At 64.6% G+C, this 55,857-nt stretch carries 53 protein-coding genes and 1 tRNA gene; 34 read left to right on the top strand and 20 right to left on the bottom strand.

The genetic code is table 11. From position 1 onward, the window contains the following. Positions 1-205: 205 nt before the first annotated feature. From AC0L23_RS10130 to rpmH, 7 genes are all read right to left on the bottom strand, one after another. The gene (locus AC0L23_RS10130) at positions 206-1,192 is read right to left on the bottom strand and encodes a DUF1036 domain-containing protein (protein WP_018453032.1); all 987 of its coding nucleotides are present in this window, start codon (positions 1,190-1,192) and stop codon (positions 206-208) included. Positions 1,193-1,260: 68 nt separating this feature from the next. After that, positions 1,261-2,148, bottom strand: coding sequence for an acetylglutamate kinase (gene argB / locus AC0L23_RS10125; RefSeq protein WP_007597683.1), 888 nt, complete (start codon positions 2,146-2,148; stop codon positions 1,261-1,263). Between the two features lie 231 nt (positions 2,149-2,379). Beyond that, positions 2,380-2,745 (bottom strand): DUF423 domain-containing protein, encoded by a 366-nt coding sequence (locus AC0L23_RS10120; protein WP_085361179.1) that lies wholly within the window; start codon positions 2,743-2,745, stop codon positions 2,380-2,382. Continuing rightward, positions 2,745-3,398: a ribosome biogenesis GTP-binding protein YihA/YsxC gene (gene yihA, locus AC0L23_RS10115; RefSeq protein ID WP_085351580.1), complete on the bottom strand. Its 654-nt coding sequence runs from the start codon at positions 3,396-3,398 to the stop codon at positions 2,745-2,747. Before yihA ends, AC0L23_RS10120 begins: the two co-directional genes overlap by 1 nt. A gap of 110 nt (positions 3,399-3,508) precedes the next feature. Next, positions 3,509-5,368 (bottom strand): membrane protein insertase YidC, encoded by a 1,860-nt coding sequence (yidC, locus tag AC0L23_RS10110; protein WP_085384274.1) that lies wholly within the window; start codon positions 5,366-5,368, stop codon positions 3,509-3,511. 13 nt (positions 5,369-5,381) lie between these two features. Beyond that, positions 5,382-5,795, bottom strand: coding sequence for a ribonuclease P protein component (gene rnpA / locus AC0L23_RS10105; protein WP_018453036.1), 414 nt, complete (start codon positions 5,793-5,795; stop codon positions 5,382-5,384). Positions 5,796-5,822: 27 nt separating this feature from the next. After that, positions 5,823-5,957, bottom strand: coding sequence for a 50S ribosomal protein L34 (rpmH, locus tag AC0L23_RS10100; protein WP_008542748.1), 135 nt, complete (start codon positions 5,955-5,957; stop codon positions 5,823-5,825). A 382-nt stretch (positions 5,958-6,339) separates the two neighbouring features. Between rpmH and AC0L23_RS10095 the strand changes: the two genes are divergently transcribed. Next, positions 6,340-7,839 carry an ATP-binding protein gene (locus AC0L23_RS10095; protein WP_026232446.1) on the top strand — a complete coding sequence of 500 codons (1,500 nt, stop codon included), beginning with the start codon at positions 6,340-6,342 and terminating at the stop codon, positions 7,837-7,839. Between the two features lie 163 nt (positions 7,840-8,002). Then, positions 8,003-8,079, top strand: a tRNA-Arg gene (locus AC0L23_RS10090). Between the two features lie 129 nt (positions 8,080-8,208). On the opposite strand, the gene AC0L23_RS10085 is transcribed toward AC0L23_RS10090, so the two are convergent. After that, the gene (locus tag AC0L23_RS10085) at positions 8,209-8,433 is read right to left on the bottom strand and encodes a hypothetical protein (protein ID WP_240543316.1); all 225 of its coding nucleotides are present in this window, start codon (positions 8,431-8,433) and stop codon (positions 8,209-8,211) included. A gap of 237 nt (positions 8,434-8,670) precedes the next feature. On the opposite strand from AC0L23_RS10085, the gene AC0L23_RS10080 reads away from it, so the two are divergent. From AC0L23_RS10080 to AC0L23_RS10060, 5 genes are all read left to right on the top strand, one after another. After that, positions 8,671-9,147: a hypothetical protein gene (locus AC0L23_RS10080; protein ID WP_244561233.1), complete on the top strand. Its 477-nt coding sequence runs from the start codon at positions 8,671-8,673 to the stop codon at positions 9,145-9,147. Positions 9,148-9,843: 696 nt separating this feature from the next. Further along, on the top strand, positions 9,844-10,002 hold the full coding sequence (locus tag AC0L23_RS10075; RefSeq protein WP_018453041.1) for a hypothetical protein: 159 nt from the start codon (positions 9,844-9,846) through the stop codon (positions 10,000-10,002). A gap of 151 nt (positions 10,003-10,153) precedes the next feature. Further along, positions 10,154-12,307 (top strand): GumC family protein, encoded by a 2,154-nt coding sequence (locus AC0L23_RS10070; RefSeq protein WP_085361154.1) that lies wholly within the window; start codon positions 10,154-10,156, stop codon positions 12,305-12,307. Between the two features lie 2 nt (positions 12,308-12,309). Next, entirely contained in the window at positions 12,310-13,473 is a 1,164-nt protein-coding gene (locus tag AC0L23_RS10065) for a glycoside hydrolase family 5 protein (protein WP_085361153.1), read from the top strand. A 78-nt stretch (positions 13,474-13,551) separates the two neighbouring features. Continuing rightward, entirely contained in the window at positions 13,552-15,132 is a 1,581-nt protein-coding gene (locus AC0L23_RS10060) for a hypothetical protein (RefSeq protein WP_018453044.1), read from the top strand. A gap of 45 nt (positions 15,133-15,177) precedes the next feature. Here the strand turns inward: AC0L23_RS10060 and AC0L23_RS10055 are convergent, their stop codons facing one another. The 5 genes from AC0L23_RS10055 to AC0L23_RS10035 all read right to left on the bottom strand — a co-directional run bounded on the left by AC0L23_RS10055 (position 15,178) and on the right by AC0L23_RS10035 (position 20,579). Next, positions 15,178-16,200, bottom strand: a complete 1,023-nt coding sequence (locus AC0L23_RS10055) for an LLM class flavin-dependent oxidoreductase (protein ID WP_085351575.1) — start codon at positions 16,198-16,200, stop codon at positions 15,178-15,180. A gap of 159 nt (positions 16,201-16,359) precedes the next feature. Continuing rightward, positions 16,360-16,818 (bottom strand): hypothetical protein, encoded by a 459-nt coding sequence (locus tag AC0L23_RS10050; RefSeq protein WP_085351574.1) that lies wholly within the window; start codon positions 16,816-16,818, stop codon positions 16,360-16,362. A 48-nt stretch (positions 16,819-16,866) separates the two neighbouring features. Then, the gene (locus AC0L23_RS10045) at positions 16,867-17,184 is read right to left on the bottom strand and encodes an SdpI family protein (protein ID WP_085351573.1); all 318 of its coding nucleotides are present in this window, start codon (positions 17,182-17,184) and stop codon (positions 16,867-16,869) included. 61 nt (positions 17,185-17,245) lie between these two features. After that, a complete protein-coding gene (locus tag AC0L23_RS10040) occupies positions 17,246-18,184 on the bottom strand; it encodes a tetratricopeptide repeat protein (protein WP_085355343.1) in 939 nt (312 codons plus the stop codon). A 373-nt stretch (positions 18,185-18,557) separates the two neighbouring features. Further along, positions 18,558-20,579 carry a YgiQ family radical SAM protein gene (locus AC0L23_RS10035; RefSeq protein WP_085361149.1) on the bottom strand — a complete coding sequence of 674 codons (2,022 nt, stop codon included), beginning with the start codon at positions 20,577-20,579 and terminating at the stop codon, positions 18,558-18,560. Between the two features lie 266 nt (positions 20,580-20,845). On the opposite strand from AC0L23_RS10035, the gene AC0L23_RS10030 reads away from it, so the two are divergent. Continuing rightward, positions 20,846-21,010 (top strand): hypothetical protein, encoded by a 165-nt coding sequence (locus AC0L23_RS10030; RefSeq protein ID WP_162847272.1) that lies wholly within the window; start codon positions 20,846-20,848, stop codon positions 21,008-21,010. A gap of 6 nt (positions 21,011-21,016) precedes the next feature. Here the strand turns inward: AC0L23_RS10030 and AC0L23_RS10025 are convergent, their stop codons facing one another. After that, positions 21,017-21,682, bottom strand: a complete 666-nt coding sequence (locus tag AC0L23_RS10025) for a GntR family transcriptional regulator (RefSeq protein WP_085361148.1) — start codon at positions 21,680-21,682, stop codon at positions 21,017-21,019. An 8-nt stretch (positions 21,683-21,690) separates the two neighbouring features. Further along, the gene (locus tag AC0L23_RS10020; protein ID WP_085361147.1) at positions 21,691-23,103 is read right to left on the bottom strand and encodes an FAD-binding oxidoreductase; all 1,413 of its coding nucleotides are present in this window, start codon (positions 23,101-23,103) and stop codon (positions 21,691-21,693) included. A 178-nt stretch (positions 23,104-23,281) separates the two neighbouring features. On the opposite strand from AC0L23_RS10020, the gene AC0L23_RS10015 reads away from it, so the two are divergent. From AC0L23_RS10015 to AC0L23_RS09990, 6 genes are all read left to right on the top strand, one after another. Continuing rightward, complete coding sequence (locus AC0L23_RS10015; RefSeq protein WP_085361146.1) at positions 23,282-24,166, top strand: dihydrodipicolinate synthase family protein; 885 nt, start codon at positions 23,282-23,284, stop codon at positions 24,164-24,166. Between the two features lie 206 nt (positions 24,167-24,372). Next, positions 24,373-26,697, top strand: a complete 2,325-nt coding sequence (locus AC0L23_RS10010; protein ID WP_085361145.1) for a TonB-dependent siderophore receptor — start codon at positions 24,373-24,375, stop codon at positions 26,695-26,697. Between the two features lie 63 nt (positions 26,698-26,760). Further along, on the top strand, positions 26,761-27,954 hold the full coding sequence (locus AC0L23_RS10005) for a PepSY-associated TM helix domain-containing protein (protein ID WP_473356833.1): 1,194 nt from the start codon (positions 26,761-26,763) through the stop codon (positions 27,952-27,954). A gap of 78 nt (positions 27,955-28,032) precedes the next feature. Then, complete coding sequence (locus tag AC0L23_RS10000; protein WP_085361144.1) at positions 28,033-29,265, top strand: rhodanese-like domain-containing protein; 1,233 nt, start codon at positions 28,033-28,035, stop codon at positions 29,263-29,265. A gap of 99 nt (positions 29,266-29,364) precedes the next feature. Beyond that, positions 29,365-30,609 carry a phosphoglycerate dehydrogenase gene (serA, locus tag AC0L23_RS09995; RefSeq protein WP_085351563.1) on the top strand — a complete coding sequence of 415 codons (1,245 nt, stop codon included), beginning with the start codon at positions 29,365-29,367 and terminating at the stop codon, positions 30,607-30,609. 77 nt (positions 30,610-30,686) lie between these two features. Further along, positions 30,687-32,345: a tannase/feruloyl esterase family alpha/beta hydrolase gene (locus AC0L23_RS09990; RefSeq protein WP_085361143.1), complete on the top strand. Its 1,659-nt coding sequence runs from the start codon at positions 30,687-30,689 to the stop codon at positions 32,343-32,345. A 21-nt stretch (positions 32,346-32,366) separates the two neighbouring features. Here AC0L23_RS09990 and AC0L23_RS09985 read toward each other — a convergent pair whose 3' ends face one another. Further along, positions 32,367-34,085, bottom strand: coding sequence for an ATP-dependent Clp protease adaptor ClpS (locus AC0L23_RS09985; protein WP_085351561.1), 1,719 nt, complete (start codon positions 34,083-34,085; stop codon positions 32,367-32,369). 209 nt (positions 34,086-34,294) lie between these two features. On the opposite strand from AC0L23_RS09985, the gene AC0L23_RS09980 reads away from it, so the two are divergent. From AC0L23_RS09980 to AC0L23_RS09950, 7 genes are all read left to right on the top strand, one after another. Beyond that, positions 34,295-34,762, top strand: coding sequence for a MarR family winged helix-turn-helix transcriptional regulator (locus AC0L23_RS09980; RefSeq protein ID WP_085351560.1), 468 nt, complete (start codon positions 34,295-34,297; stop codon positions 34,760-34,762). Positions 34,763-34,779: 17 nt separating this feature from the next. Beyond that, on the top strand, positions 34,780-35,550 hold the full coding sequence (locus tag AC0L23_RS09975) for an enoyl-CoA hydratase (RefSeq protein WP_018453065.1): 771 nt from the start codon (positions 34,780-34,782) through the stop codon (positions 35,548-35,550). Positions 35,551-35,684: 134 nt separating this feature from the next. Next, positions 35,685-37,766, top strand: coding sequence for a methyl-accepting chemotaxis protein (locus AC0L23_RS09970; protein ID WP_085354355.1), 2,082 nt, complete (start codon positions 35,685-35,687; stop codon positions 37,764-37,766). A 124-nt stretch (positions 37,767-37,890) separates the two neighbouring features. Then, positions 37,891-38,832 (top strand): dihydrodipicolinate synthase family protein, encoded by a 942-nt coding sequence (locus AC0L23_RS09965; RefSeq protein ID WP_026232453.1) that lies wholly within the window; start codon positions 37,891-37,893, stop codon positions 38,830-38,832. Further along, the gene (locus AC0L23_RS09960) at positions 38,820-39,077 is read left to right on the top strand and encodes a hypothetical protein (protein ID WP_473356832.1); all 258 of its coding nucleotides are present in this window, start codon (positions 38,820-38,822) and stop codon (positions 39,075-39,077) included. The genes AC0L23_RS09965 and AC0L23_RS09960 overlap by 13 nt, the downstream gene beginning before the upstream one ends. Before the next feature lie 193 nt (positions 39,078-39,270). After that, positions 39,271-40,671, top strand: a complete 1,401-nt coding sequence (locus tag AC0L23_RS09955) for a selenium-binding protein SBP56-related protein (protein ID WP_085361142.1) — start codon at positions 39,271-39,273, stop codon at positions 40,669-40,671. A 77-nt stretch (positions 40,672-40,748) separates the two neighbouring features. Continuing rightward, positions 40,749-41,342: a hypothetical protein gene (locus AC0L23_RS09950; RefSeq protein WP_018453069.1), complete on the top strand. Its 594-nt coding sequence runs from the start codon at positions 40,749-40,751 to the stop codon at positions 41,340-41,342. A gap of 3 nt (positions 41,343-41,345) precedes the next feature. Here the strand turns inward: AC0L23_RS09950 and AC0L23_RS09945 are convergent, their stop codons facing one another. Genes AC0L23_RS09945 through AC0L23_RS09935 form a run of 3 tightly spaced genes read right to left on the bottom strand, consistent with a single transcriptional unit; the run spans position 41,346 to position 43,912 of the window. After that, on the bottom strand, positions 41,346-42,044 hold the full coding sequence (locus tag AC0L23_RS09945) for a DUF1045 domain-containing protein (protein WP_018453070.1): 699 nt from the start codon (positions 42,042-42,044) through the stop codon (positions 41,346-41,348). Between the two features lie 18 nt (positions 42,045-42,062). After that, complete coding sequence (locus AC0L23_RS09940) at positions 42,063-43,256, bottom strand: alpha-D-ribose 1-methylphosphonate 5-triphosphate diphosphatase (protein WP_085351556.1); 1,194 nt, start codon at positions 43,254-43,256, stop codon at positions 42,063-42,065. Further along, entirely contained in the window at positions 43,253-43,912 is a 660-nt protein-coding gene (locus tag AC0L23_RS09935; RefSeq protein WP_085351555.1) for an LbetaH domain-containing protein, read from the bottom strand. Before AC0L23_RS09935 ends, AC0L23_RS09940 begins: the two co-directional genes overlap by 4 nt. 183 nt (positions 43,913-44,095) lie before the next feature. On the opposite strand from AC0L23_RS09935, the gene phnC reads away from it, so the two are divergent. The 4 genes from phnC to phnE (AC0L23_RS09915) all read left to right on the top strand — a co-directional run bounded on the left by phnC (position 44,096) and on the right by phnE (AC0L23_RS09915) (position 47,710). Continuing rightward, positions 44,096-44,905: a phosphonate ABC transporter ATP-binding protein gene (gene phnC / locus AC0L23_RS09930; protein WP_085361140.1), complete on the top strand. Its 810-nt coding sequence runs from the start codon at positions 44,096-44,098 to the stop codon at positions 44,903-44,905. Between the two features lie 63 nt (positions 44,906-44,968). After that, positions 44,969-45,904: a phosphonate ABC transporter substrate-binding protein gene (phnD, locus tag AC0L23_RS09925; protein ID WP_085351553.1), complete on the top strand. Its 936-nt coding sequence runs from the start codon at positions 44,969-44,971 to the stop codon at positions 45,902-45,904. Between the two features lie 76 nt (positions 45,905-45,980). Further along, complete coding sequence (phnE, locus tag AC0L23_RS09920) at positions 45,981-46,865, top strand: phosphonate ABC transporter, permease protein PhnE (RefSeq protein WP_085351552.1); 885 nt, start codon at positions 45,981-45,983, stop codon at positions 46,863-46,865. Next, positions 46,823-47,710 (top strand): phosphonate ABC transporter, permease protein PhnE, encoded by an 888-nt coding sequence (gene phnE / locus AC0L23_RS09915; RefSeq protein WP_377828922.1) that lies wholly within the window; start codon positions 46,823-46,825, stop codon positions 47,708-47,710. The genes phnE (AC0L23_RS09920) and phnE (AC0L23_RS09915) overlap by 43 nt, the downstream gene beginning before the upstream one ends. Positions 47,711-47,873: 163 nt before the next feature. Here the strand turns inward: phnE (AC0L23_RS09915) and phnF are convergent, their stop codons facing one another. After that, positions 47,874-48,605, bottom strand: a complete 732-nt coding sequence (gene phnF / locus AC0L23_RS09910) for a phosphonate metabolism transcriptional regulator PhnF (RefSeq protein WP_018453077.1) — start codon at positions 48,603-48,605, stop codon at positions 47,874-47,876. Between the two features lie 118 nt (positions 48,606-48,723). Here phnF and phnG point away from each other — a divergent pair, with 118 nt between their 5' ends. Genes phnG through AC0L23_RS09865 form a run of 9 tightly spaced genes read left to right on the top strand, consistent with a single transcriptional unit; the run spans position 48,724 to position 55,721 of the window. Then, positions 48,724-49,188: a phosphonate C-P lyase system protein PhnG gene (gene phnG / locus AC0L23_RS09905; RefSeq protein WP_085384268.1), complete on the top strand. Its 465-nt coding sequence runs from the start codon at positions 48,724-48,726 to the stop codon at positions 49,186-49,188. Positions 49,189-49,192: 4 nt separating this feature from the next. Further along, on the top strand, positions 49,193-49,801 hold the full coding sequence (phnH, locus tag AC0L23_RS09900; RefSeq protein WP_085384267.1) for a phosphonate C-P lyase system protein PhnH: 609 nt from the start codon (positions 49,193-49,195) through the stop codon (positions 49,799-49,801). A 2-nt stretch (positions 49,802-49,803) separates the two neighbouring features. Continuing rightward, complete coding sequence (locus AC0L23_RS09895) at positions 49,804-50,907, top strand: carbon-phosphorus lyase complex subunit (RefSeq protein WP_085351550.1); 1,104 nt, start codon at positions 49,804-49,806, stop codon at positions 50,905-50,907. Then, positions 50,904-51,800 carry an alpha-D-ribose 1-methylphosphonate 5-phosphate C-P-lyase PhnJ gene (locus AC0L23_RS09890; protein WP_085351549.1) on the top strand — a complete coding sequence of 299 codons (897 nt, stop codon included), beginning with the start codon at positions 50,904-50,906 and terminating at the stop codon, positions 51,798-51,800. Before AC0L23_RS09895 ends, AC0L23_RS09890 begins: the two co-directional genes overlap by 4 nt. Beyond that, positions 51,793-52,590, top strand: coding sequence for a phosphonate C-P lyase system protein PhnK (gene phnK, locus AC0L23_RS09885; RefSeq protein WP_085351548.1), 798 nt, complete (start codon positions 51,793-51,795; stop codon positions 52,588-52,590). Before AC0L23_RS09890 ends, phnK begins: the two co-directional genes overlap by 8 nt. A gap of 39 nt (positions 52,591-52,629) precedes the next feature. Beyond that, on the top strand, positions 52,630-53,328 hold the full coding sequence (gene phnL, locus AC0L23_RS09880; RefSeq protein WP_085351547.1) for a phosphonate C-P lyase system protein PhnL: 699 nt from the start codon (positions 52,630-52,632) through the stop codon (positions 53,326-53,328). Positions 53,329-53,339: 11 nt separating this feature from the next. Then, complete coding sequence (locus tag AC0L23_RS09875) at positions 53,340-54,494, top strand: alpha-D-ribose 1-methylphosphonate 5-triphosphate diphosphatase (RefSeq protein WP_085351663.1); 1,155 nt, start codon at positions 53,340-53,342, stop codon at positions 54,492-54,494. Continuing rightward, a complete protein-coding gene (gene phnN / locus AC0L23_RS09870; protein WP_473356831.1) occupies positions 54,491-55,087 on the top strand; it encodes a phosphonate metabolism protein/1,5-bisphosphokinase (PRPP-forming) PhnN in 597 nt (198 codons plus the stop codon). The genes AC0L23_RS09875 and phnN overlap by 4 nt, the downstream gene beginning before the upstream one ends. Before the next feature lie 22 nt (positions 55,088-55,109). After that, the gene (locus tag AC0L23_RS09865; protein ID WP_085351545.1) at positions 55,110-55,721 is read left to right on the top strand and encodes a pyridoxamine 5'-phosphate oxidase family protein; all 612 of its coding nucleotides are present in this window, start codon (positions 55,110-55,112) and stop codon (positions 55,719-55,721) included. Positions 55,722-55,857 lie beyond the last annotated feature (136 nt).

Raw genomic sequence — 55,857 nt, 5'->3', positions numbered from 1 at the left:
TGTTTGTAAGTCCGCCCCATGGCAACACCTCCAGATGGAAGTGTTGCACTTCGTTTGTGAACTCAGGGGACCCATACGCCGTGACCGATCATTGGGGCACTGCGGTCGTCGTTCTTCGCCAAACCCAATCCTGGGGTAATGGGTCCTGGCTTTCGCCAGGACGACAGCGGCGTGCGTGGCACCGGTACCATCACAACAGCACCCGTCACGGCATTGCAAACCGCAGCGTCTTGCCGCCGCTCGACATGTCCACCGCGCTAAAGCCCGTGGCCGCGAAACCGCGCGCGCCGCAGTCGGTCTGCTCGTTGGTCTCGAACTTGGTCTCGCGCGTGCAAAGCTGCTTGTCGCCGCCCCAGTTCAGCGGCTTGTCCTTCAGCTTGACGATTCGGTTATCGGCGTCGATGGCTTCCGCGAAGCTGAATATCTGCTTCGGCTGGCCGCTCACATCAGGGTGCAGGCAGGTCTTGGGGTCGATGCGATACCAGCCGCGGCTCGTCACCGATTTGCCGTCGTCGGTGGCGACCGCCGCCATCACCTTGTGCGCGGTGTCGTTGCACCAGGTGAGGCCTGTCGCAGACGGCGTCTGCACGGCATCGACCATGGTCTTGAAGAAGTTCGGCGACGACAGGATGTCGGACGACAATCCGCGGCTCTTCAGGAAAGCGGCCAGCGCGCCTTGCGTCTTCGGCCCGTCGACGCCGTCGATCGGCGCGGCGTCGTAACCTGCGATCACCAAAAGCCGCTGGATGCCGGCGAGGCGGGCCTGCTCGTCGTCATACTCGGAGTCCTCGGCGAGATAGGCGACGAAATTGCCGTCCGCGCCTTGGGTCGGGGTGATCTGGGTGAAGGCGGCTTGGGTCTGGCCGCTGCGGCACTGCCGCGCTGCCGCGATGACGAAATTGTCCTGCGCGACGCACAGCGTGTCGCTGCCGTTCTGCGGGATCGGGGATGCGCCGTAGACGCCGAGTGCGCGGGCGTTGAGCAGGATGCGGTCGGCGGAGAGCGTGCCCTGCACCACCACGCGGCAGGTGGCGGGGTCGATCCTGAACCAGCCGCGCGTCGCGGTCGCCGCCTTGTCGTCGATGCCGATCGCGGCCTCGACGACATAGGACATGCGGTTGCAGATTTTCAGGTCGGCGAAGGCCGGTGCGGAGGAGAACACGAACGAGATGGCCGCGGCAGGGAGCGTCATCAGGAAGCGCGTCAGGACGGAGCGGCGAGGCCGCCGCTCTCCCAGCACTGTTCCTGTCCGCTCTTCTCTCACTTGTGGATCAGCGTGCCCGTGCCGGTGTTGGTGAAGAGCTCGAGCAGCACCGCGTGCTGCATCTTGCCGTCGATGATGACGACGCCCTCCACGCCCTGTTCGAGCGCGTAGATGCAGGTCTCGACCTTCGGGATCATGCCGCCCGATATGGTGCCGTCCGCGATCAGCTTTCGCGCGTCCTTGACCGAGAGCTGCGGGATCAGCTTCTTGGACTTGTCGAGCACGCCCGGCACGTCGGTGAGCAGCAGCAGCCGCTTTGCCTTAAGCGCGCCGGCCACGGCACCTGCGAAAGTGTCGGCGTTGACGTTCAGCGTCTGCCCCTCTTTCGAGGTCGCGAGCGGCGCGAGCACGGGGATCAGCTCGTAGCCGATCAGCTGGTTGAGCAGCGTGAGATCGACTTTCTCGGGATCGCCGACGAAGCCGAGATCGACCGCCTTCTCGATGTGCGAGTCCGGATCCATGATGGTGCGCGTCGTCTTGGACGCCTTCACCATATTGGCGTCCTTGCCGGACAGGCCCACGGCCTTGCCGCCGGCCTCGTTGATGTAGCCGACGATCTGCTTGTTGACGGAGCCGGCGAGCACCATCTCGACGATCTCGATGGTGGCGGCATCGGTGATGCGCAGGCCGGCTGCGAATTCCGAGACGATGCCGAGGCGCTTGAGCATGGTCGCGATCTGCGGGCCGCCGCCATGCACCACCACCGGATTGATCGCGGTCTGCTCGAGCAGCACGATGTCGCGGGCAAAATTCTTCGCGGTCTCCTCGTCGCCCATGGCATGGCCGCCATACTTGATGACGATGGTTTCCTCGTCATACTGCTGCATGTGCGGCAGCGCTTCGGACAGGATGCGGGCCTGGTCGAGCGGGGAGATTTCGGTCATGAGGCGGATCTCGCTGGCGGGATACTCGGGCCGCGTTCTATCCGATTGGCGGGCGGGGCGCAAAGTGATGTTCTTCCCCTCTCCCCTTGCGGGAGAGGGTGGATCGCCGCGATAGCGGCGAGACGGGTGAGGGGTTCTCTCCGCGCGCGCAATAGTGAGTTCGTGGAGAGAACCCCTCATCCGGCGCTTCGCGCCACCTTCTCCCGCAAGGGGAGAAGGAACAAAGAGCCACTATTTCTTCACCATCACCGCCGCGAGCGTCACCGCCAGCCAGCTCAAGATCATCACCGATCCACCGGTCGGCGCCGCATATGGAAACAGCGAATGGCCGGCATATTGCCGCAAGGTGAGGTCGCCCGCGAACAGCGCGGCGCCGGCTGCGAAGCCGGACGCGGCGATGATGCCAATTCCGCCGTGCAGAAGGCCGCGCCCGAGCAGGGCGACGGTCGCGAGTATGGCGGTTGCATGAAACAGCAGCATGGCGCTTGCGGCGGCGAGCCGGCTCGCATCGCCGCCATGCGAGGAAGCGGCGGCCAGCGCGACGCCGGCGGCGCCCATCATACCGGCAAGCCCGATCAACAGGCGGAACGCCACCATTACGAGGTGCGCTCTTCCAGCAGCTTGGCGATCGCGGCGCGCAGCTCGGCCATGCCGGTTGCGCTCCGCGACGAGGTCGCGAGCACGTTCGGGAACGCGGCCGGACGCTTGGCGAGCGCGGCCTCGGTCTCGACGATGCGCGATTGAAGCTCGGCGGCCTTGATCTGGTCGGCCTTGGTCAGAACCAGCTGGTAGCTGACCGCGGAGCGATCGAGTGTCTTCAGGACTTCGAGATCGACGTCCTTGAGGCCGTGCCGCGCGTCGACCAGCACGTAGACGCGCGCGAGGCTCGCGCGTCCGAGCAGGAATTTGTGGATCAGCTCGGTCCAGGACGCGACCTGGCTCTTCGGTGCCTTGGCATAACCATAGCCGGGCATGTCGACCAGGCGCAGGTCACTTTTCCCGGGGACCTCGAAGAAGATCAGCTCCTGGGTGCGGCCCGGCGTATGCGAGGTGCGCGCGAGCGCGTTGCGGCCGGTCAGCGCGTTGATCAGGCTGGACTTGCCGACATTGGAGCGGCCGGCAAAAGCGATCTCCAGCCCCGCCATCGGCGGCAGCGTTTCAGTCGAGGGCGAGGCCCAGATGAACTGCCAGTCGCGCGTGAACAGCTTTCGCCCGACCTCGATCAGCTTCGCATCTTTGTCGTCATTCATGCGAAGGCTTTCTGTTTGTCCGCGTCATTGCGAGCGAAGCGAAGCAATCCAGAAATGCATCCGCGAAGGGACTCTGGATTGCTTCGTCGCTTCGCTCCTCGCAATGACGGCTACGTCGCCTCAGTCGTCAGTTTTTTTTTGAAGGAGTTTCGAATGTTGTCGAACAGCTCCACCTTCACGCCGTTGCGGCGCATGATGTAGCTCTGCTGGAGCACCGAGAGCGTGTTGTTCCAGGCCCAGTAGATCACGAGCCCCGCCGGGAAGCCCGCCAGCATGAAGGTGAAGATCAGCGGCATCCAGTTGAAGATCATCTGCTGCGTCGGATCCGGCGGCGTCGGATTCAGCTTCATCTGGAACCACATCGTGATGCCCATGATGATCGGCCAGATGCCGAGCGCCAGGTAGTGGCCGAACACCGGGATAGTGGTCGGATCGAACGGGATCAACCCGAACAGAGTGAACAGGTTGGTCGGGTCCGGCGCGGAAAGATCCTTGATCCAGCCGAAGAACGGCGCGTGCCGCATCTCGATGGTGACGAACAGCACCTTGTACAGCGAGAAGAACACCGGGATCTGGATCACCACGGGAAGACAGCCGGCGACCGGATTGATCTTCTCCTTGCGGTAGATCTCCATCATCTCCTGCTGCTGCTTCACCTTGTCGTCGGGGAAGCGCTCCTTCAGCGCCTGAAGCTGCGGTTGGACCGACTTCATCTTCGCCATCGAGGCGTAGGACTTGTTCGCCAGCGGGAAGAACAGGAGCTTCACGATCACGGTCACGAGCAGGATCGAGATGCCGAAATTGCCGAAGAAGCGGTAGAAGAAGTCGAGACCGAGGAACATCGGCTTGGTGATGAAGTAGAACCAGCCCCAGTCGATCAACAGATCGAAATGGTTGAGGCCGAGTTCCTTGTTGTAGCCGCCATGGCCGGCGAGCGGGAAGTTGATGCCGACAACGCTGGCTTCCTTGGCGCCGGCGAACAGCCGCGCGTTCGCGGTCGCGGAGCCGCCGATCGCGACGGTGACCGGATCGAGCAGATAATCGGTCTGGTAGGTGTGGACGTTGCCACTCGGATTCGACGAGAAGCGCGCCTGAATCTGCGCACTGGTGTCCGGCAGCAGCGCCGAGGCCCAGTATTTGTCGGTCATGCCGAGCCAGCCATTGGTGGCCTTGAAGTTCACCGTCCTGGCTTCGTCGATTTTCTTGTAGGCGTATTCCTGCAAGCCATCGAGATAGCCGATCAGGCCTTCATGCAGGATGTAGTAGCCGGAGACCTGCGGCGTGCCGTGGCGCGAGATCAGTGCGAACGGATAGAGCGTGACCGGCGCGTTGCCGACATTGCTCACCTCGTCCTTGACGGTGAAGAGGTAGTGGTCGTCGACCGAGATGGTGCGACGGAAGCTGAGGCCCTCGCCATTGTCCCATTTCAGCAGCACCGGGGTCGTCGGCGTCAGGCTGCCGCTGCCGTCCTGCTGCCAGACGGTCTGCGCGTCCGGCAGTTTCGCCGTCACGCCCGTCGCCGGTACCCAGCCGAACTCGGCGTAATACGGCTCCGCGGTCCCCGAGGGCGAATACAGAATAATCGGCGGTGACTTCGGATCGACCGTTTCGCGGAATTGCACCAGCGCGACGTCGTCGATACGGCCGCCCTTCAGCGAGATGCTGCCGGCGATCCGCGGCGTCTCGATCTTCACGCGCGGGCTGGCAGCAATGGCGGTGTCACGGCTTTGAATCGGCTGGGCTTGCTGGTTCGCGCTCGGCGTCGACGGCTGGGCCGTGCTGCCGGCCTGCGGCGTGGCGCCCGGCGTCGCGGAAGCCGTCGGCTGCGGCGTGGTCTTCTGCAGCTCGGCTTGCGCCTGTTGCTGGGCGCGCTGCTTCTCCATCGCCGGCATGTTGTAGAAATATTGCCAGGCGATCAGCACGAAGCCCGACAGAATGACGGCGAGGATGGTATTGCGGTTGTCGGTCATCATTCTCTCGTCATCAATCCGGTTTGCGGCTGGTCGCAGGAGCGGGGCCGGGCTTTAAGCCGTCGGTTGTTGGGCTGCTTTTTGAGCCGCGTCCCTTGTGCGTATGCCGCGCGGGCTTCGCGAACGCTATGCGCAGATCGTCGAGCATGGTGGCGAAGCCGCGCGAGAGCGCGTCCCTTCGGCCGACCAGCACATAATCATGATGGGGCTGCATCGACACCGGATCGAGCCGCTTCACCAGTTCGCGAAGCCGGCGCCGGATGCGATTGCGCTCGGGGGCGTTGCCGTTCTTTTTGGTGACGGTGAAGCCGATCCGGATCGGGCCGCTATCGTCGCGACCGCGGCTTTGCAGGACGAACGCGGGGCTATTCACCCGCGCGCCATTGGCAACGGCGAGGAAATCCGCTCGCTGCCTCAGCCGATCCATGATGAAATCCCAAAAAGGGGGTCCGGCTCAGGCGCTCAGACGCTTGCGGCCGCGAGCGCGGCGGGCGGCGAGCACCTTTCGGCCGCCGGCCGTGGCGAGACGGGCACGGAAGCCGTGACGGCGCTTGCGCACCAGTTTGCTGGGTTGATAAGTCCGCTTCACGGGTTTTTCTCCGCTGACCGGGCAATTTGCCTGTAGAATTGATGATAAAGTCCGGAAGATGCTGCCCAAAACGGGCCTTTTTCGGCCCCAAGAGAGCCGCTCCCGGCGGTCACACCGGGTCATCGCGGACAATTGCGCGGCTTATAAGCGAGCGCCTTCTTTTCGTCAACGCCGCACAAGAGCTCAATTCCGGCGAATATCGCTGTTTGTGCGGGGTTTTTAACCCTTGAGGTAGCGACTCGCCAAATCTGCGCTTACATCCGACCTTGGCAGATTGACGATCTGTAATTTGACCGCGCTGGGGGCGGGCCGCATCTTCGTACGCGCCAAACCCTTCACCAGCCAAATCTTCAACCCGGTAAAGGCAGCGAGGGCGAATTTCGTGGCAGCGACAGACCTCCAGCCGATCCAGGATGGGGATCAGCGGGACCCGCCGGCGGCGCTGCCGCGTGGGACGCGCGGACTTGGGCTGTCCGGCAAGCTGCTGCTGCTCACCGTCCCCCTGGTGATGATCGCGGCCATCCTGCTCTACGTGCCGGCCATCGCCAACTTCTGGGTCAACCGGCTCAACGACCGCGTCGCCGCGGCCAACACGGCGGCGCTGGTGCTCGATGCGGCGCCGCTCGGCATGGTCCCCGATTCGCTCTCGCGCGAGATCCTGAAAAGCATCAATGCGCGCGCCGTCGCCATCAAGATGGGCCAGCAGCGCCGTCTGCTCGCCAGCGACAATCTGCCCGCCGCGATCGAGCACGACATCGACCTGCGCGACATGACGGCGTGGGAGGCGATCACCGGCTCGTTCCGGATGATGCTGGAGACCGGCAACCAGGCCATCCGGATCGTCGGGCCCGGCGTCGGCAACGCCCAGTTCATGGAGATCGTCACCGACGAGCTGCCGCTGCGGCAGTCGATGTACCGCTTCTCCCGCAACGTCGTGGTGGTCGCGCTGATCATCGCTGTGTTGACCGCGGGCCTCGTCTATCTCGCCATGCATTATCTCTTCGTGCGCCCGATGCGGCGGCTGACCGCGAGCCTGGTCGGCTTCCACGAAAATCCCGAGAGTTCGGCGGGGATCATCGTGCCGAGCCAGCGCAGCGACGAGATCGGCGTTGCCGAGCGTGAATTGTCGGACATGCAGCGCGACCTGATGTCGATGCTGCATCAGAAGAGCCGGCTCGCCGCCCTCGGCCTCGCCGTCTCCAAGATCAATCACGACCTGCGCAATCTGCTGGCCTCGGCACAACTCCTGTCGGACCAGCTCGCCAGCGTGCCGGATCCGCGGGTGCAGCGCTTTGCGCCAAAACTCGTCCGCTCGCTCGAGCGCGCCATCGCCTTCTGTCAGTCGACCTTGTCTTACGGCCGCGCCCAGGAAGCCGCGCCCGACCGGCGCATGATCATGATCGAGCCGGTGGTGCTTGAGGTGCGCGAGACCGCTGGCCTTGCCTCCGACGCCTCGATCTCCTGGGTCGCCGCAATCGAGCGCGGGCTCGCGGTCGATGCCGATCCCGACCAGCTCTTCCGCGTGCTGCTCAACCTCGTCCGCAACGCCGCCCAAGCGCTGGAAAGCCATGCGTCCGCCGAGGGCGGCGCGCAGCAGATCCGGATCACGGGAAAACGCGAGGGCGCGGTCGCCATCCTCGAGGTCTCCGATACCGGCCCTGGCGTGCCGCAGAAGACTCGCGAACACCTGTTCGAGGCGTTCCAGACCTCCGGCCGCCCCGGCGGCAGCGGCCTCGGCCTTGCCATCGCCGCCGAGCTGGTCCGCGCCCATGGCGGCGACATCCATCTGGTCGAAGGCACCATCGGTGCCACCTTCCGGATCGTCATCCCCGACCGCCCCGTGGAACTGCTCTCCGTCCGCAACGAGCGGGCGCGGGCGTAGGTCGGCCGGCGGCTGAGTGCGGAAACCGTCATTTCCCAGCAAAATCACCTCAATCCGGACCTTGCCAATTGGGGCAAGAGCGGTTAGTCAGGGCGCTCTTTCGCACCCCTCCGGCGTCGCCGGGGGCTGCCTGCGGGCCACGCCCGCAATGTCAGCGAAAAACGCGCCCGTAGCTCAGCTGGATAGAGCATCAGACTACGAATCTGAGGGTCGGACGTTCGAATCGTTCCGGGCGCGCCATTTTCGAATACGCGATCGACGCCGATTTCCCGCATCCATTCGTTTCGTCCGCAGGCGGCGCACCCGTTTCGGCGCGATGACAATCAATTGCACTGTTCGGGATTCTGCGTACCGCCGACAAAGCCCGCTTTAGCGCCGCCCTACATCTTGCGCCGCCAGATCCGAACCAAGCCCCTTGCTCGTCAGCAAACGGTTGAACTGATCGGCGGAAAAAAGCTGCCCGTCCGGAGCCGTGATCGACACTACAAAACCATTCACCGAATGCTTGCGGGCCAGGATCACCGCAACGATCGCGCTGTCACGGAAATCCACGGTGCGGCAGTCGTCTTTTACAGCTTCGATGATGAATGTCATTTGGCCCACGACCACCGTTGGCACGCGCCAATTGCGCGCCCGGCCACTCAATCCCGTATCGGTGAAAATGATATTGCCGACAAGCCGGCTATTGACCCGATTGAACCGCAACCATACCCATATTGGGGGAAACAGCAGACCGGTCCTGCCTCACGCGCGGTGCGCCACGGATACATAGAACCGGCTTGTGGGCGTCGGACCGGACATCCGTAGAATCGGGGACTGGTGATGGTTGGTATGACTGAAGGCGAGGACATCGCGTCGGATTTGATCCGAACCGTCTCCCGCCACTCGTTGGCCTACATGCTGTGCGCAGCCAGCGAAATGTTCCGCCACTACGATTTCGATCCGCTGGACTTGATGATCATTCATGCGGTCCTGAACGCCAACGTTCTCAAGATCATGAAGACCCCCGAACTCGACCGGCAATTTGGCAGTATCCAGGCGGTGGAGCCGGACAAGATCAAGCAGGGCGTTTCCCGTGCCGCCCTGTCCCGCTTTTTCGGTCTGCCGATCGAAACCGTTCGGCGGCGCGCCGATCGCTTGAAGAAGCAAGGCATTTTCCGCGAGACCGACCAGGGTCTGATCGTAACCGAAGCCAACCAGTTCAAGTTCGGCAATAATCACGAGTTGCAGAGAACTAACATGCTCCTGGTGCGGAAATTCCTCCGTGACCTGACGGAAGCGGGCGTTGAGCTTCCCGGCGGGATTTGATGGACCATTGGCGCTTCCGAATCGGGACCGCACCAGACGGTGCGCCATTCATCATCCGGCTTTCACGCGCTCTTCGGCCGAAAAGCGACGATGGATCCGCTTGGCTCGTCTTCGCGCATTGCCGCCTCGATAGCCTTCGCCAACGCAGCCTGGTCGAATGGCTTTGATAAGCGCGGCAGGCTGGATCGTTCGTTGCTGGGAATCTCTGCGTATCCCGGGCTCAGGAGGATGACCGTCCCGGGGCGCTCCGCGGCGACAGCGCCGGCCAGCTGCAGTCCAGTCATCCCAGGCATGGCAAATTGTCCTCCCCTGACGACGCCGAATCATCCTCGGCACCAAGATCGTTTCCGCCTGACAGGGACCGCGCCGATGATCGGCCGCGGCATCCGTACCTCGTCAGACGAGAATCAGTTGAGAATAATGCCGGCCGCGAGCCTGCACCGCAAAGTGCCAGCAAGTCGGCGGGTTCCCGCAAAAGATGTATATCGCGCGACCGCCCGTGATACGCGAGGGCACGTCACAGCTGCTGCGCAGGCAAGGGCGCGGTGTGCTATGAATGGTAAGATCCAGGCACGCTCGGCCGGCGGTGCGAGGTGCAGCACGCAACATCACTTGTAATCTGCTTCACACGCAAATGCGCCCAATGACGCTAGACAAAACAGGTCGCGCCTCCGCGCGGCCTGTTCGGAGCTGGCGATGATGGCTGCACTGGCAAAGGCGATATCCCGCGCGACGAGAACCAACGTTGATGTCGAAACTCTGAAAGTCCTCGTGATCTTTTCGGGCGCGGGCTTGCTGCTCTCTCTCGTGGCCGCAATGATCTACGGGCAGGCTGGCAACGCCGCTTTGTTTTGAGATCCGGCGCGCCGGGTCGTCGAAGTGCGTCGTCTCCTTAACGAACCGTTTACCGAGCTTCGCGGCAGCCGTAACCGCGGGTTAACCATGGATATTTACGGTGCAGCAAGTCTCTAGGCTGTGCCTGTTAGTTGATTTCGAGTCCAACCCCATGGCGTTCGGTAGAAGCGCATCTCCGCGAAGCATCGCCCCGACGGAGCCCGCGGCTTCGTGGGAAGCGCCGCGGGCTGCGGCGGCGACGCCCGACAACACCGCCCCCGCGCTGATCAAGGGATCGCTGACCCTCACCGGCGCGTTCTCTTTCCTGCGTGAGAACGGCCGGCGCATCCTGATGCTGGCGCTGGCACTCTTCGCGCTCGGCGTCGCCGTGCTGATGGTGCTGCCGGTCCGCTATGCCGCGACGGCGCTCGTCGTGGTCGATCCCCGCGAGCTGCGCGTGACCACGGATCAGGACGTGCTGCCTGGCATCGGCCAGGACGCCGCTGCGCTTCAGAGCCAGATCGAGATCGCCAAATCGGACGGCTTTCTCCGGCCCCTGATCGAGAAGCTCAAGATCGCCGACGACGAGGATATCGCAGGCGGTCATACCGACATGACGCGCCTGCTCGAAAAACTCCGCAGCCGCCTCGATATCTCGCGTCGCGGCCTGACTTACGTCATCGCCATCTCGTTCACCTCGAACAGTGCGGAGCGGGCAGCGTATTATGCCAATGCCATCGCAGAGGCGTTCGTCGCGACCCAGAGCCGCGTCCGCAGCGATGCGACGGACGAGGCGGCCGACTGGCTCAAGGACCGGCTGAAGACGCTCAGCGAGCGCCTGCGCGTCTCGGAAGACGCCGTCGCAGCCTTCCGGCTCGAGCACAAGATCCTCAATGCCGGCAAGGATTCCACCACCCAGCAATTGCGGGTGACCGACCTGAACCAGCAGGTCTCCGCGGCTCGTGCGCGCACCGAGGAAGCCAAGGCGCGTTACGAGCAGGTGCAGCGCGATCTCAAGGCCAATGTCGAAGGTCCGGTGAAGCAGGATCTCCTGAGCATGCTTCGCGCGCAGCGCTCGACCCTGAACGACCAGATCGCACAGAAGAAGGCGGTCTACGGCGACCGCCATCCTGATCTTGCGATCTCCTACAGCCAGTTGGCTGACATCAACAGGCAGATCGAGGTCGAGCGGAAGAAGAACATCGACACCGCGAAGTCCGAATACGAGGCCCAGCTCGAGCAGCAGGCCGCGCTGGAAAAGCAGCTCAAGGCGGTCGAGACGCAGATGCTGGTGGACGGCCAGGCGCTCGTGAAGCTGCAGGAGCTGCAGCGCGATGCCGATGCCAACAAGAACATCTACGAGCAGTTTTTGTCGCGGTTCAAGACGACCAACGAGCAGCGTCAGCTTCAGAGCTCGCAGACCAAGATCGCTTCGCCCGCGATCCCGCCGCTGCGCTCGACGCGTCCGCCGCTCGCCTTGCTGCTCGCCGCGCTCGCGATCGGCTCGCTGCTGACGTCAACCGCTACGGTTGCGGCGATGATGAGCATGTCCGACAAGTCCGATCCTGCCGAGGCTCCGGCTCGAACGCCCGCGCGGGCGGAGGCGAGGGAGACGCCCAAGCGGCAAGCCCAACGTCCGGCTCCGGCCGTGCAGCAACCCGAGGCGATGCCGAACCTTCCGGTCTGGTCCCGCATTCCCGAACTGATGTCGGGAGCGGCGCCCAACACTGTCTGGCAACGACCGATTGCCGCCCCAGCCGAGGTCGATCTCGGCGCTTACTTGCGTCCGCTGCTCGAGCGTATCGATCGTGCCCCAGTGCGTGGCTGCAAGGTCGCCCTCGTGCTGTCGGTCGGCAAGAGCGCCGGCGGCAACACCGTTGCGCGCTCGCTCAACCGCGCGGCCGTCAATCGCGGCATGATGAGCGTGCTGATCCGGCTGCAGCCGGAATTCGCGGGCGCCCAACCGCCGGTGACCGAATGGCAGGACGGCTCGACCACGGCAGGACTCCAGTCGATCGACGAGCTGCTGAGCGCCGGCAGGAAGGCCGATGCGCGGCCGGAGGACGACATTCGCTCGGAGTTCGACTTGATCATCGTCCATGCGAACAATCTTGCCTTGCAGCCAGATGCGATCGCGCTCGCCGCGCACGCGGACCTGATCATCCCGGTGGTGCGCGCCGGCGAGCTCGGTTCGGCGGCGATGCGACGGGTGACCGCCGCGCTGTCGAAGTACGCCACCGTGCCGACCGGTCTCGTCGTCAATCATGCGCCCGCCGGCTCTGCCGCGCCTCACCCGGACGGCGGTGCGCTTAGCAGGGCGGTTTGACGATGGCGACGCCGTGCCGTCGTCTGCTCCTTGCCACGATCTTGCTATCCACGATCTTGATGCCAACGTCGCTCGCCTCCGCGACATCGGCCGAAACTTGCGTACCTGCCTCGCAGACCGTCGCGCCGGACAGGCTCGCCGCACTGTCGCGCGGGTTCAATGCCGACGGCTGGATCAATGGCGAAAAATCCGCGCCTCCAACTCGCGAATTGCTGCAGCAGCTTCGCAAGGCCGGGATGGGCCATGTCCGCTTGCCGGTGCCGGCCGAGCGCGTGATGCTGCGCTTCGCTTCGAAAGCGGAACGCGATGAGACGCTGCGTGCGCTCGACAAGGCATTGAAGCAGCTCATCTCGCTCGGCTATTCAATCTCCGTCGATCTTCATCCCGGCGATCGTTTCAATCGCCTGCACAAGGACGACGCCGACGCCTCGCTGCGCGAGCTGGAGGATGCGTGGGGCACGCTCGCCCGGGTCATTCAATCGTTCCCGGCCGACCGCGTGTTCGCCGAGCTGCTCAATGAGCCCGACATCGAAGCCGACAGATGGCAAAAGCAGGTCGAAACGCTCGCCGCCTTCGTTCGCCAATTGCTTCCCGCGACCACGCTGATCGTCGGCCCGGTCGACTGGCAACGCGCGGACTCGCTGCCGCGGTTTCGCCCGTTGCCGGATCCAAACGTCGTCTACGCCATCCATTTCTACGATCCCATGGTGTTCACACACCAGGGCCACTGGGACGTGCAGGATCCGCTGCACGACATCACGGATCTGCGTTATCCGATCAGCGCCGGCGATCCCGGGGTTCAGGCGCTCCGCCGGGATTTGCAGGACAGAGGCGCGACGAAGGCGCTCCTCATGCTCGACACGGCGATTGCCGCCGCCAGGGACAAGCCGGATATCAGCCGCTGGCTCGCGCCCGCGGTCGCGTGGCAGCAGCAATTTTCGCGGCCGATCATCATCAACGAATTTGGCGTGTTGAAAGCCGCGGCGCCCCGGGACAGCCGCGTACGCTGGCTCGCGGCCGTGACCGCATATGCGCGGGCGCATTGCTGGGGCTGGGCGCATTGGGAGCTGGCGCAGGGATTCGGCCTGCTCGAAAACGGGACCGGCAAGCCCGATCCCGACGTCATGCGCGCGCTGTTCGGCGCCGCGAAGCCGGGCCGCCGCTGAAGCCGGTCCGTCATCGTTAACGAATCCTTACGCATCCTGCCGCTATCGTGGCCGCCGCGCTGCGCCAAAGGACGAGTCATGAGTGGCGGGACCTCACCGCATCTTCAAGCCGTGCAGGCGGGCTGTCCCGAGCCTTCGCGTTCGCCTTCACGTTCGCCTTGGCGCGAGCTGATCCCGACGCTCTGCATCGCCATCGCAACCATCGGCTTTGTGCCGGTCCTGCACGGGGCGAGCCCGGTCCTGTCCCTGACCGTCGAAGTTCTCGTCGCCATCGCCATCGTGGTTGCGGCTCCAACCTACGCGCCGGCGATCGCGATCTTCGTCCTGTTCTTCCAGAACCTGTTCGTCTCGATCCTGTCGCCGCTGATTTCGGCGCCGTCCGACCTGGACTTCATCAAAGGCTATAATTTTCTCGTCTGCTCCGTGATGTGGCTGACGACATTTGGGCTCTACGTCGCCGGCCAAAGGAACCGGTCGACTGAGGTCAATCAGATCATGCGCTGGGGCGTCGTGACCCTCGCCGTGGTGTCGTTGTATTTCGCGATCGGCTTCGTCCAGGACGGCCAGGCGGCAACGGTCTATCTGCGCAACATCGTGCTGCCGCTGTTCCTGTTTCAGCTCTCGCTGCTGACGGCCGCGACCTATGAGGTTCGCGCCACGCCGTTCCTGGTGACGCTTGGAGTCATTCTGATCCTGTGCGGATACGTCGAGTTTGCGTTTCGGGATTTCTGGCTGGCCGTCACCAACGGCTACACGTTCTGGGGTTTCGACGAGCTCAAGGCGGCCCGCTCCGGCGCTTGGGAAGCCGAGATGCGCGCCACCGGCAACGTGCCGGTCGATCTGAAGGATCGCTTCAGCTTCGACTTTCTCAATACGCCCCTGCTCGAAGGGTTCGGCGTGTCGAAGATCCTCCGCATCCACGGGCCGAATATGCACCCGATCAGCTTCGCGTACGGGATCGCGTTTTTCGGGCTTTTCCTGTTTTCGGTAGGGCGTCCGGTTCTGGCCCTCGTGGCGTTGCCGCTGCTGATCGTTTGCAGCGTGAAGGGAGCGCTCATCGTGGTGGTGTTCGTCGCCACGGCCTGGATATCGACCCGTCTGCTCGGCGCCGTGGTGACGCTATGGCTCGGCTTCGTGGCCTTGATCGTGTTTGCAATTGTCGCGATCCGCGTCGGCTTGCAGATCGGCGACTATCACGTCCTCGGCCTCATGGGCGGCTTGAACGGATTTCTCGAAAAGCCGTTTGGCCGCGGCCTGGGCGTCGGCGGAAATCTGTCGGACGATTATTTCTCGATCGACTGGAGCGCCGCGCAGGCCGCCGGAACGACCAACGGCGCCGTCGAGAGTGCGATCGGGGTCCTGCTGTACCAGATGGGCATCGCCGCCCTCGTTCCGCTGGCGTTTCATTTCGCGGTGGCGCTGAAGGCCTGGCGTCTTTATGCGTTCTCCGGATATCTGACGCAGGGGCTCGCGGGCTTCGGCGTCATGGTCGTGCTGCTGAATGGATTGTTTCAGGAAGAGGCCTTGTTCGCGCCGCTGGCGCTGGGGCTCATGCTCTCGCTCACCGGACTGGTCATCGGCAGCCAGATCAGGGCGCAGACGGTCTCCGTTCCGGATGCCGATCCGGAGCGGCTGGCACACTACCAGCCCGCGACGTAGCCTTTAAAAGCCGTAACCTTTAAAAATTGTGCGGCAGTCCAGGCGTCACCGCCACCCCAGCGCAGGCGCCACATGCGTGAGGATCGCCTCGATGGCGTGCGCGCAATAGTCGACGCCGAGCTGGTTCGGAATCGTCAACAGCAACGTGTCCGCCTCGGCGATCGCCTCGTCCGCTCGGAGCTGCTCGATCAGCACATCAGGCTCCGCCGCATAGGAGCGGCCGAAGATCGCGCGGGTGCGCGGGTCGATGAAGCCGACCTGGTCCTCGCTGCCGCGCTCGCCGCCGAAATAGGCGCGGTCGCGATCGTCGATCAGCGCGAAGATGCTGCGGCTGACGGAGACGCGCGGCTCGCGGGGGTGGCCGGCCTCTTTCCAGGCTGCGCGATAGGTACGGATTTGCGCGGCCTGCTGCACGTGGAAGGCTTCGCCGGTCTCGTCGTTCTTGAGCGTCGAGCTCTGCAGATTCATGCCGTGCCTGGCGGCCCAGACCGCCGTGGCGTTCGAGCCGGCACCCCACCAGATCCTCTCGCGCAGGCCTTCCGCATGCGGTTCGAGCCGCAACAGCCCCGGTGGATTTGGGAACATCGGCTGCGGGTTGGGTTTTGCAAAACCTTCGCCGCGCAAGATGTCGAGAAAGACCTCGGCATGACGCCGGCCCATGTCGGCGTCGCTCTCGCCGTCGGCCGGCCCGTAGCCGAAATAGCGCCAGCCATCGATCACCTGCTCGGGCGAGCCGCGGCTGATGCCGAGCTGGAGGCGCCCGCCGGCGATGAGATCGGCAGAGCCTGCGTCCTCCGCCATATACAGCGGGTTCTCGTAGCGCATGTCGATCACGGCCGTGCCGATCTCGATCTTGCTGGTCCTGGCGCCGACCGCGGCCAGCAGCGGAAAGGGCGAGGCGAGCTGGCGCGCGAAATGGTGCACGCGGAAATAGGCGCCATCGGCGCCGAGCTCTTCCGCCGCAACCGCAAGCTCGATGGATTGCAGCAGCGTGTCCGCAGCCGAGCGGGTCTGCGATTGCGGCGAGGGCGTCCAGTGCCCGAAGGAGAGGAATCCGATTTTTTTCATGGAGGCAACATATGGATGACCGGAGGAATTTGCGACATCTCGGCCGGAGGAAAGATGGCAGCATGGAAAGGCGCGTGTGCCTAGGTGACGCTCCTCCGTGGGAAAGCAGACCTAAGCAGACAATGTTGCAAGCGCGCCTTTTGACCCGAAGCGGACATTTTAGAAGATGCTATCGAGATTGTTGTAGTCGTACTCGATGATCGTCGTCTTATCGAGGCGATCTTCTCGCCTGCGGACCAGACCCGTCTCAGGCGAAATCCAAAATTCCGAGAGCTGCTTTCCAGCCGCATCTCCTTCCAGAGTGGCGTAAAAATGCTCGGTAGTGATCCCCTTTGTTGTTGTTGCACCCAACATGCGACAGGCCGAGACCTTGGGGAAAGCCTCAATTTCCTTATAGGGAGCGTAAGCGGGTTCATTCGCGTTGTGTCGGGATATGCCTGCGTACGACCTGCATAGACCATTCTTGTCCCACTCGGTCCCATGGTAGAGAACGCGAAACGACGTGTTCGCCTGCTTCGCCAAAGCCTCCACAATTGGCTTGCAGTCGTCGGCCCAAGTTCCGCCTGAAGAAACGGCTGTCAAAATTGCTAGATATCTCAGAATAGCTGGGAGCTTCATTGAACGCCTCTCTTAGCAGTCCAAAGCCGATTTGCCCTTGAGCTGGTTTCAGAGGGTCGTTCTCGCCTTCATTAAAACGAACAGGTGAGAACCGGCAGCGATCAGCGAGAAAATGACTATCCCTAATTCAGTACCGTGCACATGCCGCGGGGAATATGTCGAAGCGAACCAGATGAAGAACCGGACCACGGCCATGAAGGCAATCATCCCCCACATAGCAAGCCATTTTGGGGCGTACCAAATTGGCTCGCCGTTGGGGCCCCATTGCATAGCAACGCGCTCGGTTTCGATACGTGGGCCAAGATAAAGGTTTAACCCGACGACCAACGCGATAGCGAAGCCAAAGACGTAGTCTGCTGGTACCATGCTTGGCGCCTTCCAATGCTATATCCGAGGTAACAGCTGTAGATCAGGCGACCGTTGATCCCTACTTCGAGCGGAGTCTCTGCAGCCGCTTCACGGCGAATTCGTCGCCAGGATTCAGTATTAAGACAGCCTCGTAGTCGCGATACGCACGATCAAGCTCGCCTGCCCGTTCATGGGCCAGTCCTCGATACCTCAGGGCCGTAGTGGAGTTGGGGCTGAGTTCGACAGCCTTATTCAAGCTTTCGACCGCGGCCCTCTCATTCTTCAGTTTGAGATGTGCGTCTCCAACGCCCACGCGAAGTCGATAGGTATCGTCTTGCGTAAGATATCCGAGTGCCAGCGCCTTGTCGTAATCGTCCAGCGCGGTTTGCGGTCGGTCCGAACGATTGTAGGCCTCGGCCCGTCCGAACATGAAGGCGCCCGACGTCGGATCAAGTCTTATTGCCTCGTCAAATCGATTGATTGCTTCCTTGAACTTGCCTTGTTCCACAAGCGCCAGCCCCTGGCCATTGGGGAAAGCCCCGTTATCCGGGAACAGCTTCGCCCCGGCGGTGTAGTCGGCCAGCGCAAGCTCAAAGCGACCTTGGTGGTGATAGAAAAAGCCGCGGCCTATATAAGCGCGCGGGTCGGTAGAGCCGACCATTTCGACGGCCGCCGTGAAATCGGCCTCGGCTTGATCCCATCTTTTTGCCAGCTGAGCCGTTACACCCCTCATCCGCAGCAGTTCCGCCCGGTCCTCAAGACTGAATTGCTGTTCGAGCCCTTTGGAGTAGATTTGAATGGCTCGCTCAAAGTCCAGCTTGCTTACGGCAACGGCAGCAGCCGTCTGGTAAGTCTGGGCGTCAGACGCAATTGCCGCAGAACAGAACCACCAGAGCACGGACAGGAAGGCAGTCCCGCGCATCACCCGCCTCTGTGCCAGGCCTATTTTCATTTGCTTCTCCGGGCCGAGAAATCGCTCTTGCCCGAAGTTAGCGCAATCGAGAATAGAGAGTTTCAAACAATGCAACTGCAATGCTGATTGCGGTTAAACAATCGTCAAGCGAGAAGGGCTATTCGCCATTGCGAAGCAAGTGCAGCGTGGCCTCCGCATGAAGCTCGAGGATATCGATACGGAGTAGCGGTTGGCGCTCGCCCTATCACGCGTGCCGCGACAATGGCATCTTGCGCCTGTTTTGCCCGACGAGTCAATATTTCGTTAAAACCTAATTTTCGTTTTTCCGTTATCTCGCCCGGCGGATTCAACGGATTCGGTAATCGCCTAAGTCATTGATCCCGTTCATGCCGGCTACTGTGCATGGGGTTGTTTTCGAGGTTTTTGTTTTGAGGGCACGACAGTGCGAGGATGAACCGGACCTGATCCGGCTCGCCCGCTACTTCATCACCCGCAAATTCTTGGTCGTGAACCGCTGCGTCTTGCCGTCTGGACGAACCGGCCGCCGCGTGCCGGCGGCCTTGCCGGTGCCGGGCGGCTGGTGCGCGGGGACCAGCTGGTCGGGGCGCGAACCGATCAGATCGGCGCGGCCCATCTCTTTCAGGGCTTCACGCAGCACCGGCCAATTGTCGGGGTCATGGTAGCGCAGGAACGCCTTGTGCAAGCGGCGCTGGCGCAGGCCCTTGATGGCCTCGACCTTGTCGCTGCCACCGCGCCGCACGCCGCGCAGTGGGTTGACGCCGGTGTGGTACATCGCCGTCGCGGTCGCCATCGGCGAGGGCAGGAAGGTCTGCACTTGATCGGCGCGGTAGCGGTTCTTCTTCAGCCACAGCGCGAGGTTCATCATGTCCTCGTCGGTCGTGCCCGGATGCGCGGCGATGAAATACGGGATCAGGTAGTATTTCTTGCCGGCCTGTTCGGCCGCGGCATCGAACATCCGCTTGAACTGGTTGTAGGCGCCGATGCCGGGCTTCATCATCTTGTCGAGCGGCCCGCGCTCGGTATGTTCGGGCGCGATCTTGAGATAACCGCCGACGTGATGGGTGACGAGCTCCTTGATGTATTCGGGGCTTTCGACCGCGAGGTCGTAGCGCACGCCGGAGGCGACCATCACCTTCTTGATGCCCTTGGTCTCGCGCACCTTGCGATAGAGCCGGATCAGATCGTCATGCGAGGTGTTGAGATTCGGGCAGATCTCGGGGAAGACGCAGGACGGCCGCCGGCACGCCGCCTCGACCTTCGGATCCTTGCACGCCATCCGGTACATGTTGGCGGTGGGACCGCCGATGTCCGAGATCACGCCGGTGAAGCCCGGCGTCTTGTCGCGGATCTTCTCGATCTCGCGCAGGATCGAGCCCTCGGACCGGTTCTGGATGATGCGGCCCTCGTGCTCGGTGATCGAGCAGAAGGTGCAGCCGCCAAAACAGCCGCGCATGATCGTCACCGAAAACTTGATCATGTCCCACGCCGGGATCTTCGCGTCACCGTAGGACGGATGCGGGGCGCGCGCGTAAGGAAGATCGTAGACGGCGTCCATCTCCTCGCTGGTCAGCGGAATCGGCGGCGGGTTGAGCCAGAGATCGCGATCGCCGTGGCGCTGCACCAGCGGCCGCGCATTGCCGGGATTGCTCTCCCGGTGCAGCACGCGGGACGCGCGCGCATAGGCTTCCTTGTCCTGCTCGACCTGCTCCAAAGCGGGCAGCCGGATCACGGTCAAGCCTTTCGTGCGCGAAGCGCCCTCATCGGCGGAGTCGATATCGTCGGCGTGCAGCTCGGTGTAATCGTCGGGCACGCGGCGGAACAGCGCGACGCCCCTGATGTCGTCGAGCTCGCGCGGCGCCTCGCCGGCGGCGAGACGATTGGCCACTTCGACGACGGCGCGCTCGGCATTGCCGTAGAGCAGCAGGTCCGCCTTGGCGTCGGCCAGCACCGAGCGGCGCACCTTGTCGGACCAGTAATCGTAATGCGCGATCCGGCGCAGCGAGGCCTCGATGCCGCCGAGTACGACCGGGACGCCCTTGAACGCCTCGCGGCAACGCTGCGCGTAGACGACGGTGCAGCGGTCCGGCCGCTTGCCACCTTCGCCGCCCGCGGTATAGGCATCGTCATGGCGCAGGCGACGATCCGCGGTGTAGCGGTTCACCATGGAGTCCATGTTGCCGCCGGTGACGCCGAAGAAGACTTTTGGCTTGCCCAGTGCCTTGAACGGCTCGGCCGAATGCCAGTCCGGCTGCGAGATGATGCCGACGCGAAAGCCCTGCGCCTCCAGCAGGCGGCCGATGATGGCCATGCCGAAGCTGGGATGGTCGACATAGGCATCGCCCGTCACCAGCACGATGTCGCAAGCGTCCCAGCCGAGCGCATCCATCTCGGCGCGGCTCATCGGCAGGAACGGCGCCGGCTTGTGCGGGCGTGCCTGCGCCATCAGGGGTTTTTCGGCGGCGATGATCTGGATGTCCATGGCGCATACGCATAGGACTCCGGGCCTCCGAATACAACCGACGGGCAGGTGAAAGATCCGGTTCCGCGACCGGCAGCCCGGGCGTGCGACCGCGTTAACCGTTCGCGAGCGCCGCCATCAGCTGTCTGCACCTTCTCGGGTCACGCGCAGGAACCAACTGCCCTCGCGAACATTCTGATGCAGGGTTGCGCTGGGCCCGGCTGGCGCGCGCTCGCCTCCGGGGTGTAATATTGCCTCGATGTTCGCCCCTGGCGGATGGGGGAGCCGTGAGTACAGTCATAGAGAACTTGCTGCTCCGAAAGCAGAAGCTGGTTGAGCAGCTCGAGAAGGCGCCCACGGCCGAGGACCGCGACAAAATCGAACACCAGCTCGAACAGATCAACACCGCGCTGGATTTTCTGGACAGGCCCGGCACGAAAAATGCGCGGTAGCAGCGCTCAATCGACCTGCAGCGCTTTGGCGTAGACCACGCCAGAATTGGTGACGTGCGTGGTCATCAGCGTCGCGAAGGCGGCGAACTCGCCGCGGGCGAACAGATCGAGCAGCTTGCGATGCTCGTCGAAGGACGTGCGCGTGCGCACGTCGATCGGCGAAGTCAAATTGGTGCGGAGTGCCGCGACGCGGCTGGATGCGAGCTGATAGGATTCGGCGAGATAGCGGTTGCCGCAATGGGCGAACAGCGCCTCATGGAAAGCGGCATCGGCGCGGCCATAGGCGATATTGTCCCTGGCTGCAATCGCCGGCTCCATCGCCGCGATCGCCTCGCTCATCGTCGCGATCGCACCGGCGCGATCATGGTGGAAGGCGAGCTCAGCGGCCTTGGGCTCCAGCGCGATCCTGAACGTGCAGAGCGCGGTGACGTCTTCCGCGCTTGGCGTAAAGACAAAACTGCCGACCTGCGGCCGGATCACGACGAGGCCCTGCGCCTGCAGCTGACCCATCGCCTCGCGCACCGGGGTGCGGCTGACGCCGAAGGAGTTGGCCACCATCTCCTCGGAGATGGCGGCGCCGAGCGCGAACTCGCCGTCGATGATGGCCTGGCGCAGCCGCTGCACGACCCGTTGCGACAGCGATTTCGGTGCATCGAGCTTCAGCGATCGCATCGGCTCTCTCAGATCACCTTGCCGGGGTTGAGCAGATGATCGGGATCGAGTGCGGCCTTCAGCGTTCGCATCAGCGCGATCTCGGCCTCGCTGCGGGCATGACCCAGCCACTTCTTCTTCAACGTGCCGATGCCGTGCTCGGCCGAGACGCTGCCGCCCATCTCGCGCACGAGACCGTAAATGATCGCGTCCATCTCTTCCTTCGGCTGCTGCTCGACGGCAAGGCCGGTGACCCAGGAGACGAGATGCAGATTGCCGTCGCCGATATGGCCGTAATAGACGCTCTCGCATCCGTCGATGCCATCAGCCAGCGCCGCCTTGCAGCGCGTGACGAACTCGTCCATCCGCGCCACGGCGAGGCCGATGTCGTAGGAGATGTGCGGCCCCAGCACCTGGCCGAACTCGGCACAGATGTCGCGCACGCGCCAGAAGCTTTGCGTCTGCGCCAGCGATTGCGCCACGGCGGCGTCGGCGAGAAGCCCGCGCTCCATCAGCTCTTCGAGCCAGCTTTGGAAGCGCGGTGCGTCGAGGCTCTCGTCGGTGCCCTGCGCTTCCACCAGCACGTAGAGGCCATGGCCTGCGGCGGCCGGCGGCTTGACGCCTGCGCGCGACGTGATCACGTCCCAGTAATCCGGCCACATCACCTCGAACGCCGACAGCAGCGGGCCGAGCCCGCTTCGCGCGGCGCCGAGCAGCGCGATCACCGCGGCATAGTCCTCGAGCGCGCAGAGCGCGGCCATGGTCGAACGCGGTTTTGGAAACAGCCGCAGCACCACGCGGGTGATGATGCCGAGCGTGCCTTCCGAGCCGATGAACAGATGCTTCAGATCGTAGCCGGCATTGTTCTTCATCAGCTTGTTGAGGCTAGTGATGATGGTGCCGTCGGGCAGCACGACTTCGAGCCCGAGCACCAGTTCGCGCGTCATGCCATAGCGGATCACGCGATTGCCGCCGGCATTGGTCGAGAGGTTGCCGCCGATGGCGCAGGAGCCGCGCGAGCCGAGATCGAGCGGAAAGAAGAAGCCGGCTTCGTCGGCTGCCATCTGGATCGTCTGAAGCGGCGTGCCTGCTTTCACCGTCATCGTCATCGAGGCGTGATCGATCTCCTCGATCCCGCTCATGCGCTCGAGCGAGATCGCGACCCAGCCTGCTTCAGGCGATGCGCCGCGGCACAGCCCGGTCAATCCGCCCTGCGGCACGAACGGCAGATGCGCCTGCCGGCAGGTCAGAATCGCGTCGGCCACGCCTTGCGCATCGACCGGGCGGATCACCGCGAGCGGCGTTTGCGGCAGGCTCGCGCTCCAGTCGTTGCAATTGCGCGCGGGCACGTCCGGGCCAACGAGCACGGCGGCCGCGCCGAGCCTGTCGCGCAAGGCGCCGAGCAACTGGGTGGGCCGCTCGACCGGGGTCACCATGTCCATGCGAGACCTCCTCGGAATCTGGCTGCGTGTTATGCGCGCCATGACGGCGGAAAGGATTTGCGCCCTTGTTGTATGTAAGGTACAAGCCGTAAAGTAAAGCAAAAATAAGGCTTGCCAAGCTCTGGGTTTGATCGTCCGAGATCAGACGTGGTGCGAAGCCACAGCAACGGATGGTGCGATGACGGAGGCAATTCGCGGGTTCTGGGTGGCTTCGGCGACGCCGTTGGCGACGGACGGCAGCGTGAACTCCGCCAAGCTCGCCGCCCGCGCCAAGCAACTCTTCGGTAAGGGCATCGACGGTGTCGTGCTGTTCGGCACCACCGGCGAGGGCACCTCGTTCAATGTCGCCGAACGCGTCGCGACCATCGAAGCCGTGCTCAAGGCCGGCGTTGCGCCGGACCGAATTGGAATCGGCGGCGGCTTCCCCGCGATCGGCGACAGCATCGCATTGACGCGTGCCGTGCTCGGTCTCGGCCTGCGCCACGTGCTGTATCTGCCGCCTTACTTCGACCGAAGCGTCAGCCCTGAAGGCATCGAGGATGCCTTTGCGGCGATCCTCGACGGCGTCGCCGACGATCGCCTGCGTGCCTACCTCTATCATATCCCGCAGATCTCGGGTGTCGCGATCCCGACCGGCGTCGCCGCGAATTTGCGCAAGCGCTACGGCAAGGTCGTTGCAGGCCTGAAAGACTCCAGCGGCGACTTCAAGCAGTTCCAGGCGTTCCGTGCCGCCGCTCCCGAGCTCGCCATCACCGTCGGCAACGAAGTTGACATCGCCCGCGCGATCGCCGCCGGCGGTGCCGGCACCATCTGCGGCATGGCCAACATCGCGCCGGAGCTGGTCAAGGCAATGATCGACGGCAAGGATGTCGAAGCACGGATGCAGGCTGCCGTGGACATCATGGTGAAATCACCATCCTTCCTCACGACGCTGAAAGCCATCCTCGCGGCACAGACGGGCGACGCGAGCTGGCTACGCGTGCGGCCGCCGCTCCGGGCCTTGTCCGACGGCACCGCGCTCAAGCGCAAGCTCGACGAGCTGATGGCTCCCGCGATCGCGTGAGATCGCGCGAAGCCGCGACACGTTGCCGCGAATTCGCGCGCTGCGTGTCGCGGTCGCTGCGCAATCCATCGAGGATTGCCGAATAGCGCGATCAAAGCCTAGAACCATTCAACACTAGAGCGATTCAAGGCCGCTTGCGGTTCTCTTCACGAACAACGGCTGTTAGACGCGCCAGCTTCTGCGTCTGACTTGGAAGTGAATCGAAAGTGCGTGCTCATCTGGATGGCCAGCGCGTCAGCGGCCGTCGAACTCCTGCCGGCACGAGCTGCGCAGTCCTCCTCATTGGAGCAGCCGTTCTGCTCGGCGCACCTTCCTTCAGCGCGACGGCCGCCCAAGCGCAATCGGCTCTGCCGCCGGTGACGGTCGAGGCGCCGGCACCGCGGCCGAAAGCGGCGCGTGCATCGGACCAGTCCCCACGCCGCGCTCAGACCGCCGCGCGCCAGCGCAATCGCAATCCCGCACCCGCAGCGCCGACGCTCTCGGAGCGCGCGGCCGCGGAAGCCGCCGCGCAACAGGCCGCCAAGCTCGGCTACCGCGCGATGCCGAGCGCGACCACGCTGCGCAGCGGCGCTTCGCCGCTCGATACGTCGCAGGCTGTCAACGTGGTGCCCGAGCAGGTGCTGAAGGACCAGCTCCCGCGAAACATCGACGACGCGCTGATCAACGTCAGCGGCATCACCCAGACCAACACGCTCGCCGGCAGCCAGGACGCGGTCATCCGCCGCGGCTTCGGCGACAACCGCGACGGCTCGATCATGCGCAACGGCATGCCGCTGGTGCAGGGGCGCAGCTTCAATCCCGCAGTCGAAAGCGTCGAGGTGCTGAAGGGGCCGGCCTCGCTGCTCTACGGCATCATGGATCCCGGCGGCATCGTCAACACGATCAGCAAGCGGCCGGAGCTGTACCAGCACGGCTCGGTTACGCTGCTTGGTTCGGCCTTCAGTGCTTCCAAGACCGGCGCCGACGGCTTGCTCGACATCACCGGTCCGATCGGTGATCAAGGCCTGGCCTATCGCTTCATCGGCTACGGCGTCAGCGAGGATTACTGGCGGAATTTCGGCCGCCATCGCGAGATGCTGGTTGCGCCGTCACTGGCCTGGTACGGCCAGGACACCACGGTGCAGCTCAACTACGAGCATCGCGAGTTCATCTATCCGTTCGATCGCGGCACGGCGTTCAATCCGGTGACGAAGGCGCCGCTGGCGGTGCCCAAGACGCGCCGGCTCGACGAGCCCTTCAATAACACGTGGGGCACGTCGGACCTGATCCAGGCGTCTGTCGAGCACCGTTTCAATCAGGATTGGAAGCTCTACGCCGGCTACAGCTACAACACCGAGACCTTCAGCGCCAACCAGCTTCGTATCACCGGCATCAACTTCACGACAGGCGCCGAGACCCGCAGCAACGACGGCACGCAGGGTTCGCTCAGCAACGCAAGCTACGGAACGTCCTACGTTTCTGGCGGCTTCTGGCTTGGCGAGATGCGCAATGACGTGGTGTTCGGTGGCGACGGCCAGTATCGCACCATCTACCGGGACAATCTGATCCGGCAGACAACGCCCGCCTTCAATGTCTACAATCCCGTTTACGGCCTGATCGGGCCGGGAACGACGGGGTCCAATCCAGACAGTGCGCAGACCGACAAGCTCGGCCAGTGGTCGATATTCGTCCAGGACACGTTGCATCTGACAGAGCGGTTCGCCTTGGTCGGCGGCGTGCGCTACATGGACTACGACCAGATCGCCGGGCGCGGGAAGCCGTTTGTCACCAACACCAATGTGTCCCAGGACAAGATGCTTCCGCTCGGCGGCGCCATTTTCAAGCTCACCGACCAGATATCGCTCTATGCGAGCTATACTGAATCGTTGAAGCCGAATTCGACCATTGCGCCGATCGGCGTCACGATCGGCTCCAACGTCGCGCCGGAAGAAGGCGTGTCATACGAGACCGGCGTCAAGTTCGATTTGAACAAGCGCATCTCCGGAACGCTGGCGCTCTACGATCTCGACAAGAAGAACGTGCAGACGACCAAGACGAACAGCGCAGGCGTCGTGGAACTCCACACCGTGGGCCGTGCTCATTCGCGCGGCGTCGAGCTGGATGTCACCGGCAGGCTCACCGACAGCTGGGCCTTGATCGGCAGTTACGGCTACACCGATGCCCGCGTGACGGCATCCGAGGATGTCACGCTGCTCGGCAGGAAGCTGCAGAACGTCGCGCTGAACACGGCCTCGCTCTATCTGGTCTATGACTTCGGCACAGCCCTGCCGGGTCAGCTCCGCCTCGGCGGCGGCGCGCGTTATGTCGGTGATCGTCCCGGCGATTCGATCAACTCCTTCTTCCTGCCCCCTTATGTGGTCGCCGATATTTTCGCGACCTATGAGATGAAATACCAGAACACGCCGGTGATCTACCAGCTCAACGTCAAGAACCTGTTCGACACTGTCTACTATCCCTCCGCCGTCAATAATCTGAACGTCGCCCTCGGCGACGCGCGGCGGGTCTCGCTGTCGGCGACGGTGAAGTTTTAGCGATGGGCATGTCGCGCAGGGACGCCCTTCGGATGATCGCGCCGAGCAGGAGGGCTCGCGCCGATGCGTGAGTCCTGGCGCGCGATCAAGGCCGCTCTGCTTCATGTCCATTCCATCGCGGGCCTCGTGCTGGCGCTGCTGCTCGCCGTGATCGCACTGACCGGTGCGATCATGAGTTTTGAGGACGAGATCGTCGATCATCTCAACGCCGGCATCATGCAGGTCGCGCCGCGCCAGGCACCGGCGCTGATGCCGGACGAACTGGTTGCGCGCCTGACTGCGGCGCAGGACGTCGGCAAAATCTCCGCCGTGACGCTGGCGAGTGATCCGTCCGCCGCGGTGCATGTGCGCTTCGCCCGCGACGAACGAGGCGCGCGGCCGTCCTCGCTCTATGTCGATCCCTATGACGCGCGCGTGTTGGGCACACCGGACGGCGAAGAGTTTTTCGCGACCGTGCGCAAGCTGCATCGCTGGCTGTTGATTCCCGGCGACGCCAAGGGCTGGGGGCGCCAGATCACGGGCGTGGCCGCGCTCGGCCTGATCGTGATGCTGATCTCGGGCCTCGAGCTGCGCTGGCCGCGTCGTGCAGGCAGCGTGAAGATGTGGCTGAAGCCGAATCTCGGGCTCAGTGGCCGCGGTCTGCATCGGTCGCTGCATGCGGTGATCGGCACCTGGGTCCTGCCGGTCTATCTGGTGATGACGTTCACCGGGCTCTGGTACTCGTTCGACTGGTACAAGGATGGCGTCGTCTGGTTGCTGTCGCGCCCGCAGATCGCCGCGGCGAAGATGCAGCCCAAGATGCCCACAAAGGCGTCGCGTGCTGCCGGTGTCAGCGAGACGGCACAGCCGATCGGCTTTGATCGCGCGTGGGCCGCCTTCCTGCACGAAGAGGGCGGCCGTTTCTCCAAGGCGTTGCTGACGCTGCCCGCCGGTCCGGGCACGGTGATACGGATCCGCTCCTGGGGGAAAGACTCGACCCTCGACACCACCCGTGACGAATTCCGCGTCGATGCCATCACAGGCCAATTCGTGTCTGCGGAGCGTTATTCCGATAAGACCCTCGGCGAGAAGACCATCGCGAACGTGCTCGATATCCACCGCGGCGCATTTCTGGGCTGGCCCGGCAAGCTCGCGTTCATGCTCGCGGCTGTGCTGATGCCGCTGTTCGCGGTCACCGGCGTTTTGCTTTATTTGTCGCGTCGAAAGCTGAGGCGGCTGGCGCAGCCACGGCTCGGGCGGCTTGTTCCCGGCGAATGAACGGGCTGCCGCAAAGGCTAGCCAACACTTCTGCAATCGTTCAAAAGCCCATGGCCAATCCTCGTCAGGGTTTACGCCATGAAGATCACCACCGTCACTCCCGCCGACATCCGCCGTGCACTGCTGCTCCGCGAGGAGATCGCGTTGCTTGATCTCAGGCACGAGGCTGGTTTCGCGACGGGACATCCGCTGTTCGCCGCCAACATGGCTGCCGATCGGATTGCGATCGAAGCGGACGTCAGGCTGCCGCGCAAGAATGTGCCGATCGTGCTCTATGATGACGGCGAAGGGCTCGTCACCGCGGGTGCCGAGCGGCTGGCCGCGCTCGGCTATACCAACGTCCGCGCGCTCGATGGCGGACTGAAGGCCTGGCGCGACGCGGGCCATCAAATGTTCGAGGACGTCAACTCCTACTCCAAAGCCTTTGGCGAGCTGGTCGAGTCGCGTAGGCACACGCCCTCGTTCAGTGCCGACGAGGTGGCAAAACTCATCGCGGACAAGGCCAACATTGCCATCCTCGACGTCCGCCGCTTCGACGAATATGCTACCATGAACATTCCGGGCTCGGTCAGCGTGCCCGGCGCGGAGCTGGTGCTGCGGGCAGGACAGGCGGCACCCGATGCCGACACCACCATCATCGTCAATTGCGCCGGCCGCACCCGCTCGATCATCGGCACCCAATCGCTGATCAATGCCGGCGTGCCGAACAAGGTCCGGGCGCTGCGCAACGGCACTATCGGCTGGACGCTGGCGCGGCATACGCTCGACCACGGTGCTAACAGGCGTGGCGCGATCGGGCCGTTCGAGGGCGGTCCGGCCAATGCGCGCGATGTCGCCTATCGCGCCGGCGTGCGCCACATCGGTGCGAGCGAGATGGCTGCGCTTGTCGCGCAGACCGATCGCACGCTCTATCGCTTCGACGTGCGTGACGCCGAGGAATATGCAGCCGGCCATCTCCCGGGCTTTCGCCATTATCCCGGCGGCCAGCTCGTCCAGGAAACCGACATGGCCGCACCGGTACGCGGCGCGCGCATCGCGCTGACCGACGACAAGGGCGTCCGCGCCGACATGACGGCGTCCTGGCTCGCGCAGATGGGCTGGGAGGTCTATGTACAGGAAGGCGGCTACGACGGCGCGCTCGAAATCGGGCCGCTGCACGTCTTCCCCAAGCCGGACCCCGCTCACCGCTACCGCCGCCCCTATGAAGGCACCGGCGTCGACGAACGCGCGATGCAGGCCTATCTCGACTGGGAATATGGCCTGGTCGAACAATTGCGTCTGGACGGGACGCACGGGTTTTACGTGATCTGACGACCGCTCCGCCATCTTCTCCCCGTATCCGAACCCTATTGTGCTGCGCATCCCCCGCGGTCTATGAGCTGCGGCGAAGCTGTGACCCACGGAGATTTCATGTCAGTCCCAGGCCGAAGCCCTGAGCGGAGCGCGAAGGCGCTGCTGCTCGAAGGCGTCAATGACAGCGCCGTGGACCTGTTCAGAACGGCGGGTTTCACCAATGTCGAGCGCCTGACCAAGGCGCTGGACGGCGAGGATTTGCGGCGGGCGCTCAAGGGCGTGTCATTGCTGGGCATCCGCTCGCGCACCCAGATCACCGATGAGGTGCTGGAGGCCGCCGACCAGCTTCTCGCCGTCGGCTGCTTCAGCGTCGGCACCAACCAGGTCGATCTGCTGGCGGCGCGCAAGCGCGGCATTCCGGTGTTCAACGCGCCGTTCTCCAACACGCGCAGCGTCGCCGAGCTCGTGATCGGCGAGATCGTGATGCTGCTGCGGCGCATTTTCCCGCGCTCGGTGTCGGCCCATGAGGGCGGCTGGGACAAGTCGGCGACCGGCAGCCGCGAGGTGCGCGGCCGCACCCTCGGCATCATCGGCTACGGCAATATCGGCTCGCAGCTCTCGACCCTGGCCGAGGCGATCGGCATGCGCGTGATCTATTTCGACCGCACCGACAAGCTCCGCCACGGCAACACCGAGCCAGTCGAGAAGCTGGAGGAGCTGCTCGCGCAGAGCGACGTCGTCAGCCTGCACGTGCCGGAGACGCCGGAGACATCAGGGATGATCGGCGAGAAGGAGCTGCGGGCGATGAAGCCCGGCTCGCTCCTGATCAACAACAGCCGCGGCACCGTCGTCGATCTCGATGCGTTGGCGGGGGCTCTGCGCGACGGCCATCTCGCGGGTGCCGCCATCGACGTGTTTCCGGTCGAGCCGTCCTCGAATTCGGACCGCTTCAACAGCCCGGTGCAGGGCCTCGGCAATGTCATCCTCACGCCGCATATCGGCGGCTCGACCGAGGAGGCGCAGGAGCGCATCGGCGGCGAGGTGGCGCGCAAGCTGGTCGACTTTTTCATCACCGGATCGACCACGGGCGCGGTGAATTTTCCGGAAGTGCAGCTGCATCTGCGTCCCTCCGGCGCGCGCTTCAGCCACGTCCATCGCAACGTGCCCGGCATGCTGCGCCGGCTCAACGAGGTCTTCCTCCAGCGCGACATCAATATCGCCGCGCAATATCTGGAGACCTCCGGCGACCTCGGTTACGTCGTGCTCGATGCCGACCTCGGCGGCCAGGATTCAGGCGCGCTGCTGCAGCAGATCCGCAGCCTCGAGGGCACCGTCGGCGCGCGGCTGGTGTTTGAGCACTAGCACTGCATTGACGAGCGGCCGCAGGGCGCCTTGAATGCGGCCTGCTGGCAGAACGAACAGAAACTCAGGGGGAAACGATGGCGCAAATCCATGTGAAGCTGTGCGCATTGCTGGTGGGCGCAGCGGGCGCGCTGGGCGCGAATTCCGCTTCAGCGGTGACGCTGACTGAGGATGCGGACACTGTCTGCAACGGCCTCGTCGGCGGCGCCGACGCCGTGATCGATTCGGCGACGTTGCTGGCGCCCTCGCAACTGGCCGTCGCCGAACGCGGCCCGACGCCGTCGGGGCGCGTCACGCCCGCCAATCCCGGCTTCTGCAAGGTGCTCGGCCACATCGATCCCACCGATCCCAAGGCGCCGCCGATCAAGTTTCAGGTCAATTTGCCCGTCGAATGGAACGGCCGTTCGCTGCAATATGGCGGCGGCGGATTCAATGGCGTGCTGATCACGGGCCTGGCGCTGCCGCCGGCCTATCCCTTCGACAAGCCGTCGCCGCTCGCGCGCGGCTTCGTCACCTACGGCACCGATTCCGGTCACGAGTCCAAGCCGGGCGAGCCGCCGCAGCTGTTCGCGCTCAACGACGAAGCCTTCGAGAATTTCGCCCATCGCGCCTACAAGAAGGTGCGCGATGCCGCCGTCGCGCTGATGCAGCGCGCTTACGGCAAGGCGCCGGAGAAAATGTACTTCATGGGGTCGTCCGAAGGCGGCCGCGAAGGCCTCACCATGGCGCAGCGCTACCCTGATGATTTCGACGGCATCTTTGCTCGCGTGCCCGTCATCAACTGGGTCGGCCTGCAGCATGCCGGCACGCGTTCGGGGCTCGTGACCATGGGCGATGGCTGGATCAATCCGGCGCAGGTGAAGCTAGTCGGCGATGCCGTGCGGGCCGCTTGCGACAAGGCCGACGGCTCCGATGACGCGCTGGTGCAAGATCCCGTTTCCTGCAAGGCGGCCTTCAAGGCGGAGACGCTGCGTTGCGCGAGCGGCAAGACGGGCGATCAGTGCCTCACCGACGCACAGATCAAGGCGATCGAGACCTTGCATGCGACCTACAAATTCCCGTTCGCGCTCGCCAATGGCCTCGACGATTATCCAGGCTGGGGCGTGTCGGGCGAGGACACGCCGGCGGTCGGCCCGACCGGCGGCTGGGTCGCGTGGTGGCTTGGCACGGCGCCTCCCGCGCAGCCGCCCGCGCCCAATAATGGCATCGCCTGGATCTACGGCGCCGGCGGCATCCAATACGTGTTCGCGCGCGATCCCAAGCTCGACGTGACGACGTATAAGCCCGAAGCGCACAAGGCGCGGCTGCTCGAGGTCTCCAGCCTGATGGATTCCACCGACCCCGACCTCAGCCGCTTCCGCGCTCGCGGCGGCCGGCTGATCATGCTCGAACATATGGCGGACTACGCGCAAAGCCCCTATGCCGGCATCCGCTATTTCGAGAACGTCGAACGCAAGGTCGGCAAAGCCGAGACGGCCGAGTTCGCGCGGCTCTACACCGCGCCAGGGGTCGACCATGTCGGCTCCGGCGCGCCGGCCAATGTCGACATGCTGAGCGTGCTGGTCGACTGGGTCGAAAAGGGCAGGGCGCCCGGCGATCTGGAAGTTACCGAGCAGAAGGTCGAGGCGCCGTCGTTTGCGACGCTTCGCGCGCTGCCGCTGTGCCGCTGGCCAACGTGGCCGCACTACAAGAGCGGCCCAGTGACGGAGGCGTCGAGCTTCACCTGCGCGCCGTAGCAGGCGCGCCACTTCGGAGCGTCACCCGGTGGCCATTGCCTGCGCGCCGCCGAGCAGCTGCGCGTTAAGCCGGCCGCCGGAGAACAGCATGTCGTCAAGGGCTTCGTCGATATCGGCGGAGATCACGGTGTTGCCGCCGTCCCGCGCGATGCTTCCTTGCGCCAGTCGTCGCATCAATTCCTTGATGAAGGCGCAACTTGTGCCCGCGCTGCGCCGGGCAGCCTCTGCGATCACCGCCCCATCGAGCGGCAGTCCCTTGCCGTAGAGCCGGACCAGCTTGCCGCGGCCGGTCTCGTCGGGCAGCGGCACTTCGATGGCTTGATCGATGCGGCCGGGACGACCCGCGAGAGCTCCCTCGAGGTCCTCCGGCCGATTGGTGGTCAGGACGAACAGGATGTCGGCATCTTCCTTCAGCCCGTCCATCTCGTTGAGCAGCTTGTTCAGCATGGATTCCTCACACGGCCCCATGTCATCGCGGTCACGGGCGATGAGATCGACATCCTCGATCACCACCATCGACGGCTGGAGCAGCCGTGCCAGGCTCATATAGGCGCCGAGCAAACCGATCTGCTCGGCCGTGATGATCAGCGTCGTATGCCCGGGCAAATGCGTTGCCAGATAGCGGATCGTGTGGGTCTTGCCGGTGCCCGGCGGCCCGTACAGCAAGATGCCTTTGCGTGTCGATTGGCCCAGCCGGCGCAATTGGTCTCGGGTGTTGACGAAGGTCAGAACGTTGCGATCGAGCAGCCGCAGGGTCTGCTCCGGCAGGATCACCTCGTCGCGCGTGACCTGCGGCAAGCGATGCACCGTGATGCCGCGCGAGCGACCGCGATAGTCGGAATCGGCATCGAGCGACAGGATCTTGCCGCGATAGGTCCGCGCAGCCTGTACGGCTTCTTCCAATTCACTGAAGCATTGCTGGACGAGAGCCGCGCCTGCGGAACCTGAGGGTACCAGGATTTCGATCCGAATTCCGGGCTCGCGACTGTATTCGCGGTGTGCGCAGAGCAAAACCGCATAGCGGAGATGATCCTGCTCACACAGCCACAGCCCGTTATCCAGACACTTGACCGGGCTCTTCTCGCCTACGTCGACGTCGGAATATTGCAGCGGGGCAATCGCGATCGCATAGCGGCCCTCCTTGAGCAGTCGTGGAATCGACAGCGTTTCGTAGCGCTGCTCCTCGTTCAGTCCCACCAGCCGGATGGCCTTGCCGAAGAGCCGGTCGACGGCGGCCTGGAGATCGACCCGCATGTGGCCAGGAAACTGGCGGATCGTGGTCACGAGTTTGCTGCGCGCGGTGCTGGCAAGGTGCCAATCGAGAACGTCGCAAGCAAAGTCGAAATCTTCCTCTTGTTCGTTCGAGGGTTCATCCGCCGCACGCATGCAGTCGCTGCACAGCCAGACCGTTCGGTCGCCGATACGAACGTCGGTCTGTCCCTCAGGCTTGCCACAGAGTTCGCAAGGAGTCTTGACCGCCTCTAGCGTGACCTGCAGTTGGTGGCCGGCCAATTCGATGGATTGTTGCGCAGATTTGAAAAGGGCTTCGGCAACCGATTGCGGGTAAGGTCCGCAAACCGCTTTTTCCTTCTGCTCGATCTGGGTGATCAGCGCGGTCGCTTCACGGTCTGATTTGCCGAAAACCTGCCGAAGCAGATCCATCACGAATTGGTCCGGCGTATCATCGTCATTATGAATTACGAGCTGGGTCGGCTGGTTCTCGCCACGCATACTGTTCATCACGAAAGGTCTCCGGGACAATCTATGATTGAATAGAACGAATAGAGAACATAAAAGGAAGCGGCCGTCAAGCGTGACGGCGGCGGCTAATTGCGATTGGTGGGTGAGGTCCTGGTGCGCCGGGGCGGCCCTGTTCCTCGACGACTGCCGCGGCACATGTCCAGCTGCCGTCCTTTGACAATCTGATCCGCCTCGATTATCTATTTCGCATGCGAAATAAAGACGCGGGCGCGAGACACCATCGGTTGATCTACCTGTTGAGCGTGGCGCAGCGGCGCGTGCAGCGCTGGATGGCGGCGCAGCCTTCGAGCGAGGTCACGCCGGCGCAAGCGGGGCTGCTGTTCATCCTCGGCAAGCAGAACGGCGTCCTGATGGGTGAGGTGGGCGCGGCGCTCGACATGGGGCCGGCCGGCATCTCGGGGCTGGTCGACCGTACGGCGGCGGCTAAACTGGTCGAGCGGCGCGCGGATCACGAGGATGGTCGCGCCTGGCGCGTCTGGCTGACGCCGAAGGGGCGGACGGCACTGGCGCAGGCGAAGGCCAGCGCGGCACAGGTCAACGCGGCGTTGACGGACGGATTCACCAGTGCGGAGATCGATATCGTCGCGCGCTGGCTGACCAGCATTCAGGACAAGTTTCCAAGACAGCTTTCAACAGAGCTTTCTAGAGATCCATAGGAATAGAGGAGAGACCCATGACCGAGCACGTCCGGATCCGGAACGACGGCGGAATTCTCACGCTCACGCTGGCACGCCCCGACAAGAAGAATGCGCTGACGGATGCGATGTACGGCAAGCTCGCCGATGCCATCGAATCAGCCGAGCACGATCCGTCGGTCCGCGTGATCCTGATCCGCGGCGAAGGCGACATGTTTACCGCCGGCAACGATGTCGGCGAGTTCGCGGCGGTCGCGGCGGGCAAGTCGGAAGGAAGCCGCAACGTCGTGCGCTTCATCCAGTCGCTGGCGCGCTGCTCCCGGCCCTTGGTGGCCGCGGTGCAGGGCCGCGCCGTCGGCGTCGGCACCACGATGCTGCTGCATTGCGACCTCGTCGTGCTTGCCGCCAACGCGCAATTGTCGACGCCCTTCGTCAGCCTCGCACTGGTGCCGGAAGCAGCTTCCAGCCTGCTGATGCCGGCGCGCATCGGCTATGCGCGGGCCTACGAGATGTTCGCGCTGGGCGAGACGGTGCCGGCCAAATCCGCGCTGGAATGGGGGCTCGCCAACCGCGTCGTGCCGCTCGACAAGCTCGATGCCGAGGCGCTCGCGCTGGCGCAGCGTCTTGCCCGTCAGCCGGCCGGCGCACTCACCGCCACCAAGAAGCTGATGCGCAACGGCGAGACGCTGGTCGCGCAGATGAATGCCGAAGGCGAGCAGTTCGGGCTGCGCCTGCGCACCGCTGAGGCGCGCGAGGCCTTCACGGCGTTCGCGGAACGCCGCCCGCCGGATTTCACCAAGGTTGCGTGATATCCGGGACTGCGCTGAGGCTCGTCGGGCCGGAAACTCACGCCCATTCGATTAAAACCTTAACGGAACATTGGCATGTCGCGGGCAAGGTGGCGCTCGAAAGAATAGGCCCCCCGACCCAGGCCCCCGACACCATGGCAATGTTTAAGAAATCGGTAAGTTCGCTCCTTCTGACCTTGATGGCCCTGCTGGCTGCGGGTGCGCTGGCCTCCACGGCGATCCAGATGGTTGGGGCGTTCGGCCGCTATAGCGACAGCCTCGAGACCGCGCGGCTTGCCGCGGCCGACAAGGCGATCTTCCATGGCGTGCTGGCGCTGCGCAACAATCGCGGCGATGCCCAGAGCGCGATCCTCGGCGAGGATGATCCGCGAGCAAAACTCGAGGCGGCGGAGAAGGCCGAGCAGGGCGGCTATGACGCCATCGGCGCCGCGCTCGCCACCGTCGATTTCGCCCGCCGCGACGAACTCGCCGGCACATTGAAGCAGGGCTGGAGCGCCGCCGCGCCGCAATTCCAGCTGTTCTACGACGAGGCCAAGCGCCCGCGCGCCGAACGCAAGATCGAGCGGACCAACTCCTGGTATGATGCCGTCACCAAGGTGATCGAAACGGCCAACCTCGCCTCCACCGCGGTGTCGAACCGTGCCTGGATGAATGACCCTTTCATCGCCCGCATGATCCAGGTCCGGCGCTTCGCCTGGCAGGTGCGCGACCGTTATGGGATCCATTGTTCGTCGCTTCGCTCCAACGTCAACAGCAGCAAGCCGCTCGACGACGCTCAGAAGCGGTCAGTGGCGCAATGGGATGGCACGATCGCCTCCGGTTGGGCGGGCATGGCCGAGTTGCTGGCCGCGCCCGGCGTCGCGGCGGAGCTGGTGACGGCAGCGGCGGACGCGAAGGCCAAGACCGACGGTGCCCTCAAGCAGATCGGCGACCTCACCAAGAATTTCGACGGCAGCGGTAAGCCCGCGATGCCCGCCGCGGAATGGAATACGCTGTGTCAGTCACCCTTTGCGTCCATCGTCGCGGTGGCCAACAAGGCGCTCGACCAGTCAATCGTCCGGGCGGAAACGGTGCAGGCCAAGGCGCTCACCAATCTCGTCGTGCAGTCGCTCGCGTTCCTGCTCGCGCTCGCCGTGACCCTGACCGGCGTGTACGTGGTGCGCAATCGCCTGATGCGCCCGGTGCGCGCCATCCTGGACGCGATCGCCAAGATCAGCGCCCGCGACTACGCGACGCCCGTCCCGCAATCCAGGTATCCCGACGAGTTCGGCACCATGGCGGCCGCACTCGAAAGCCTGCGCGAGAGCGCGGCGACCGCGGAACGCCTGGGCCAGGAGCGCGAATCGCAGCAGGCGCTCCAGCTCGCCCGCTCCGGCACCGTCGATGCGGCCTGCCGCAGTTTCGACGACACCGTGCAAGCCGTCATTCACAGCGTTGCGGCGTCGACCAAGGAGCTCGATGCCACCGCGACGGACGTCCGCTCACTGGTTTCGGAATCGAGCAGCCAGACCGCGGCGGTCTCCTCCTCCGCCGAGCAGGCCACCAACAATCTCGAGACCATCGCAGCGGCGACCGAAGAACTCTCGGCGTCCGTCGGCGAGATCTCCGCGCAGGTGCAGGCCAGCGCCCGCGAGGCCCGCGAAGCCGTGTCGCAGGCAGCGCAGACCAATGCGACGGTCGAAATCCTCGATCAGACCGCTGGCCGCATAGGCGAGGTCGTGAAGATGATCAACGCCATCGCAGGGCAGACCAATCTCCTGGCGTTGAACGCCACCATCGAAGCCGCGCGCGCGGGCGAGGCCGGCCGCGGCTTCGCCGTGGTCGCCGGCGAGGTCAAGAGCCTCGCTTCGCAGACGGCGACGGCGACGGAAGAAATCTCCCGCCAGGTCGCGGAGATCCAGGGCGCGACGGGCCAGGCGGTCGCGGCCATCCGCGCGATCGGCGGCGCGATCAGCGGCATCGACGAAAAGATGACGGCGATCGCGGCAGCGGTCGAACAGCAGCGTGCGGCCACCACCGAGATCTCCCGCAACTTCCAGCAGGCCGCGCAGGGAACCCGCGAGGTCACCGACACCATCGGCAGCGTCGCCAGGCTGAACCAGGAGACGGGCAATGCCGGTTCGGTCCTGTCGGTGTCCGTGACGAAAATGTCCGCCGACGCCGATCGTCTCCGCGTCGCGGTCGAGGGCTTTTTGGGCGCGGTGAGGACCGCATAGCTTCGACAATCTTCCGTCCTTACGTCGCGCGATCGGCATTGCCGCCGATGCGCGCGGCGGGTACATCTGTGGCGCTGTGCGAGCGTCGCGGCAGATGTAAGAGATATCAGGGATGGAGAGTTCGATGCCGGTCACGCCCCACCACAAGGCCCAGCGCCCCTATCGCGGCGTGTTCCCGGTCGCACCCACCATCTTCGACGAGCGCGGCGAACTCGACCTTGAGGGACAGCGTCGCTGCATCGATTTCATGATTGACGCAGGCTCGAACGGTCTGTGCATTCTCGCCAATTTCTCCGAGCAGTTCGTGCTCACGGATGCCGAGCGCGAGACCGTGATGCATGCGGTGCTGGAGCATGTCGCGGGCCGCGTTCCCGTGATCGTCACCACCACGCATTTCAGCTCGGCCGTCTGCGCCGCGCGCAGCCGGCAGGCCGAGGCGGCCGGTGCCGCCATGGTCATGGTGATGCCGCCCTATCACGGCGCCACCTTCCGCGTGCCCGAAAAAGGCGTCGTCGAATTCTTCAAGGTGCTGTCGGGCGCGATCAAGATTCCGATCATGATCCAGGATGCGCCTGTCGCCGGCACCCCCCTGTCGGTTGAGCTGCTCGCGCGGCTGGCGCGCGATTTCGCCAACATCCGCTATTTCAAGATCGAGGTGCCGGGCGCGGCTGCAAAGCTGCGCAGCCTGATCGACGCCGGCGGCAGCGATATCGAGGGTCCCTGGGACGGCGAGGAAGCGATCACGCTGCTCGCCGATCTCGATGCCGGCGCCACCGGCGCGATGACCGGCGGCGGCTATCCCGACGGCATCCGCCAGATCGTCGATCCTTATTTCGCCGGCAAGCGTGAAGAGGCCAAAGCCGCCTACGAACGCTGGCTGCCGCTGATCAACTACGAAAACCGCCAATGCGGCCTGATCGCCTGCAAGGCGATGATGCAGGCCGGCGGCGTGATCAAGTCGGACACGGTGCGGCATCCGCTCCAGCCGTTGCACCCGGCGACGCGGGCCGGGCTGCTGGAGTTGGCCAAGGAGCGCGATGCGCTGGCGTTGAGGTGGGGGAAGTAGCGCAACGCTGTCGGGGGGGGCGGGGGGCGGGGGGGGCGGCGGGGGGGGGGGGGGGGCCGCCCCCCCCCCCCCCCCCCCCCCAAAGGGGGTGGGGGGGGGGGGGAAAAGGGGGGGGGGGGGGGGGGGGGGTGCGCGCGGCGGCGGGGGGGGGGGGGGGGGGGGGGGGGCGCCCCCCCCCCGCGCGGCGCGCCCCCCCCCCCCCCCCCCCCCCCCACGCTGAGTGTGAGGTGCGCACCCTGGCCTGATCCCGCCAGCTTCCATCTGGCTGAAGGCGTCGAATTAACGCGGTTCGGGCGGTTTCCCGCAGCCCGGCGATGACATATTGTACGCTCGCCAACCTGGCCCGCGGAGCAACTCAAGACATCGCGCAACAGCTCTTCATTATGCCGCTATTCCGAACCAGGTTGGTGCGAACCAACGAAACAGGGAGGCAGTGCCATGACGATGAGGCCGGATCCCACCTTTCACGCATCGCCCAAGCTTGCGATGGAAGCTCCTGCGGAGAACTTTGCCTACACGTTGCTGCTCAGTCCGGATTTCTCGAAACCGGATGCTCTCGCGGTGATCGACGCCAAGCCGGGATCGCCGACCTACAGCCAGATCGTCCACACCGTGACGATGCCCAACAAGGGCGATGAGTTTCATCACTTCGGTTGGAATGCCTGCTCCTCCGCCTTGTCGCCGCTCACTGGGCATGCCTTCATCGAGCGGCGCTATCTCATCATCCCCGGGCTGCGCTCGTCGCGGATTTACATCATCGATACCAAGCCCGATCCGACCAAAGCCAAAATCCACAAGATCATGGAGCCCGAGGAAGTCTTCAAAAAGACCGGCTATTCGCGGCCGCACACCATCCATTGCGGGCCGGACGGCGTCTATGTGAGCACGCTCGGCGGCGGCGGCAAGGACGGCACCAACGGGCCTCCAGGCGTCTTCATCATGGATTGCGAGACGTTCGAGGTCCTTGGACGATGGGAGATCGACCGCGGTCCGCAGACGCTGCACTATGATTTCTGGTGGAACCTGCCGCGCGACTACATGGTGACGAGCGAATGGGCATTGCCGCCGCAGTTCGAGAACGGGATCGTCCCGGAAGATCTGCTGGCGAACAAATATGGCCATCGTCTCCACTTCTGGGATCTCCGCGCCCGTCGCAACGTGCAGACCATCGACCTCGGCGCCAATCATCAGATGGCGCTGGAGGTACGGCCGGCGCACGATCCGGTTCGCGAATACGGCTTTGTAGGCGTTGTGGTCGACACCACGAATCTCGAAGCCTCGATCTGGACCTGGTGGCGCGAAGGCGGAAAATTCCATGCGGAGAAGACGGCGACGATCCCGCCCGAGCCTGCGCCAAAGGAGAAGCTCCCGCCGCTGCTTCAGGGCTTTGGCGCCGTGCCGCCGCTGGTGACCGACATCGACCTGTCGATGGATGATCGTTTTCTCTATGTCTCGTGCTGGGGCACGGGTGAAATGCGCCAGTACGACGTGAGTGATCCGCGAAAGCCGAAGCTTGCGGGCTCGGTTCACATCGGCGGCATCGCGCGCCGCACCCCCCATCCGAACGGCAAGGCATTTGCGGCCGGTCCGCAGATGGTCGAGATCAGCCGGGACGGCAGGCGGGTGTACTGGACCAATTCGCTCTATTCCACCTGGGATGACCAGTTCTATCCCGATGGCGTTCCGGGTTTGGAAGTCATGGCCAATGTCGGTCGCAATGGTGGCCTCGAGCTCGACAAGAACTACTTCGTGAGCTTCCCCGACGGATATCGTGCGCACCAGATCAGGCTGGAGGGCGGCGATTGTTCGACGGACTCCTTTTGCTACCCGTCGGCCTAGATTGGGCACACGCGAGCCTCGGCTGGCTGTGGCTCGCTCTTGTTGCGAGCGGTCTCTATCACGGGGTCAATCCGGGAATGGGCTGGCCGCTCGCCGTTTCGGCCGGGCTCATGGACAAGAGCCCGCGCGCGCTCTTTCGTGCGTTGTGGGCTCTGGCCGCCGGACATCTCCTGGCAACGCTTCTCGTGCTGCTGCCATTCGCGTTCCTGCTCGTGCTGGCCGAGTGGCAGCGTTCGATCCAGCTCGGCGCGAGCCTTTTCGTCATCGGCTTCGGCGTCTATCGGCTGGTCGAGCGGCGCCATCCGCGCGCGCTGGCACGAATTCCGCCGACGCAATTGGCGCTCTGGTCATTTGCCGTTGCCATTGCTCACGGCGCCGCCTTGATGCTCGTGCCGATCTATCTCGGGCTCTGCCAGGCCTTCGAACTCGATGCCGGCCATGAGGCCGCCGGCGCGCTGATGAAGGCGAGTCTCGGGATGGCGGTTCTGGTGTCTTTGGTGCACGTCGCTGCCATGGTCAGCGCCGGCGGATGTCTGGCGTGGCTGGTCTACCGCCATCTGGGATTGAGGTTCGTCTCGCGAAGCTGGTTCAATCTGGATGTAATCTGGGCCACCAGCCTCATTCTGGTTGGCGTTGTGGCCTTCGGCTTCAATCTCGCGAGCTGGCACTGACGCTTACTGGGTCAAAGCCCACTCGCCGATGATGCGGAAGCGAGCCTTGGCGTGGTCCTGTTTGAACAGCGCGACGCGATCGATCGCAAGCGTCTTGAGGCCGAGCGCAGCAAACCTTCCCTGCAGCATTTCCAGAATCGGCCCGCGCCGCTCCACGTCGAGCCGGCCCGTCAACGTCATGTGGAAACGGAATTCCTCCATCACGTAAGGATAGCCCCAGCGGTCGAGATAGTGGCGCTGCCGTTCGCTCAGCTTCTCCGGCTTGCGCCGCGCACGGTCTTCCGCGCTCAGCGGCGCGCGGAAGGAGTCGAAGTCGCGCGCGCAATCGGCGGCGAGCTGCTGGAGTTCGCCGACCGGCTCCCCGGGAATGACGGCGATGAAGCCGCTGATGGAATCGACGACCGGGCGGATCACCGGAATTGCGCGTGCCCTGCCGGCGAATGTCGCGCAGGCCGCAACAAGCTCGACCTCGCGCCTGTCGGACGCCAGCGCCATCGGCGCCTTCAGCGTGGCGTGAAAGCCGTATTTGCGGGGATCGGCGGTGACATCACGCCAGTCCGGCGCGAGACGCGATGCGTCGGCGGGAAACGGCAGCTCGTTGCCGGTATAGGCATCGTAGCCGAGCAACTCCGCGCCGAAGCGGGTGAGCGCGCTGTCGCTGCCTGCGGCAAAATAGATCGCGTAGCGGGGGAAACTCGTCATCGTCCGAGCATAGCGGGTTTATGCCGCGGCGACAGCTTGGCGCGGGGTAGCTGGCATGCCAAGCAACCGCGTCGCCTCGGTGAGATGCACGAGCTTGCCGCCTGATATCACGGCGATCAGCCGCGGCCGCAGCGGCATGCTGTCGTCGACCAGCAGAATGTCCGCGCGCCGGCCTTCCGCGAGCACGCCGCGATCTGCAAGACCGGTCGCGCGCGCGGGCGCGGCGGAGACCAGATTCCAGGCCTCGGTCAGCGGCAGCACGCCATCGGCGGCGAGCCGGAACGCAGCGAGCAGCTGCGCGGGATAGTAGTAGTCCGAGGCCAGAACCGAGCAGAGCCCTTTGGCGATCATGTCGGATGCCCTGGTCCAGCCCGTGTGGCTGCCTCCGCGCACGACGTTCGGCGCGCCGTAGACGATGGCGTCACCGTGGCTTGCTGCCGCCCGCGCTGTCTCCTCGTTGATCGGAAACTCCGCAATCGCCACGCCCATGGCGCGAAAGCCTTCGCGCATCGCGGGCGTCGCATCATCGTGCGAGAGCATCCGCACGTCGGCGGCGCGGGCCGTCGCGGCCAGCCGTGACACGGAAGCCGGCACATCCGCGGCGCGGGACATTATGTGTCCGACCAGCCGGTCGAATTCCTCGCTCGACAGGCCGGTGCGCTCCACCATGCGATTGCGCTTGCGCGGCTTGGCCATGTCCCCAACCGTGCCGTCCATGTGGTCGTTGAAGGCGAACAGGTCGACGCGGCCCTCAGTGAGCCATTGGCTGATCTCGGTTTCGGCGTCGAGATTGTAGGTCTCGTGGCGCAGGTGAAAGCGGGTGTCGGCGGCGAATTGCGGGCGCTGCCGTTCGATCGCCTCCATCAGGCTGCGCGCATTGCCGGCGCTGCGCAGGCCCGGCTCCCACGAACAGGTCGTGGCGTGAAAAACCGTGGTGATGCCGTTGCTGATCGCCTGGCGGTCGCTGTCGGCGAGCGCGACGTCGATCGGGAAATCGACCCCGGCGCGCGGCATCATCTGTCGCTCGAAGGCATCGCCATGCAGATCGACGATGCCCGGCAGGACCAGCAGATCGCGCGCGTTGATCGCCAGCCGCGCCCGGCTGCGCGAGGCATTGATCTCTGCGATGTCCGTTCCGGACACGAGAAGCGACGTTTCGGCGAACTCGGAGCCGATCAGGGCCCGCCCGCCCTCGAGGAATATGTCTGTCACGCGACCGCGCTTCGTTTGCTGGCAGAAGAGGGTGCCCCTGCTTCGTATGCCGTGAGGAAATCCTCAATCCCGAGCTTGCGGAAATTGGGCAGGGCTTCACGCAACTTGTCGTGATCCCAGTCCCACCAAGCGAGCCTCGCAAGCCGCCCCGCAACCTCTTCCGAGAACCGCCGGCGAACGATGCGCGCCGGATTGCCGGCAACGATGGTGTAGGCCGGCACGTCCTTGGTGACGATGGCGCCGGCCGCGATCACCGCGCCGGTGCCGACGTTGCGGCCCGGCAGCACGATCGCGCCATGGCCGATCCAGACGTCATGGCCGATATGGACGTGATGCTGGCGCCGCCAGTCGAAGAACTCGGTGTCGTCGCTCCCGCCTTCGAAATAGGCGCTCGAACGATAGGTGAAATGCGCCTGCGTGGCGCGGTGCATCGGGTGATTGCCCGGATTGATCCGCGTCATCGCCGCGATCGAGCAGAATTTTCCGATGGTGGTGTAGGTGATCTGGGCGTCGTTCACGACATAGGAGTAATCGCCCATCGTCACTTCGTGCAGCATCGTGCGGGCGCCGACCTCTGTGTAGGCCCCAAGCCTGGTGTCGTGCAGCTTCGCCGAGGAATCGACAGTCGGCTGGAGCGAAAGAGCTTTGGCGGCCATGTTGTATCCGAACGAGAGGGCGAGTGTTTCTCTTCGAGCGGCTTGATGACAATGTCATGACGGCGCGATGACAGGGGATGAACAGGGGATGAGGTGTGTAGGATCGCCGCATCGCAACGTCCGTGTCACACAAGTGTCAAGCGCCGGCGTTAGCGGTGGGTCCCAGCTACTCTGGAGCCCTGCATGCTGGTGGTTGAAGGTCTGACGTGTCGCTTCGGCGTGAAAGCCGCGGTGGACGACGCCTCGTTTCAAGTCTCTCCCGGCGGCTTCGTCGGCGTGATCGGACGGTCCGGCGCCGGCAAGTCGACCCTGCTGCGGACCATCAACCGTCTCGCGACCCCTTCGCAGGGTCGCATCCTGTTCGACGGTCTCGACGTCACCGCGCTACGCGGCAAGGAGCTGCGGCAGTGGCGGGCGCGCTCGGCGATGATCTTTCAGCAGTTCAATCTGGTCGGCCGGCTCGATGCTCTCACCAACGTTCTTATGGGACGGCTCGCGACGATGCCGGCCTGGCGCTCGCTGTCGCAGAGCTGGCCCGAGCAGGACAAGGCGCTGGCGATGTCCGCGCTCGAGCAGTTCGACATCGCCCCACTCGCAGCCCAGCGCGCCGACCAGCTCTCCGGCGGCCAGCAGCAGCGTGTCGCGATCGCCCGCGCGCTGGTGCAGCAGCCCGACATCATCCTTGCCGACGAGCCGATCGCCTCGCTCGATCCGCGCAACACCAAGATCGTGATGGATGCGCTTTTGCGCATCAACAAGCATTTCGGCATCACCGTGCTCTGCAATCTGCATTCGCTCGACCTGGCGCGCAGCTATTGCGACCGCCTGATCGGCATGGCGCAGGGTCGCGTGGTGTTCGACGGCGCGCCGGCCGAGTTGACCGAGCACGTTGCGCGCGAGCTCTACGATCTCGAAGCCGCCGAAGTCATGGGCGGCACGCCTGCACCGGTGCGACAGGGCATTCCGGCGCTTGGAACGGCGGCCGCCGCCTGAGCTGCGCCGCATCAGGACTTACCAATTTTGCGTCAACCGACCTCAACCAATGAAGAGGCTATCATGATTACTCGCAGATTGATTCTCGCCGGCGCCGCCGCGCTCGCGTTGACGACTTCGGCCTCCGCCGAAGACTGGAAAGCCAAATATCCCGAGCTGACCTTCGCGGTCATTCCGGCGGAAAACGCCTCGGGCGTGACCGAGCGCTGGGCGCCGTTCATGAGCTATCTCTCCAGGGAATTGGGCGTGAAAGTCACGCTGCGCATCGCCAACGACTACGCTGCCGTGATCGAAGGCCAGCGTGCCGGCAACATCCACATCGCGAGCTATGGCTCGGCTTCGTTCGCTCGCGCCCGCCTGACCGGCGTCAAGACCGACGCCTTCGCCAACGACATCAACTCCGACGGCTCCACCGGTTATTACTCGGTGTTCTTCGTCAAGGCGAGCAGCCCCTACAAGAGCATCGATCAGCTCAAGGGCAAGAACCTCGGCCTGGTCGATCCGAACTCGACCTCCGGCAACAACGTGCCGCGCTTCGAGCTCGACAAGATGGGCATCGCGGACGCCGACACCTATTTCAGCAAGGTCGTCTTCACCGGCAGCCATGAGAACGCGATCCTGGCACTGGCGCAGGGCACCGTCGACGTCGCCGCCAACCAGTGGACCAGCGACGACGATTCGACATTGGCGCAGATGTTGACCAAGGGCATGCTGAAGAATGCCGACGGCTCGGCGATGAAAAAGGACGATTTCCGCATCATCCACAAGTCGGCGCCGATCATCAACGGTCCGTATGCCTACAATTCCGACCTGCCGGAAGAGGCCAAGGCCGCCATCGCGAAGGCGTTCTTCGACGCGCCGGCCAAGGACAAGGCTGCCTTCGACCGCCTACAGGACGGCCAGAAGAAAGGTTTTCATCCCGCGACCAGCAAGGATTGGGATGGCACGATCGAGCTGATCAAGTTCGTCGATGCGCTGCGTAAGAAGAAGGCGTCCTGAGTTTCGGGACGATGCCACTGGAGCCGGGTCGATGGACCCGGCTCTTTCTCTTTGATCGACCACCTTTCCTGATCAGATGACCGTCGCGGTTTCGATTCTCCCCGAGCAGCAGCTCGCCGTGCTCAACGCCGGCTATCGCCAGGCGGTGGCGCGCAAGCGGCTCCGAATCCTGTCTGGAGCCGTGATCTTCGCCGCAGCACTGTGTCTGGCCGCGATCGGCGCTGAAGTGAATCTGCGCACGCTGTTCGCCCACTTTGGCAACTTCATCAGCTATTTCGACCGCATCCTCACACTCGACACCGGCCAGCGGGTCTGGACCGATGTCGGCGAGTGGCTCTGGGGCTGGCGCAAATGGCTGAGGATGCTGGGCGAGACCCTGCTGATCTCCTATGTCGGCACGCTGATCGGCGCGACTCTTGCGTTCTGCCTGAACTTCTTCGCCGCTGAAAACACCTCGCCCGCGCCCTGGCTGCGTTTCATGGTGCGGCGCCTGCTCGAATTCGCGCGCACGGTGCCTGGCATCGTGTTTGCGCTGATCTTCGTGATCGCCTTCGGGCTCGGTCCGATGGCCGGCGTGCTTGCGATCGCGATCCACTCCACCGGCGCGCTCGGCAAGCTGTTCTCGGAGATCGTCGAGAATGCCGACATGAAGCCGGTCGAAGGCGTCCGCTCGACCGGCGCAAGCTGGCTCTCCTGCATGCGCTTCGCCATCCTGCCGCAGGTCACGGCAGGCTATGCCAGCTACGCGCTGCTGCGGTTCGAGATCAACGTCCGCGAGGCCTCCGTGATGGGCTTCGTCGGTGCCGGCGGCATCGGCCAGGAGCTCGTCGTCGCCATCCGCAAGTTCTATTACTCCGACGTCAGCGCCATCCTGCTCACCATCATCGTCACGGTCTTCATCATCGACATCAGCACCGGATGGCTGCGCGGCCGTCTGTTCGGCAAGGAGGCGCGGACGTGACGGGACCGCAGGAGACCGACACTGCGGCGCTTCGCGCGCGCTATCCTGACGTGTTCGACCGGCCGGCCTCGGCGCGGCTCGCCATGCCGGCGATGAGCGTCGCGGCGCTCGCGATCCTGATTTACGGCCTCGTCGATCTCGACTTCTCGCCGTCGCGGTTCGTCGCGGGCCTCAACCAGCTCGGCTGGATCAGCCTGATGATGATCCCGCCGGATCCCGGCTCGTCGCTGCCGGTCTATCTGAAGGCGCTGGGCGAGACGCTGTCGATCGCGCTGCTCGGCACAACGCTCGCCGCGCTGTTCGCACTGCCGGTCAGTCTTCTTGCGGCGCGTAATGTCGTGCCATCAAAGCTGCTGCGCTTTCCGGTCCGACGTTTCCTGGATTTGATTCGCGGCGTCGACACGTTGATCTGGGCGCTGGTGTGGATCAACGTGGTCGGGCTCGGCCCGTTTGCCGGCGTGCTCGCCATCGCCGTGTCGGATTTCGGCGCCTTCGGAAAACTGTTCTCGGAGGCGATCGAGGGCGCCGACCAGAAGCAGGTCGAGGGCATCCGCGCCTCCGGCGGCAGCGCGCTGCACGAGATTCGCTTCGGCCTGCTGCCGCAGGTTTTGCCCGTGATTGCGGGGCAGGTGCTCTATTTCATCGAGTCGAACACGCGCTCGGCCACCATCATCGGCATCGTCGGCGCCGGCGGCATCGGCCTCCAACTCGCCGAGCAGATCCGCGTGCTGGAATGGCAGAAGGTGTCGTTCCTGATCCTGATGATCCTGGTCGCAGTCGCTGCGATCGATTTCGTTTCGGGCAAATTGCGTTTTGCGATTATCGGGCGGCGGGCGGTGGCGTAACCTTCTTCCTTCTCCCCTTGTGGGAGAAGGTGGCGCGAAGCGCCGGATGAGGGGTCTGCATCCTCAATTCAGATCAGTGCGCGGAGGCAACCCCTCACCCGTCTCGCCGCTAGCGCGGCGAGCCACCTCTCCCGCAAGGGGAGAGGGGCAGAGGGCAGCCAGTTCACCCGTTCTCCACCAGAAATTCCACCCGCTCCGCGGCAAAGCGCGAATGCTTGGTCACCAGCGGCTTGCCGTCGAGATCGTGATCGGTGGCGTCGACCACCAGGATCGGCCGTCCCAGCGCCAGATCGAGCCGTGCGGCGTCGGTTGCGTCGACGATACCGGCGGTGATCCGGGTCGCGCCGCGGCGATAGTCCCGGACGCCGTAATGCTCGAGCAATTTCGTCATCGAGCGGGTCGCGGCAAAGACGTCGCCCGCAGCCGGGAATAGCTGCGCCGACAGCCACGTCGTGGAGACACAGATCGGCGTGCGGTCGGCGAGGCGCATCGCCTCGATCCGGACCAGCGGTGCGCCGGTCTTGAGGCCAAGCTCCCGCGCGAGTTCGCGGGTCGCAACGTCAGCGGACGCCTCGATCAGCCGGCCATGCGGTTCGCGGCCGTCCGCGCCGACGATCTCGGAGAAACGGGTCCGCGAGCGCAGTGGATAAGCGAGCTTCTGCGCCTCGACATAGGTTCCGCTGCCGCGTTCTGCCCGCACGATGCCGCGCTCGGCAAGCGCGGCCAGCGCGCGTCGCACGGTGTGGCGGTTGACGCGATAGGTTTCGGCGATCTCCACCTCGCCCGGCAGCTTGTCGCCCGCCGCAAAGCGGCCGTCGGCGATGCCGCGCTCGATGCCGTCGGCAACGAGACGCCACAACGCGACGCCGGAGGAGGCTGTGTCCTGCATGCTCATGTGGCCGGGAAGCTACTCCAGAAATCACGCCTTTGTCACGAAACAGTCATGGCGCTCCCGTATCAAGTTGTCTAGTATCATAGACAACTTGGATTCGGCAAGTTCTGCAGAGAAGTCGGTGGATGCGGTGACCCAGCACAATAATCAGCAAGCCCAGCGCAAGGCCGCAATGGCCGTGCTGGCGCACGCGGAGGCGGGCGAGATCGCCGCTCGCCTCGACGCTCTCGTTTTGCCGGCGCATCAGGATCTGCGCGCGCCGGAAAACGGCCTCGTCATGCTGCGCGGCCGGGTCGGCGGTGACGGTGCGCCGTTCAACCTCGGTGAAGCCACGGTGTCGCGCGCCGCGGTGCGGCTTGCGAGCGGCGAGGTCGGTTTCGGCTACACGCTCGGTCGCGACGGCGAGAAGGCGCGGCTGATCGCGCTGTGCGATGCCCTGGTGCAGTCCCGCGATTTCGCCGGCGCGGTGGAGCGGGACATTATCGCGCCGTTGCGTGAGCAGCTTATGGTCAGGCGCAAGCAGGTGGCGGCCCAGACCGCCGCGACGAAGGTTGATTTCTATACCATGGTGCGCGGTGAGGGGTGAGATCATGACCACGATTGCGGAACTGCCCCCCGGGTTCGCCGACAAGGTGCTGTCGGCGCAATCGACCTTTCGTTCGGTCATGGACGCGATGGCCCGGCCGGGGTCGGTCCAGCGCATCGTGCCGACATCAGGAGCGCCTCATGTGATGATGCGCGGCACGGCCGCGATCGCGTTGACGCTGTTCGATCACGACACGCCGCTCTGGCTCGATGCGCGCATGCATGAGACTTCCGACGTCGTGAAATGGCTGAAATTCCATACTGGTGCGCCGGTGGTGCAGGATTCTTCCATCGCCAGCTTCGCGCTGATCAGCGACGGCGGGGCGCTGCCTTCGCTGGAGCGCTTCGCGCTCGGCACCAGCGAATATCCGGATCGGTCGACCACGTTGATCCTGCAGGTCGAGAGTCTGGACGGAGGGCGGAGCTTCGAGCTGCGCGGCCCCGGCATTGACGGTGTCGCGACGCTCCAGGCTTCGATTAAGCCGTTCGACCTGTTCGAGCGCCTGCGCGTCAACGAAACGCTGTTTCCGCGCGGCATCGATGTGGTGCTGGTCGCAAATGATGCCGTGGTTGCGATTCCGCGCACCACGCGTGTCGTGAGCAAGGGAAGCTAAGCATGTATGTCGCAGTCAAAGGCGGCGAACGCGCCATCGAGAACGCCCATCGCCTGCTCGCCAGTGCGCGGCGTGGCGACCAAAGCGTTCCGGAAATCTCGCTCGACCAGATCTCCGAGCAGCTTGGTCTCGCCGTGGACCGCGTCATGAGCGAAGGCTCGCTCTATGATCGCGAGCTCGCGGCGCTCGCCATCAAGCAGGCGCGCGGCGATCTGATCGAGGCGATCTTCCTGGTCCGCGCCTTCCGCGCGACGCTGCCCCGCTTCGGCGCCAGCGAGCCGGTCGAGACCGGCGCGATGCGGGTACGGCGGCGGGTGTCCTCGACCTTCAAGGACATTCCCGGCGGCCAGATCCTCGGCCCGACCTTCGACTATACCCACCGCCTGCTCGATCCCTCGCTCGCCGAGGGCTTTGTGCCGGAAGCGCCGGCGACGGCCGAAGCATCGTCTGCGCCGACCCCGCGGGTGACCGACATCCTCGGCCGCGACGGGCTGATCGAATCCTCGCCTAAGGCCGAGGAAGGCGCCAGCGTCGGCGATCTCACCCGCGAGCCGCTCAATTTTCCCGCCGATCGTGACCTGCGCCTGCAAAATCTCGCGCGTGGCGACGAAGGTTTTCTGCTGGCGATGGGCTATTCCACCCAGCGCGGCTACGGCCGCAACCATCCCTTCGCTGGCGAGATTCGCTTCGGTGAGGTCGAGGTTGAATTCTCCGCGGAAGACGTCGGCTTCGCCGTGCCGCTCGGCTCGATCGAGCTCACCGAGTGTCAGATGGTCAATCAGTTCAAGGGCTCCGCGACGGAGGCGCCGTGCTTCACCCGCGGCTATGGCCTCGCCTTCGGCCAGAGCGAGCGCAAGACGATGTCGATGGCGCTGGTCGACCGCGCGTTGCGTGCGCGCGAGCTCGGCGAAGAGGCACTCGCCCCCGCGCAAGACGAAGAATTCGTGATGTCGCATTCGGACAACGTCCAGGCTACCGGCTTCGTCGAGCATCTGAAGCTACCGCATTATGTCGACTTCCAGTCTGAGCTCGGCCTGTTGCGCAAGCTGCGGAAGGAATTCACTGAGGCCAATGCGCCCGATGCCATGAAGGAGGCCGCGGAATGAACGCGCCCGCCTACAATTTCGCTTATCTCGACGAACAGACCAAGCGGATGATCCGCCGCGCGATCCTCAAGGCGATCGCGATCCCCGGCTATCAGGTGCCGTTCGCCAGCCGTGAAATGCCGATGCCCTATGGCTGGGGCACCGGCGGCGTGCAGGTGACGGCCGCGATCCTCGGGCCCGAGGACGTGCTGAAGGTGATCGACCAGGGCTCCGACGACACCACCAATGCGATCTCGATCAGGAAGTTCTTTGCCAAGACCGCCGGCGTCGCCACGACGACGGCGACGATCGATGCGACCGTGATCCAGACCCGCCACCGCATTCCGGAGACGTCGCTACACGCAAATCAGGTGCTGGTCTACCAGGTGCCGATCCCGGAGCCGCTGCGCTTCGTCGAGCCGCGCGAGACGGAGACGCGGCGCATGCACGCGCTCGCCGAATACGGCCTGATGCATGTGAAGCTCTACGAGGACATCGCCCGCTTCGGCCACATCGCGACGGCTTACGCCTATCCGGTGAAGGTCAATGCGCGCTACGTGATGGACCCGTCGCCGACGCCCAAATTCGACAATCCCAAGATGGACAATTGCCCGGCGCTGCAACTGTTCGGCGCCGGCCGCGAGAAGCGCATCTATGCGATCCCGCCCTATACGCAAGTTGTGTCGCTCGACTTCGAGGACCATCCCTTCGAGCCGTACCGCTTCAACGCGCCGTGCGCGTTGTGCGCCGCTGAGAATTCCTACCTCGACGAGATCGTGACCGACGACAAGGGCGGTCGCATGTTCGTCTGCTCCGACACCGATTATTGCGAGGGACGTCAGGCCGCCGGCCATCACGGCAGCCTCAGCGCCGCGCCGTACAAGGACAAGGCGCAGGAGGCATCGAATGGCTGATCAAGACATGCTCGAGAACGACGAGCCGCTGCTGGTCGCAAAATCCCTCAGTAAGTCCTATGGCCGGATCGCGGCGTGCCGCGACGTGTCCTTTGCGCTCTACCCCGGCGAGGTGCTGGCGATCGTCGGCGAATCCGGCTCGGGCAAATCGACGCTGCTGCAGCTGCTGTCGGGTCAGCTCGCGGCCAGCGGCGGTGAGGTGTCCTACCGGATGCGCGATGGCGTCACCCGCGATCTCGCCACGCTGGGCGAGGCCGAGCGGCGCTTCCTGTTTCGTACCGATTGGGGCTTCGTTCATCAGGATCCCGCGCAGGGGCTGCGCATGGCCGTCTCGGCCGGCGCCAATGTCGGCGAGCGGCTGATGGCGGTGGGGTGGAATCACTACGGCCGCATCCGCGATACCGCGTCGGACTGGCTGACTCGCGTCGAGATCGACATCGCGCGCATCGACGATGCGCCGCGGACCTATTCCGGCGGCATGCGCCAGCGGCTCCAGATCGCCCGCAACCTCGTCACCGAGCCGCGGCTGGTGTTCATGGACGAGCCGACCGGCGGCCTCGATGTTTCCGTGCAAGCCCGTCTGCTCGACCTCGTGCGCAGCCTGGTCGCGGAGCTGCATCTCGCGGTCATCATCGTCACCCATGATCTCGCGGTCGCGCGCCTGCTGTCGCATCGGGTCATGGTCATGAAGGGCGGCCGAGTCATCGAGACCGGCCTCACCGATCAGGTGCTCGACGACCCCCGCGAGCCCTATACCCAGCTGCTCGTCTCCTCGATCCTGCCGCCATGAGCCTTCCAACGTAATGAGCCTTGCAAGAAGAGTTCTCCAATGACCGCCATGATCGACATCGCCGACGCCAACAAGACCTTCACGATGCACCTGCAAGGTGGCATCGAGCTGCCCGTGGTGCGCGGCGTGACCTTTCACGTCAATCCCGGCGAATGCGTCGTGCTGTCGGGGCCATCAGGCGCCGGAAAATCGTCGATCCTGAAGATGATCTTCGGCAATTATCGTTGCGATTCCGGCCGGATCGGCATCCACCATCGCGGCGCGCTGGTCGATCTCGCCACCGCCGAGCCGCGGCAGGTTCTCAACATCCGCCGCGCGACCATTGGCTATGTCAGCCAGTTCTTGCGCGCGGTGCCGCGCGTCGCGACCCTCGACGTGGTCGCCGAGCCGCTGATCGTCAACGGCCTGGCGCGCGCGGAGGCGCAAGCCCGTGCTGGCGAACTGTTGCATCGCCTCAACATCCCCGAGCGGCTCTGGCAGCTTCCGCCCGCGACCTTTTCCGGCGGCGAGCAGCAGCGCGTCAACATCGCGCGCGGCTTCATCTCGGATCTGCCGATCCTGCTGCTCGACGAGCCGACCGCGTCGCTCGACGCCGCCAACCGCGCCGTCGTGGTCGGGCTGGTAGCCGAAAAGAAGCGCCAGGGCGTCGCCATGGTCGCCATTGTCCATGACGACGAAATCCGTCATCAGATTGCCGACCGCATCGTCGACGTCACCAGCTTCGCCGCCGCGGCCTGAAGGAAATGGACATGAACGCCAAGAAGGACATCGTGATCGCCAACGCCAGGATCGTGCTGACGGAACGGGTGATCGAGCAGGGCTGGCTTGCCCTCGCCGATGGACGCATTGCCGAGATCGGCGAGGGCAGGGCGCCCGCGGGGGCAGAGGATGCCGGCGGCGATCTGATCATGCCCGGCTTGATCGAGCTCCACACCGATCACCTCGAGGCGCATTACGTGCCGCGACCAAAAGTGTTCTGGAATCCAGTCGCCGCCGTCGTCTCCTATGACGGCCAGCTCGCGACATCAGGCATCACGACGGTGTTCGACTCGCTCCGGGTCTGGCGCGAGGATGGCGCCGAGGAAGTCGACGGCCGCGCCGGCACGCTCGCCGCCGCAATCACGACCGCTCGCGATGCTGACCTGCTCCGCGCCGATCACTTCCTGCATCTGCGCTGCGAAATCCCGATGCCGAGCGTGGTCGAGGAGGCCAGGGAGCTGATCGACCGTCCCGACGTGCGGCTGATGTCGCTGATGGACCACACCCCCGGCCAGCGCCAGTTCCGGGACGAAGGCAAGCTGCGCGACTATTATCGCGGCAAGGGCGGCGGCAAGACCGACGCCGAGCTCGACGAGCTGTTCGCGAAGCGCTTCGAATATCAGAAGGCCTATGCCGCGACCAACATGCGCGAGATCGTGGCGCTGGCCCACAAGTACAAGATCCCGCTGGCGAGCCATGACGACACCACTGAGGAGAACGTCGTGGACGCCGTGCGCGATGGCGTTTCGGTGGCGGAATTTCCGACCACGCTGGAGGCCGCGCGCGGCCTGCACGAGGCCGGCATCGACATCCTGATGGGCGCGCCGAACGTCGTGCGCGGCGGCTCGCATTCCGGCAATATCGCCGCGGTCGATCTCGCCCGCGAGGGCCTGCTCGACATCCTGTCGTCGGACTACATCCCCTCGAGCCTTCTGATGGCCGCGCTGCACTTGCCCGAGCACGTGCCCGCCATCACTCTTCCGGCGGCGATCCGCACCGTGACGAAGGCGCCCGCGGAGGCAGTCGGCCTGTCCGACCGCGGCGAGATCGCGATCGGCAAGCGTGCCGATCTGATCCGCGTGCATGTCGCGGGCAGCGTCCCCGCGGTCCGCAGCGTCTGGCGCGAAGGAAGCCGTGTCGCATGAGCGAGGCCGTCACCGTGGCGGGAAAGACAACGGGTGCGATCGGGCCCGGGCGGCTCGTGCTCGTGGTCGGTCCCAGCGGTGCCGGCAAGGACACGCTGCTGCGGCTGGCGCGGGCAGCCTGCATCGAGGATCACGACATCGTCTTCCCGCGCCGTGTCGTGACGCGCGAATCCTCGGCCGACGAAGACAATAATGCGGTGAGCCCTGACGAATTCCGTCGCGCGCGCGATCGCGACGATTTCGCCGTGCATTGGGAGGCGCATGGGCATTGTTACGCGCTGCCGCTCGACCTCAACGACGATATTCGTGCCGGACGCGCCGTCGTGGCCAATGTTTCGCGCACGGTGATCGGCGTGCTGCGCCAGACCTATGCAAACGTCGTGGTGGTCGCGATCACGGCGCCTCCGGATGTGCTGGCGCAGCGGCTTGCCGCTCGCGCCCGGCACAGCGACGGCAATATTGCGGAACGGCTGACGCGCAGCGTCGACGACGCATCGACTCAGGCCGACGTCACCATCCTCAACGCCGGCAGCGCGGAGTATCACGGCCGCCAGCTTCTGCGCGTGATCAGGAACCAGGGCTGGCACGAATAGCCCGCACAACAAGGAGACTGGAATGTCGGTGATCGAAACGGTCGAGCAGCTGGAGGCCATCTACGGCGTCACCAACGACGCATCGATCGTGAAAGTCGCCGACCACGTCACCCCGCTCTATCGCGTCTTCATCGAAAAGGCGCCGTTCGCCGCGCTCGCTACCATCGGACCCGAGGGGATCGACTGCTCGCCGCGCGGCGATCTCTCCGGCTTCGTCCGCATTCATGACCCGAAGACGCTGATGCTGCCGGATCGCCGCGGCAACAACCGGGTCGATTCCTTGCGCAACATCGTGCGCGATCCCAGGGTGTCCCTGATGTTCCTGATCCCCGGCTCCGGAAATGCGGTTCGGGCCAATGGCCGGGCGCATCTGTCCATCAATCCCGAGCTGCTCGCCTCGTTCAAAGTCGACGGCAAGGCGCCGCGCAGCGTGATGGTGATGACGGTCAACGAAATCTACTTCCAGTGCGCCCGCGCCATCGTCCGCTCCGATCTCTGGAATCCCGACAAGCGCATCGACCCCAAGACGCTGCCGACGCCCGGCCAGATCCTCGCCGAGATGAGCGAGAACAAGGTCGGCGGCGCGGAGTATGATCGCGCCTGGCCCGAGCGTGCGGCCGCGACGATGTGGTGAGTTCGTTCTTCCCCTCTCCCCTTGCGGGAGAGGGTGGCTCGCCGCGCAGCGGCGAGACGGGTGAGGGGTCTCTATCCCCCGGGGGCGGGAGTGGTGGTTTGGGGGGGGCAAACCCCCAAACCCCCCCGAGGCGCCC

The sequence above is a fragment of the Bradyrhizobium sp. MI1.4 genome, assembly GCF_055811315.1.
The sequence above is the reverse complement of the archived record's forward strand: the minus strand, read 5'-3'. Positions and strand labels throughout refer to the sequence as shown.

Bases quoted from the DNA above. Each gene is read 5' to 3' on its own strand.
- AC0L23_RS10050 (WP_085351574.1), bottom strand. From the start codon at position 16,818: ATGAAGCTCCCAGCTATTCTGAGATATCTAGCAATTTTGACAGCCGTT.
- AC0L23_RS10045 (WP_085351573.1), bottom strand. From the start codon at position 17,184: ATGGTACCAGCAGACTACGTCTTTGGCTTCGCTATCGCGTTGGTCGTC.
- AC0L23_RS09985 (WP_085351561.1), bottom strand. From the start codon at position 34,085: ATGAACAGTATGCGTGGCGAGAACCAGCCGACCCAGCTCGTAATTCAT.
- AC0L23_RS09955 (WP_085361142.1), top strand. From the start codon at position 39,271: ATGACGATGAGGCCGGATCCCACCTTTCACGCATCGCCCAAGCTTGCG.
- AC0L23_RS10080 (WP_244561233.1), top strand. From the start codon at position 8,671: ATGACTGAAGGCGAGGACATCGCGTCGGATTTGATCCGAACCGTCTCC.
- phnD (WP_085351553.1), top strand. From the start codon at position 44,969: ATGATTACTCGCAGATTGATTCTCGCCGGCGCCGCCGCGCTCGCGTTG.
- AC0L23_RS10000 (WP_085361144.1), top strand. From the start codon at position 28,033: ATGAAGATCACCACCGTCACTCCCGCCGACATCCGCCGTGCACTGCTG.
- AC0L23_RS09935 (WP_085351555.1), bottom strand. From the start codon at position 43,912: ATGGCCGCCAAAGCTCTTTCGCTCCAGCCGACTGTCGATTCCTCGGCG.
- AC0L23_RS10085 (WP_240543316.1), bottom strand. From the start codon at position 8,433: ATGACATTCATCATCGAAGCTGTAAAAGACGACTGCCGCACCGTGGAT.
- AC0L23_RS09965 (WP_026232453.1), top strand. From the start codon at position 37,891: ATGCCGGTCACGCCCCACCACAAGGCCCAGCGCCCCTATCGCGGCGTG.
- AC0L23_RS10015 (WP_085361146.1), top strand. From the start codon at position 23,282: ATGACGGAGGCAATTCGCGGGTTCTGGGTGGCTTCGGCGACGCCGTTG.
- AC0L23_RS10065 (WP_085361153.1), top strand. From the start codon at position 12,310: ATGGCGACGCCGTGCCGTCGTCTGCTCCTTGCCACGATCTTGCTATCC.
- serA (WP_085351563.1), top strand. From the start codon at position 29,365: ATGTCAGTCCCAGGCCGAAGCCCTGAGCGGAGCGCGAAGGCGCTGCTG.
- AC0L23_RS10025 (WP_085361148.1), bottom strand. From the start codon at position 21,682: ATGCGATCGCTGAAGCTCGATGCACCGAAATCGCTGTCGCAACGGGTC.
- phnE (WP_377828922.1), top strand. From the start codon at position 46,823: ATGGCTGCGCGGCCGTCTGTTCGGCAAGGAGGCGCGGACGTGACGGGA.
- AC0L23_RS10120 (WP_085361179.1), bottom strand. From the start codon at position 2,745: ATGGTGGCGTTCCGCCTGTTGATCGGGCTTGCCGGTATGATGGGCGCC.
- phnF (WP_018453077.1), bottom strand. From the start codon at position 48,605: ATGAGCATGCAGGACACAGCCTCCTCCGGCGTCGCGTTGTGGCGTCTC.
- AC0L23_RS10005 (WP_473356833.1), top strand. From the start codon at position 26,761: ATGCGTGAGTCCTGGCGCGCGATCAAGGCCGCTCTGCTTCATGTCCAT.
- AC0L23_RS10070 (WP_085361154.1), top strand. From the start codon at position 10,154: ATGGCGTTCGGTAGAAGCGCATCTCCGCGAAGCATCGCCCCGACGGAG.
- AC0L23_RS09990 (WP_085361143.1), top strand. From the start codon at position 30,687: ATGGCGCAAATCCATGTGAAGCTGTGCGCATTGCTGGTGGGCGCAGCG.
- yidC (WP_085384274.1), bottom strand. From the start codon at position 5,368: ATGACCGACAACCGCAATACCATCCTCGCCGTCATTCTGTCGGGCTTC.
- AC0L23_RS10130 (WP_018453032.1), bottom strand. From the start codon at position 1,192: ATGACGCTCCCTGCCGCGGCCATCTCGTTCGTGTTCTCCTCCGCACCG.
- phnH (WP_085384267.1), top strand. From the start codon at position 49,193: ATGACCACGATTGCGGAACTGCCCCCCGGGTTCGCCGACAAGGTGCTG.
- phnE (WP_085351552.1), top strand. From the start codon at position 45,981: ATGACCGTCGCGGTTTCGATTCTCCCCGAGCAGCAGCTCGCCGTGCTC.
- AC0L23_RS10020 (WP_085361147.1), bottom strand. From the start codon at position 23,103: ATGGACATGGTGACCCCGGTCGAGCGGCCCACCCAGTTGCTCGGCGCC.
- rnpA (WP_018453036.1), bottom strand. From the start codon at position 5,795: ATGGATCGGCTGAGGCAGCGAGCGGATTTCCTCGCCGTTGCCAATGGC.
- AC0L23_RS09975 (WP_018453065.1), top strand. From the start codon at position 34,780: ATGACCGAGCACGTCCGGATCCGGAACGACGGCGGAATTCTCACGCTC.
- AC0L23_RS09980 (WP_085351560.1), top strand. From the start codon at position 34,295: ATGCGAAATAAAGACGCGGGCGCGAGACACCATCGGTTGATCTACCTG.
- AC0L23_RS09890 (WP_085351549.1), top strand. From the start codon at position 50,904: ATGAACGCGCCCGCCTACAATTTCGCTTATCTCGACGAACAGACCAAG.
- AC0L23_RS10035 (WP_085361149.1), bottom strand. From the start codon at position 20,579: ATGGACATCCAGATCATCGCCGCCGAAAAACCCCTGATGGCGCAGGCA.
- AC0L23_RS09950 (WP_018453069.1), top strand. From the start codon at position 40,749: ATGGGCTGGCCGCTCGCCGTTTCGGCCGGGCTCATGGACAAGAGCCCG.
- AC0L23_RS09895 (WP_085351550.1), top strand. From the start codon at position 49,804: ATGTATGTCGCAGTCAAAGGCGGCGAACGCGCCATCGAGAACGCCCAT.
- phnC (WP_085361140.1), top strand. From the start codon at position 44,096: ATGCTGGTGGTTGAAGGTCTGACGTGTCGCTTCGGCGTGAAAGCCGCG.
- phnK (WP_085351548.1), top strand. From the start codon at position 51,793: ATGGCTGATCAAGACATGCTCGAGAACGACGAGCCGCTGCTGGTCGCA.
- AC0L23_RS09865 (WP_085351545.1), top strand. From the start codon at position 55,110: ATGTCGGTGATCGAAACGGTCGAGCAGCTGGAGGCCATCTACGGCGTC.
- AC0L23_RS09945 (WP_018453070.1), bottom strand. From the start codon at position 42,044: ATGACGAGTTTCCCCCGCTACGCGATCTATTTTGCCGCAGGCAGCGAC.
- argB (WP_007597683.1), bottom strand. From the start codon at position 2,148: ATGACCGAAATCTCCCCGCTCGACCAGGCCCGCATCCTGTCCGAAGCG.
- phnN (WP_473356831.1), top strand. From the start codon at position 54,491: ATGAGCGAGGCCGTCACCGTGGCGGGAAAGACAACGGGTGCGATCGGG.
- AC0L23_RS09875 (WP_085351663.1), top strand. From the start codon at position 53,340: ATGAACGCCAAGAAGGACATCGTGATCGCCAACGCCAGGATCGTGCTG.
- AC0L23_RS10060 (WP_018453044.1), top strand. From the start codon at position 13,552: ATGAGTGGCGGGACCTCACCGCATCTTCAAGCCGTGCAGGCGGGCTGT.
- yihA (WP_085351580.1), bottom strand. From the start codon at position 3,398: ATGAATGACGACAAAGATGCGAAGCTGATCGAGGTCGGGCGAAAGCTG.
- phnL (WP_085351547.1), top strand. From the start codon at position 52,630: ATGACCGCCATGATCGACATCGCCGACGCCAACAAGACCTTCACGATG.
- AC0L23_RS10075 (WP_018453041.1), top strand. From the start codon at position 9,844: ATGATGGCTGCACTGGCAAAGGCGATATCCCGCGCGACGAGAACCAAC.
- AC0L23_RS10055 (WP_085351575.1), bottom strand. From the start codon at position 16,200: ATGAAAAAAATCGGATTCCTCTCCTTCGGGCACTGGACGCCCTCGCCG.
- AC0L23_RS09970 (WP_085354355.1), top strand. From the start codon at position 35,685: ATGGCAATGTTTAAGAAATCGGTAAGTTCGCTCCTTCTGACCTTGATG.